This window comes from Bacillus sp. MRMR6, assembly GCF_001940785.1.
Classification (GTDB): domain Bacteria; phylum Bacillota; class Bacilli; order Bacillales; family Cytobacillaceae; genus Neobacillus.
This window is the reverse complement of the sequence record NZ_MSLS01000013.1, coordinates 1-57,671: the sequence shown is the minus strand read 5'-3', so window position 1 is coordinate 57,671 and position 57,671 is coordinate 1. Positions and strand designations below refer to the sequence as shown.

Annotated in this window: 53 protein-coding genes, 1 rRNA gene, 2 pseudogenes and 2 other annotated features (1 of these 58 running past the window's edge); of the genes and pseudogenes, 22 read left to right on the top strand and 34 right to left on the bottom strand. The window is 39.3% G+C overall.

Features of this window, described 5'->3' with window-relative positions; all coding sequences use genetic code 11:
- Positions 1-480, top strand: partial view of a TIGR01777 family oxidoreductase gene (locus BTR25_RS13995; RefSeq protein WP_075688669.1) — the 3' portion only. 438 nt of this gene lie to the left of the window's left edge; only the last 480 of its 918 coding nucleotides appear in the window; its start codon lies beyond the left edge, outside the window; its stop codon occupies positions 478-480.
- A 168-nt stretch (positions 481-648) separates the two neighbouring features.
- On the opposite strand, the gene BTR25_RS13990 is transcribed toward BTR25_RS13995, so the two are convergent.
- Positions 649-1,047, bottom strand: a complete 399-nt coding sequence (locus BTR25_RS13990) for a VOC family protein (protein WP_368482994.1) — start codon at positions 1,045-1,047, stop codon at positions 649-651.
- Between the two features lie 335 nt (positions 1,048-1,382).
- Positions 1,383-1,961 (bottom strand): TerD family protein, encoded by a 579-nt coding sequence (locus BTR25_RS13985; protein ID WP_075688667.1) that lies wholly within the window; start codon positions 1,959-1,961, stop codon positions 1,383-1,385.
- A gap of 284 nt (positions 1,962-2,245) precedes the next feature.
- On the opposite strand from BTR25_RS13985, the gene BTR25_RS13980 reads away from it, so the two are divergent.
- Entirely contained in the window at positions 2,246-2,431 is a 186-nt protein-coding gene (locus BTR25_RS13980) for an aspartyl-phosphate phosphatase Spo0E family protein (protein ID WP_075688666.1), read from the top strand.
- 44 nt (positions 2,432-2,475) lie between these two features.
- Here the strand turns inward: BTR25_RS13980 and BTR25_RS13975 are convergent, their stop codons facing one another.
- Positions 2,476-3,099 (bottom strand): hypothetical protein, encoded by a 624-nt coding sequence (locus BTR25_RS13975; RefSeq protein ID WP_075688665.1) that lies wholly within the window; start codon positions 3,097-3,099, stop codon positions 2,476-2,478.
- Positions 3,100-3,622: 523 nt separating this feature from the next.
- On the opposite strand from BTR25_RS13975, the gene BTR25_RS13970 reads away from it, so the two are divergent.
- The gene (locus tag BTR25_RS13970; RefSeq protein WP_075688664.1) at positions 3,623-4,969 is read left to right on the top strand and encodes a TrkH family potassium uptake protein; all 1,347 of its coding nucleotides are present in this window, start codon (positions 3,623-3,625) and stop codon (positions 4,967-4,969) included.
- A gap of 49 nt (positions 4,970-5,018) precedes the next feature.
- On the opposite strand, the gene BTR25_RS13965 is transcribed toward BTR25_RS13970, so the two are convergent.
- Positions 5,019-6,611, bottom strand: a complete 1,593-nt coding sequence (locus tag BTR25_RS13965) for a long-chain-fatty-acid--CoA ligase (protein WP_075688663.1) — start codon at positions 6,609-6,611, stop codon at positions 5,019-5,021.
- A gap of 169 nt (positions 6,612-6,780) precedes the next feature.
- On the opposite strand from BTR25_RS13965, the gene BTR25_RS13960 reads away from it, so the two are divergent.
- Positions 6,781-7,185, top strand: a complete 405-nt coding sequence (locus BTR25_RS13960) for a hypothetical protein (RefSeq protein ID WP_075688662.1) — start codon at positions 6,781-6,783, stop codon at positions 7,183-7,185.
- 55 nt (positions 7,186-7,240) lie between these two features.
- Here the strand turns inward: BTR25_RS13960 and BTR25_RS13955 are convergent, their stop codons facing one another.
- The 3 genes from BTR25_RS13955 to BTR25_RS13945 are packed head-to-tail and all read right to left on the bottom strand — an operon-like array spanning position 7,241 to position 10,216.
- Complete coding sequence (locus tag BTR25_RS13955) at positions 7,241-8,122, bottom strand: glycine betaine ABC transporter substrate-binding protein (RefSeq protein WP_075688661.1); 882 nt, start codon at positions 8,120-8,122, stop codon at positions 7,241-7,243.
- A 1-nt stretch (position 8,123) separates the two neighbouring features.
- Positions 8,124-8,975 (bottom strand): ABC transporter permease, encoded by an 852-nt coding sequence (locus BTR25_RS13950; protein WP_075688660.1) that lies wholly within the window; start codon positions 8,973-8,975, stop codon positions 8,124-8,126.
- Complete coding sequence (locus BTR25_RS13945; RefSeq protein WP_075688659.1) at positions 8,945-10,216, bottom strand: quaternary amine ABC transporter ATP-binding protein; 1,272 nt, start codon at positions 10,214-10,216, stop codon at positions 8,945-8,947. Before BTR25_RS13945 ends, BTR25_RS13950 begins: the two co-directional genes overlap by 31 nt.
- 293 nt (positions 10,217-10,509) lie before the next feature.
- On the opposite strand from BTR25_RS13945, the gene BTR25_RS13940 reads away from it, so the two are divergent.
- Positions 10,510-11,061: a GbsR/MarR family transcriptional regulator gene (locus tag BTR25_RS13940; protein WP_075688658.1), complete on the top strand. Its 552-nt coding sequence runs from the start codon at positions 10,510-10,512 to the stop codon at positions 11,059-11,061.
- Between the two features lie 33 nt (positions 11,062-11,094).
- Here the strand turns inward: BTR25_RS13940 and BTR25_RS13935 are convergent, their stop codons facing one another.
- From BTR25_RS13935 to BTR25_RS13920, 4 genes are all read right to left on the bottom strand, one after another.
- Positions 11,095-11,328, bottom strand: a complete 234-nt coding sequence (locus BTR25_RS13935; protein WP_075688657.1) for a DUF3953 domain-containing protein — start codon at positions 11,326-11,328, stop codon at positions 11,095-11,097.
- A 192-nt stretch (positions 11,329-11,520) separates the two neighbouring features.
- Positions 11,521-11,979, bottom strand: a complete 459-nt coding sequence (locus tag BTR25_RS13930) for a flavin reductase family protein (protein WP_075688656.1) — start codon at positions 11,977-11,979, stop codon at positions 11,521-11,523.
- 206 nt (positions 11,980-12,185) lie between these two features.
- Entirely contained in the window at positions 12,186-12,677 is a 492-nt protein-coding gene (locus BTR25_RS13925) for a cytochrome c-type biogenesis protein CcmH (protein WP_075688655.1), read from the bottom strand.
- 155 nt (positions 12,678-12,832) lie between these two features.
- Positions 12,833-14,425, bottom strand: a complete 1,593-nt coding sequence (locus BTR25_RS13920) for an amidohydrolase (RefSeq protein WP_075688654.1) — start codon at positions 14,423-14,425, stop codon at positions 12,833-12,835.
- A gap of 245 nt (positions 14,426-14,670) precedes the next feature.
- On the opposite strand from BTR25_RS13920, the gene BTR25_RS13915 reads away from it, so the two are divergent.
- Positions 14,671-15,387 carry a toast rack family protein gene (locus BTR25_RS13915; RefSeq protein WP_075688653.1) on the top strand — a complete coding sequence of 239 codons (717 nt, stop codon included), beginning with the start codon at positions 14,671-14,673 and terminating at the stop codon, positions 15,385-15,387.
- Positions 15,388-15,440: 53 nt separating this feature from the next.
- Here the strand turns inward: BTR25_RS13915 and ilvA are convergent, their stop codons facing one another.
- Positions 15,441-16,712 (bottom strand): threonine ammonia-lyase IlvA, encoded by a 1,272-nt coding sequence (ilvA, locus tag BTR25_RS13910; RefSeq protein WP_075688652.1) that lies wholly within the window; start codon positions 16,710-16,712, stop codon positions 15,441-15,443.
- A gap of 106 nt (positions 16,713-16,818) precedes the next feature.
- Positions 16,819-17,074, bottom strand: a binding site (T-box leader).
- Positions 17,075-17,279: 205 nt separating this feature from the next.
- On the opposite strand from ilvA, the gene BTR25_RS13905 reads away from it, so the two are divergent.
- The 3 genes from BTR25_RS13905 to BTR25_RS13895 all read left to right on the top strand — a co-directional run bounded on the left by BTR25_RS13905 (position 17,280) and on the right by BTR25_RS13895 (position 19,278).
- A complete protein-coding gene (locus tag BTR25_RS13905; RefSeq protein ID WP_075688651.1) occupies positions 17,280-17,615 on the top strand; it encodes a hypothetical protein in 336 nt (111 codons plus the stop codon).
- On the top strand, positions 17,612-18,622 hold the full coding sequence (locus BTR25_RS13900) for an NAD-dependent epimerase (protein WP_075688650.1): 1,011 nt from the start codon (positions 17,612-17,614) through the stop codon (positions 18,620-18,622). The genes BTR25_RS13905 and BTR25_RS13900 overlap by 4 nt, the downstream gene beginning before the upstream one ends.
- A gap of 143 nt (positions 18,623-18,765) precedes the next feature.
- The gene (locus tag BTR25_RS13895) at positions 18,766-19,278 is read left to right on the top strand and encodes a gamma carbonic anhydrase family protein (RefSeq protein ID WP_075688649.1); all 513 of its coding nucleotides are present in this window, start codon (positions 18,766-18,768) and stop codon (positions 19,276-19,278) included.
- A gap of 143 nt (positions 19,279-19,421) precedes the next feature.
- On the opposite strand, the gene BTR25_RS13890 is transcribed toward BTR25_RS13895, so the two are convergent.
- On the bottom strand, positions 19,422-20,897 hold the full coding sequence (locus tag BTR25_RS13890) for a spore germination protein (RefSeq protein WP_368482992.1): 1,476 nt from the start codon (positions 20,895-20,897) through the stop codon (positions 19,422-19,424).
- Positions 20,898-21,041: 144 nt separating this feature from the next.
- Between BTR25_RS13890 and BTR25_RS13885 the strand changes: the two genes are divergently transcribed.
- Together BTR25_RS13885 and BTR25_RS13880 are read left to right on the top strand one after the other, a co-directional pair.
- Positions 21,042-21,737 carry a DUF421 domain-containing protein gene (locus BTR25_RS13885; protein ID WP_075688647.1) on the top strand — a complete coding sequence of 232 codons (696 nt, stop codon included), beginning with the start codon at positions 21,042-21,044 and terminating at the stop codon, positions 21,735-21,737.
- A gap of 28 nt (positions 21,738-21,765) precedes the next feature.
- Complete coding sequence (locus BTR25_RS13880; RefSeq protein ID WP_075688646.1) at positions 21,766-22,143, top strand: hypothetical protein; 378 nt, start codon at positions 21,766-21,768, stop codon at positions 22,141-22,143.
- 40 nt (positions 22,144-22,183) lie between these two features.
- Here BTR25_RS13880 and BTR25_RS13875 read toward each other — a convergent pair whose 3' ends face one another.
- The gene (locus tag BTR25_RS13875) at positions 22,184-23,848 is read right to left on the bottom strand and encodes a Na/Pi cotransporter family protein (RefSeq protein ID WP_075688645.1); all 1,665 of its coding nucleotides are present in this window, start codon (positions 23,846-23,848) and stop codon (positions 22,184-22,186) included.
- 236 nt (positions 23,849-24,084) lie between these two features.
- A complete protein-coding gene (locus BTR25_RS13870; RefSeq protein ID WP_075688644.1) occupies positions 24,085-24,336 on the bottom strand; it encodes a DUF1292 domain-containing protein in 252 nt (83 codons plus the stop codon).
- Between the two features lie 893 nt (positions 24,337-25,229).
- Between BTR25_RS13870 and BTR25_RS13865 the strand changes: the two genes are divergently transcribed.
- Together BTR25_RS13865 and BTR25_RS13860 are read left to right on the top strand one after the other, a co-directional pair.
- Positions 25,230-25,439, top strand: a complete 210-nt coding sequence (locus BTR25_RS13865) for a hypothetical protein (protein WP_075688643.1) — start codon at positions 25,230-25,232, stop codon at positions 25,437-25,439.
- Positions 25,436-25,729: pseudogene (locus tag BTR25_RS13860) on the top strand (spore coat protein); the annotation flags it as partial. The gene BTR25_RS13865 and the pseudogene BTR25_RS13860, both read left to right, overlap by 4 nt.
- 131 nt (positions 25,730-25,860) lie before the next feature.
- Here the strand turns inward: BTR25_RS13860 and BTR25_RS13855 are convergent.
- Positions 25,861-29,070 (bottom strand): DEAD/DEAH box helicase, encoded by a 3,210-nt coding sequence (locus tag BTR25_RS13855; RefSeq protein WP_075688642.1) that lies wholly within the window; start codon positions 29,068-29,070, stop codon positions 25,861-25,863.
- Between the two features lie 191 nt (positions 29,071-29,261).
- On the opposite strand from BTR25_RS13855, the gene BTR25_RS13850 reads away from it, so the two are divergent.
- Positions 29,262-29,519, top strand: coding sequence for an HPr family phosphocarrier protein (locus tag BTR25_RS13850; protein WP_075688641.1), 258 nt, complete (start codon positions 29,262-29,264; stop codon positions 29,517-29,519).
- Positions 29,520-29,581: 62 nt separating this feature from the next.
- On the opposite strand, the gene BTR25_RS13845 is transcribed toward BTR25_RS13850, so the two are convergent.
- The 4 genes from BTR25_RS13845 to BTR25_RS13830 all read right to left on the bottom strand — a co-directional run bounded on the left by BTR25_RS13845 (position 29,582) and on the right by BTR25_RS13830 (position 33,909).
- Positions 29,582-30,358 carry an SDR family NAD(P)-dependent oxidoreductase gene (locus BTR25_RS13845; RefSeq protein ID WP_075688640.1) on the bottom strand — a complete coding sequence of 259 codons (777 nt, stop codon included), beginning with the start codon at positions 30,356-30,358 and terminating at the stop codon, positions 29,582-29,584.
- 514 nt (positions 30,359-30,872) lie between these two features.
- Complete coding sequence (locus BTR25_RS13840; RefSeq protein ID WP_075688639.1) at positions 30,873-32,075, bottom strand: acyl-CoA dehydrogenase family protein; 1,203 nt, start codon at positions 32,073-32,075, stop codon at positions 30,873-30,875.
- A gap of 16 nt (positions 32,076-32,091) precedes the next feature.
- A complete protein-coding gene (locus BTR25_RS13835) occupies positions 32,092-32,838 on the bottom strand; it encodes a 2-phosphosulfolactate phosphatase (protein WP_075688638.1) in 747 nt (248 codons plus the stop codon).
- Between the two features lie 216 nt (positions 32,839-33,054).
- Positions 33,055-33,909 carry a MurR/RpiR family transcriptional regulator gene (locus BTR25_RS13830; protein ID WP_075688637.1) on the bottom strand — a complete coding sequence of 285 codons (855 nt, stop codon included), beginning with the start codon at positions 33,907-33,909 and terminating at the stop codon, positions 33,055-33,057.
- A 150-nt stretch (positions 33,910-34,059) separates the two neighbouring features.
- Between BTR25_RS13830 and gnd the strand changes: the two genes are divergently transcribed.
- A complete protein-coding gene (gene gnd, locus BTR25_RS13825) occupies positions 34,060-34,956 on the top strand; it encodes a phosphogluconate dehydrogenase (NAD(+)-dependent, decarboxylating) (RefSeq protein ID WP_075688636.1) in 897 nt (298 codons plus the stop codon).
- Between the two features lie 192 nt (positions 34,957-35,148).
- Here the strand turns inward: gnd and BTR25_RS13820 are convergent, their stop codons facing one another.
- Complete coding sequence (locus tag BTR25_RS13820) at positions 35,149-35,880, bottom strand: TerC family protein (protein ID WP_075688635.1); 732 nt, start codon at positions 35,878-35,880, stop codon at positions 35,149-35,151.
- A gap of 208 nt (positions 35,881-36,088) precedes the next feature.
- Between BTR25_RS13820 and BTR25_RS13815 the strand changes: the two genes are divergently transcribed.
- Positions 36,089-38,032 (top strand): elongation factor G, encoded by a 1,944-nt coding sequence (locus tag BTR25_RS13815; RefSeq protein ID WP_075688634.1) that lies wholly within the window; start codon positions 36,089-36,091, stop codon positions 38,030-38,032.
- A gap of 43 nt (positions 38,033-38,075) precedes the next feature.
- On the opposite strand, the gene BTR25_RS13810 is transcribed toward BTR25_RS13815, so the two are convergent.
- The 3 genes from BTR25_RS13810 to BTR25_RS13800 form a co-directional block, all read right to left on the bottom strand.
- The gene (locus BTR25_RS13810) at positions 38,076-38,978 is read right to left on the bottom strand and encodes a cupin domain-containing protein (RefSeq protein ID WP_075688633.1); all 903 of its coding nucleotides are present in this window, start codon (positions 38,976-38,978) and stop codon (positions 38,076-38,078) included.
- A 130-nt stretch (positions 38,979-39,108) separates the two neighbouring features.
- Positions 39,109-40,461, bottom strand: coding sequence for an MDR family MFS transporter (locus BTR25_RS13805; protein WP_075688632.1), 1,353 nt, complete (start codon positions 40,459-40,461; stop codon positions 39,109-39,111).
- Between the two features lie 114 nt (positions 40,462-40,575).
- Entirely contained in the window at positions 40,576-41,373 is a 798-nt protein-coding gene (locus BTR25_RS13800; RefSeq protein ID WP_254842714.1) for an RDD family protein, read from the bottom strand.
- Between the two features lie 99 nt (positions 41,374-41,472).
- Here BTR25_RS13800 and BTR25_RS13795 point away from each other — a divergent pair, with 99 nt between their 5' ends.
- Positions 41,473-42,459 (top strand): stage II sporulation protein M, encoded by a 987-nt coding sequence (locus BTR25_RS13795; RefSeq protein WP_075688630.1) that lies wholly within the window; start codon positions 41,473-41,475, stop codon positions 42,457-42,459.
- Here the strand turns inward: BTR25_RS13795 and BTR25_RS13790 are convergent.
- From BTR25_RS13790 to BTR25_RS13770, 5 genes are read right to left on the bottom strand one after another with little or no spacing between them, the layout of a single operon-like run.
- Positions 42,431-43,792: a DUF58 domain-containing protein gene (locus tag BTR25_RS13790; RefSeq protein ID WP_254842713.1), complete on the bottom strand. Its 1,362-nt coding sequence runs from the start codon at positions 43,790-43,792 to the stop codon at positions 42,431-42,433. The genes BTR25_RS13795 and BTR25_RS13790 overlap by 29 nt on opposite strands.
- Entirely contained in the window at positions 43,743-44,672 is a 930-nt protein-coding gene (locus BTR25_RS13785) for an AAA family ATPase (protein WP_075688629.1), read from the bottom strand. Before BTR25_RS13785 ends, BTR25_RS13790 begins: the two co-directional genes overlap by 50 nt.
- The gene (locus BTR25_RS13780) at positions 44,669-45,787 is read right to left on the bottom strand and encodes a DUF4350 domain-containing protein (RefSeq protein WP_075688628.1); all 1,119 of its coding nucleotides are present in this window, start codon (positions 45,785-45,787) and stop codon (positions 44,669-44,671) included. Before BTR25_RS13780 ends, BTR25_RS13785 begins: the two co-directional genes overlap by 4 nt.
- On the bottom strand, positions 45,777-46,448 hold the full coding sequence (locus BTR25_RS13775) for a DUF4129 domain-containing protein (RefSeq protein WP_075688627.1): 672 nt from the start codon (positions 46,446-46,448) through the stop codon (positions 45,777-45,779). Before BTR25_RS13775 ends, BTR25_RS13780 begins: the two co-directional genes overlap by 11 nt.
- Before the next feature lie 14 nt (positions 46,449-46,462).
- Complete coding sequence (locus BTR25_RS13770) at positions 46,463-47,374, bottom strand: hypothetical protein (RefSeq protein WP_075688626.1); 912 nt, start codon at positions 47,372-47,374, stop codon at positions 46,463-46,465.
- 234 nt (positions 47,375-47,608) lie between these two features.
- On the opposite strand from BTR25_RS13770, the gene BTR25_RS13765 reads away from it, so the two are divergent.
- From BTR25_RS13765 to BTR25_RS27660, 4 genes are all read left to right on the top strand, one after another.
- Positions 47,609-47,791, top strand: a complete 183-nt coding sequence (locus BTR25_RS13765; RefSeq protein ID WP_075688625.1) for a YolD-like family protein — start codon at positions 47,609-47,611, stop codon at positions 47,789-47,791.
- A 120-nt stretch (positions 47,792-47,911) separates the two neighbouring features.
- A complete protein-coding gene (locus BTR25_RS13760) occupies positions 47,912-48,382 on the top strand; it encodes a divergent PAP2 family protein (RefSeq protein ID WP_075688624.1) in 471 nt (156 codons plus the stop codon).
- Positions 48,383-48,538: 156 nt separating this feature from the next.
- Positions 48,539-49,357: an RMD1 family protein gene (locus BTR25_RS13755; RefSeq protein ID WP_075688623.1), complete on the top strand. Its 819-nt coding sequence runs from the start codon at positions 48,539-48,541 to the stop codon at positions 49,355-49,357.
- Between the two features lie 123 nt (positions 49,358-49,480).
- Positions 49,481-49,624, top strand: a complete 144-nt coding sequence (locus BTR25_RS27660; RefSeq protein ID WP_175596787.1) for a hypothetical protein — start codon at positions 49,481-49,483, stop codon at positions 49,622-49,624.
- 87 nt (positions 49,625-49,711) lie between these two features.
- Here the strand turns inward: BTR25_RS27660 and BTR25_RS13750 are convergent, their stop codons facing one another.
- The 4 genes and pseudogenes from BTR25_RS13750 to BTR25_RS13735 form a co-directional block, all read right to left on the bottom strand.
- On the bottom strand, positions 49,712-50,575 hold the full coding sequence (locus BTR25_RS13750) for an alpha/beta hydrolase (protein ID WP_075688622.1): 864 nt from the start codon (positions 50,573-50,575) through the stop codon (positions 49,712-49,714).
- A gap of 183 nt (positions 50,576-50,758) precedes the next feature.
- Complete coding sequence (locus BTR25_RS13745) at positions 50,759-51,610, bottom strand: nitroreductase family protein (RefSeq protein ID WP_254842712.1); 852 nt, start codon at positions 51,608-51,610, stop codon at positions 50,759-50,761.
- Positions 51,611-51,729: 119 nt separating this feature from the next.
- Positions 51,730-52,704: pseudogene (locus BTR25_RS13740) on the bottom strand (Na/Pi cotransporter family protein); the annotation flags it as partial.
- A gap of 212 nt (positions 52,705-52,916) precedes the next feature.
- Entirely contained in the window at positions 52,917-53,759 is an 843-nt protein-coding gene (locus BTR25_RS13735; RefSeq protein WP_075688621.1) for a P-loop NTPase family protein, read from the bottom strand.
- A 250-nt stretch (positions 53,760-54,009) separates the two neighbouring features.
- Here BTR25_RS13735 and BTR25_RS13730 point away from each other — a divergent pair, with 250 nt between their 5' ends.
- Positions 54,010-54,393: a hypothetical protein gene (locus BTR25_RS13730; RefSeq protein WP_075688620.1), complete on the top strand. Its 384-nt coding sequence runs from the start codon at positions 54,010-54,012 to the stop codon at positions 54,391-54,393.
- 217 nt (positions 54,394-54,610) lie between these two features.
- Positions 54,611-57,284 (bottom strand) — a sequence feature (most likely nonfunctional fraction of RNA operon).
- A 195-nt stretch (positions 57,285-57,479) separates the two neighbouring features.
- Here the strand turns inward: BTR25_RS13730 and BTR25_RS27975 are convergent.
- Positions 57,480-57,671: ribosomal RNA gene (locus BTR25_RS27975) — 16S ribosomal RNA — on the bottom strand; the annotation flags it as partial.

The window sequence follows — 57,671 nt, the reverse complement described above, 5'->3', positions numbered from 1 at the left end:
CAAGAATTTTTTAAAGTGGTTCTCCCAGCAACTCGCCAGGTACTACTAAGAATTGGCTTTGCTTTAGGGAGAGATGGCGGCGCACTAGAACCTCTAGCAAAGTTAGCACGTTATAACCTAGGTGGTACGGTAGGCTCTGGAAAGCAGTTTATTAGCTGGCTTCATATCGATGATTTAAATGAAATGTTCTTACAATCGATTGAAAACGAAAACTACACAGGAATATATAACGCCACTGGTCCTAATCCTGTATCAAATAAGGAGTTTATGCTGACATTACGCAAAGTTTTACATAAGCCTTGGAGTCCTCCCGCCCCTGCTCCTCTTGTATGGCTGGGAGCATATCTATTAATGAGAACGGAACCAAGCCTGGCCCTTACCGGAAGAAGATGTATCCCAAAGAAACTTAGTGAACAAAATTTCCGCTTTCAATATACTGACCTGGAAACGTCCTTAAGCGAACTACTTCAAAAAAAATAAAAATATTTATACAAATAGGACAGGTTTACTACATGCTTGTACAAATAAAACATATATTGTATTAACCCATGATACAAAACCTCCTTTAGAAAGTGGTTCAAAGCCACTTTCTTTTTTTTGCAATCCTCTCCATAAAAAAAGCACCTTTAAGTGCTTTTGTTCAATAAGTTATGATTTTTGTAAGTTAAGCTCCCAGATGATCCCGAACCGATCTTGTACCCTCGCATATTTTGCACCCCAGAAGGTATCCTGTAACTCTGATAATTGCTTGCCATGTTTACTTAGTTCATCATAAAGCCTTTGAATTTCCTCATCGCTCTCAGGTTCGAGTGTCAAAGAAATATTATTACCGACCACTACCTCTTGTCCTGGAAAGGTATCTGAAAACATAATCGAAAGATCACCTTTTTTCAACTGTGCATGCATTACACGATCATCTGCTTCAGGCGGAGTGGGATAATCTGCCTCTCCGAAGGTTTGAACTACCGTTACCTTAGCATCTAATACAGTTTTATAAAACTCTATAGCTTCCTTTGTTCTCCCGTCGAAATTAAGGTACGGCGTAATTTGACCCTTTATTTTACATTCTCCTTTTTATTCCTTCATACTTAAAAATTTTTTCCGGAACCATATATCATTTTTTCTAAAACGAAGCATTTTATTCATTCCATTGATAATAAAGCGCAAAAAAAAGAACCTTTGAGCTAGTCAAAGGTTAAATGAGCTTAGTGGTCAAGGCTAAGCCCTTTTTTAGGAGGTCTAAACTCAGAAGAATTTAAACAAGTTCATTATAGCATTTTCTAAAAACTCTTTCAATGATTAATGCTGTAAAGTGCAAAAGGAATTTTGAAAAATAAAAATAGCAAGAAGAAAAAGATTTCTTCTTGCTGCTAATGATTAAACTATACTTGTAAGCCAAAGTCTGTAGCAATTCGGGCTAGTCCGCCTTGATAGCCCGAGCCGACTGCTGAAAATTTCCATTCACCGTTATGACGATATAACTCTCCAACAACAATGGCTGTTTCAACCGAGAAGTCTTCTCCAAGATCATATCGAATAATTTCTTGATTAGTATCTTCATTAACAATACGACAGAATGCATTGGATACTTGGCCAAAATTTTGGCCGCGTGACTCAGCATCGTGAATCGTGATAACAAAAGAGATTTTTTCTACATTAGCCGGTACGGATCCTAAGTTAACTTTAATTTGTTCGTCATCTCCGTCACCTTCACCAGTACGGTTATCACCAGTATGTACGACAGAACCATTTCCACCTTCAAGCTGATTATAAAAAATAAATTCTCGTTCAGATGCGCATTTACCTGTAGCATCTAAAAGAAAGACACTCGCGTCTAAGTCAAAGTCTGCCCCGCCATCATACCTGTTTGTATCCCAGCCAAGTCCGACAACTACTTTTGTTAATCCTGGGTTAGTTTTTGTTAAATCTACCTTTTGCCCTTTTGATAATGATATTCCCATGTGTAAAACCCCTTTCAAAATAAAGTAACCCCAGAAATATACGGAGTTATTTTTATTCTACTAAAGTCCTACCAAAAAAGGTAGTTAATCGATTTATGGATTGTCGCCTTAATTCGACATACTTCACTTATAGAATCTATTAAAATAAAAATGAAATGTATTCTGTCAAACCGTTAGTGAGAATATTCACTGATTAATCACGCCATTTTACTTATAATGGGAACGCAATGCATTTTTAGATAATTTTACTATTTATGTATATTATTGATATTGGAAGGGATAAAATGGACTCAACTAAACATTGCCCCTATATTCTAAGAGATAAAATAGAAATCCTAAGAGAAGAAATGATTCATAGTGGTTTAAGTAAAGGTTTAAACAACGAGCAAACGATAAAGATTAGTCAGAAATTGGATAGTTATATTGCCCTATATACTGCAATCGAAAATAATAATGGACGTTGGATATAAATCATAACGCAATCCGGTCTTTGTTAGACCGGATTTTTCAAACACTAGCTAGTTTTGTTGTTTTTATCCTTTTTCTTTTTCGAAGATAATTGTTCACCTAATCCTAACACTACCCTGTTAGTATCGAGAAGTTCTAGTTTTATTGCCATTATATCAATCGATAATTTTTGTATTGAATCATGAACAGATTCAAGACCTGTTTTAATCTGACTAAGCTCCTTTTCCATTAACTCTTTAATCGAAGCCATTTCCGCTTTCATCTGGACCAAATGTTGTTCATTTACCTCTTTAATCTCAGATAGATCTACGCTCGCTTTTGCTGTATTTTTAGCAGCGCTCTCATTTCCCTTTCCCAACCCCTGCAAAGAATTCATCACCGACTCATTTTTTAATAGGGTAGATGCCACATTCATGATTGAACCTAAGTCTATAGCGCCTTCATTTAGCTTTTGATTTGCAAGTCCCATTAAATTACCAGTGGAGATATTTTCAAGTTCAGTTGTTTGCACGTTTAGAAAATCTCTAATATCCAAGCCATTTTTTTGAGCTTTAACTAGCTCATTTATCGTATTCATTACACTGGATTGATCTTTAAAGAGGTCAGTAATATTATTCATCCCTACCTGATGAGCCTTTAACGGCTCATTTACTATTTTTTCATCCTTCATCAATTACGCACCTTCTTATTATTTAAATTTTTCAACCAATCACTATATTAAAAAAATAACCTGTAAGACTATTCGACCTCAATAATCTTCTAGGCGCTGGAACCATCTTAAATTCCATCTTGAGATGGCTAATTTAGAACTTAAGCTGGAGCACCACAACCAGCAATATCACATAGAGCTGTTCGAAGAGGGTCTTGTGGAATACCAAGTATAGGTGCTAGAAGCAATAATAATGAGGTAGTAATACAGCTAGGAAATCACCAAGAGTAAATTGCATTTGTTTTCACCCCTTTCTCTCTTTATATATTGTAAAAAGGGATCCCTTACAAGAACTATATTATTCTAAAATAATGGACATGCTTACACAAATATCATGATACTAGAAAAATAGGCACCCATTTTTAAAAACGGATAGACACTATTGTGTAAAATTCGATCGATGATCCCTATTTACAAAGTAATTGGATAGGAGTACGATTTGTTTAATTTCCTGATTGGAATAATATTTTAAGGAGAGTTCCTTATGAACTTTTTAAACAGAAGAAATAACTCGATTCATTTACATCCTGCCCAAATTCTCGTTTTGGGTTTTGCTGGTTTGATTTTACTCGGTACCCTCTTGTTAATGCTTCCCTTTTCTACTTACGAGGAAGGGCGCGGGCTTGGTTTTATTGATGCCTTGTTTGAAGCAACCTCTGCAGTATGTGTGACCGGCTTGGTGGTTGTTGACACAGGTACAACCTTCACGGTGTTTGGCGAAATAGTCTTGCTATTTTTAATTCAAGTTGGCGGCTTAGGGTTTATGACCACAGGTATTTTTATGTTCATTCTTCTAGGTAAGAAAATTGGTTTAAAGGAGCGATTGATACTACAGGACTCCTTGAATGTATTTTCACTCTCGGGAGTGGTGCAACTGGTARAGCGAATTATCCTTATTACCTTACTTGTTGAATTATTGGGGGCAATTTTGTTATCCATGCGGTGGGCTTCTGAAATGCAGCTTGGAAAGGCCATTTATTACGGGGTGTTTCATTCAATATCCGCTTTTAATAACGCAGGTTTTGGTCTTGAGACTGACAGCCTAAGTAAGTGGGCAGGTGATCCAGCTATTAATCTAACAATTACTCTTCTTTTTATTACAGGTGGAATTGGCTTTACTGTAATCCTTGATATGTGGAAAAAACGATCGTTTAGAAAGCTTTCTCTTCATTCAAAAATAGTGCTTTGGATGACATTACTATTAAATATTGCGGGTTTTTTAATTATGCTAGAATCAGAGTTTGATAATCCCGCTACATTAGGGCCGATGCCGCTGGATGACAAACTTTGGGCTTCCTACTTCCAAGGAGTGGTTACCCGTACGGCAGGCTTTAATACGATTGATATTGGTCAGATGACCTTATCGTCTCAAATCAGTATGATGGCCTTTATGTTTATTGGTGCAGCACCAGGTTCAACCGGAGGTGGAATCAAAATAACTACCTTTGCCATTATTTTAATGATGATTTGGACAGTTATTACAAACCGCCAACATGTACAAATTTTTAAAAGAAGAATTTCTTGGGACCTTGTTAACAAGTCGATGTCAATAGGTGTAACCGCCATGGTATTTGTCTTCATAACCTTCTTTTTACTGACGTATACGGAAGATGCGGCAATGAATGACCTACTGTTTGAAACTCTATCTGCTTTTGGAACAGTAGGATTGTCTACGGGTTTAACCTACGAACTGTCTCCTATAGGCCGAGTGCTCATTACGATTATGATGTTTATCGGAAGATTGGGCCCGCTTACCATGGCTTATGCCCTGTTAAAGCCACAGAAAGAAGCAAAGGTAAGATATGCTGAAGAAAAAGTAATGATTGGTTAAGTGCATAATAAAGGAGCCTGGTAAATTATCCAAGCTCCTTTATTTGTAATTAATTTACATATCGTCCGGTCTTACCCTTTTCTTTCCAGTATTCGTCACGAAGGTGGACCTTTTGTATTTTCCCTGAGGCTGTCTTTGGGAGCTCATCAACGAAGGTCACACCTGTAACCGCTTTAAAGTGGGCTAAACGCTCTCTAGAAAATGTAATAATTTCTGCTTCACTTACTTGCCTATTTTCTCTTAACACGACATAGGCATGCGGTGTTTCTCCCCACTTCTCATGTGGAATGGCAATTACAGCAGCCTCTAACACAGCGGGGTGCTCATACAATGCCCCCTCCACTTCAATCGAGGAAATATTCTCCCCACCGCTAATAATCACATCCTTCTTGCGATCGACAATATCAATATGCCCATATTGATCAACAGTCCCCATATCACCCGTATGAAGCCATCCGTTACGAATTGCCTCCATTGTGGCTTCAGGATTCTTCCAATAACCTAACATAACTCCATGACTTCTAGTCACCACTTCTCCAATCTGTTTCCCATCATGGACTACCTCTTCCCCATTTTTATTGACAACCCGAACGTCACTTCCAATCATCGGATAACCAGCTTTTGCCTTTATTCTCGATTGCTCTTCAGAGCATAAGTGGGTTAACTGGCTGCGGATGGTTGAAACTAGACTGAGTGGACTGGACTCTGTCATGCCATATACTTGGATAAATTCCCAGCCAAGTTCCTTTTCTACCCGTGAAACAAACGCTGGCGGCGGAGCCGATCCAGCGATCACGACACGTACGTCCTGCTCAATGACTGGGTTGTGTATTTCATAATATTGTAAAAGTGAATTTAATACCGTCGGTGCCATATGAACGACAGAAACCTTATAGTCTTGAATGGCTTTAAAAATTGATTCAGGCGTAGCCTTTTTTAAGCATATATGAGCAGCCCCATTGGCTGTATAGTAAAAAGGTGCTCCCCACCCGTTAACATGAAACATAGGTAAAACATGAAGATACACATCACGATCAGTTACCCGCAAGTGATGCATAGTCCCTAATGCATGAAGATAATTATTTCGATGTGTTAACATAACTCCCTTTGGATTGCCGGTTGTTCCGCTGGTATAAAGCAGACTGGAGATATCATTTTCATCAAGGTCAGCCCGTTTGAACTTTGCTATGGAATGTTCGGGCAACCATTGATCATAACCAATCTCAAGAGTTTGTTCATCCTTATAATGAACAATGATGTGTTTCACCGTTGCTAGCTTCTGTTTAATAGGCTGAATTAATTGATAGAGATCTTGATCGACTAATAGAATCTTAGATTCGCTGTGATTTAAGATAAACAGATAATCGTCAGGTTTTAAGCGAACATTTAGAGGTACCATGACAGCCCCTAATTGAAAAACACCATAAAAACCTTCTAGCATTTCAACCGTATTAGGTGCTAAGTAGGCAACTCGATCCCCTTTTTCAACCCCAAGTGCGCGAAGTCCATGTGAAAGTTGGTTTACTCTATCATTTAACTGCTGATATGTAAAAACTCTTTTGTCACAAAAAACCGCTTCTTTATTGCCATATAAAAGGGTGGCACGGTCTAAGAACTCAGGCAACACTAATGGAACATTCATCATTTTCACCTCGTATAATAGTTTGAATTTTCTAAATTAACATTATTCTATCATATTATTTGGAAAAAAAACAAAATTTTGGAATGAAAAATTTGTAGATGGAAAGAAGTAATGAATTTACCGAAGTGAAAATAAATTAGAATATACGTTCGCTGAAGGAGGAAAGGTCATGCTGAAGAATAATGATTCTTTCATAACAGAAGAAATGCTGGTTAAATACTATGAGCTCGGAAAGAAGAAAAAGGAAATCGATTTGGAAATGAATCAACTAAAAGACTTATTTCATGAGTACTTTAATAAACTTGTAGGACCAAATGATAAAGGTGAAATATCCGTAAATGGCTACAAACTGCAAAGACAAATGAGAAAAATGGAGAAATATAATGAAGAGCTAACCGTCCAAAGATTAGAGAATCTTCAAATGAATGAGCTCATTCAGGTGGTAAAAAAACCGGATGATGCAAAAATTAAATCTGCTCTTACACTTGGATTGTTGAGTGACAAGCATTTGGAAGGCTGTATAGTGACAACCTTCTCTCCAGCTATTTCAGTAAAAACATTAACTCCAAGATAGAAATGTATGAACAAAACAGACCCCTTACCGACAAGTAAGGGGTCAACAAATTTGTTTATTTTAAATCTTCAATCGAATCGATCTCCATGTACGCTGGAACAACTAAACCTAGCTTAGTTCCTAACAGGTTTTCTCCTAAGTCTTCAAAATCGCCTTCGTACTTGTCATAGTAGTCAGCATGTGTGGATGGTAACCAACCTGCAACATGTGCATCAAGGCTTCCATTAGCAACACCTGTCCACATGGGTCCTGCTTCTACTTGAGTCAGTTTCACTTTATAACCTAAGTCGGTTAATACAATGGCAATGACATTGGTACTGGCAATCTCACTATCCCAAGCCACATAACCAAGAGTAATTTCATCTCCGGAAACTTTATTCACTCCGGTTGTCCAATCTGCCACTTTATCAGCATTCTCTTCCACCCATTGTGCTGCAGCAGCCTCAGGCTCTTCTCCATTTACGATACTATTCATGACGACATTCATATCATCCGGTGTCCATACAAATTGATCTAAAACTTGGTATGCTTCTGGATGGTCATCTTGTAAACCATTTCTAGCAATCGTATGAATGTTTTCATCCTCTCCAAAAACGCCCTTCGGATCTTCTAAGTATTTTAAATCATAGGAAGCGAACATCCAGTGCGGTGTCCAACCTGTCACAATAACTGGTTCCTTTTTATCATACGCCTTTTTCAAAGCCGCAGTCATGGCTGCGCTTGATCCTTCCACAAGTGTCCATTCCTCTAATTCGTAGTCCTCAATCACTTTTGCCGTTGCCTTCATCAAGCCGGCACCAGGATCAATCCCAATGATTTTATAATTTACACTGTCACCGACTGAACCTTCACTATTACTTGTTTTGTCTGAGCCACAAGCTGCAAGACCAGCTGTAAGCAGGGCAGCTAACCCCATTAGCATCCACTTTTTCTTCATGTTAAACAGTTCCCCCTTGTTTTTTGTTTTTCCCTATATTTTGGGTAATCCGGTCCAAAATAATGGCAATTACTACAATTGCTAAACCGGCCTCAAAACCTTTCCCAATTTGAATCTGTGTAACGGCACGGTATACATCTGCACCAAGTCCAGGTGCACCGACCATGGAAGCAATAACCACCATTGAAAGGGCAAGCATAATACTTTGATTAATTCCAGCCATAATCGTTGGCATAGCAAGTGGAAGCTGAACTTTAAGCAATTTCTGGCTGGTGGTCGATCCAAAAGCCTCCGTCGCCTCAATAATATCTACAGGCACTTGCTGAATTCCTAGGATCGTAAGGCGAATCGTTGGCGGCATCGCAAATATAACGGAAGCAACAACACCCGGTACTACTCCAATATTAAAAAAGAAAATAGCAGGTATCAGGTATACAAAAGCAGGCATGGTTTGCATGAAATCTAAAATGGGCACTGCTATGTTTCGAACCGTTTGCTTTTGCGAAGCCCAAATCCCTAACGGAATTCCTAAAAGGATCGAAATAAATACTGCCGTTAAAACAAGAGCGAGCGTTTGCAGCATTGGTTCCCAATATCCTAGATTGTCTACTAAAAACAGACCAATAACAGTAAAAATAGCAATTCCTTTTGTTGATAATTTCCAAGCTAATAAGGCTATGAGAATCATAAATATATAGGAAGGGATAAAGTTAAAACCGGTAACCATCCCTTCTACTATGGATTCTAGAATAGTAGTAATTCCTTCAAATGCGACGTCCAGATTGGTTGTCAGCCAATCTACAAAAACATCAACCCAATTAGCTATTGGGATTTTCGGGAGCCATTGTTCCATTTTATTTTCACCTCCTTGCTAGATTCTCCAGCAGCGGCTTCTGATTGTGCATTATGTACTTGATTGATATCGTTGTTATTACCTGCAAGTGCACCAATGACGGCTCCTCTAACCAAAATACCATTTAGTCTCTTATTATCGTCGACCACTGCAACTGGGATTGTTGCGGCCGAAACTTTATCAAATAAGTCGGTTAATAAGGTATCTGGAGATACAGTCGTCACATCTGCTTGTAGAATTTGACTTAAGTTCTCGTGACGATCCATTGCGGCTTTTGCACCTGCTGCAGTGACAGCCCCTAATAAGGTCTTCTTTTTATCCACGACATAAATACTTGAAATTCCTAGCTCTTTCATGATTTGTAGAGCAACCCGCGGGCCTTTTTCGATTGAAACCGCTTCAGCTCTTTTCATGACATGGCCAGCTGTTAGAACTTTTGATAAGTCAACATCTTCTACGAATCTCTCAACATAGTCGTTCGAAGGATTCATGAGGATTTCTTCAGGAGTACCGATTTGGACAATCGATCCATCCTTCATTAAAGCGATTCGGTCACCAATCCGTAAGGCCTCATCTAAATCATGAGTGATAAAGACGATGGTCTTCTTCATCGTGGATTGAAGCTCTAATAATTCATCCTGCATATCTTTGCGTATTAAGGGATCTAAAGCACTAAAGGCTTCATCCATTAGCAAGATATCTGAGTCATTGGCAAGGGCCCTTGCTAATCCAACTCTTTGCTGCATCCCGCCACTCAATTGTTTAGGGTATTGATGTTCATACCCTTCTAAGCCAACGAGAAGCAGTGCATCCATTGCTCTTTGTCTCCGGGAGTCCTTAGGCATTCCTTGTACCTCTAAGCCATACTCGACATTTTCCAGGATCGTTCGATGCGGCAGAAGTGCAAATTTTTGAAAGACCATGCTGATTTTTTTGCGGCGTACCTCTCTAAGTTGCTCTTTTGACATTTTTACAATATCCTGACCGTCGATGTATACTTCCCCAATGGTTGGGTCGATGAGCCGATTAAGCATTCGAACCAACGTCGATTTTCCGCTTCCAGACAAGCCCATGATAACAAAGATCTCCCCAGCCGCAACCTCAAAGCTAGCTTGATTAACACCAACCGTTGCACCAGTTTTCTTTAATATCTCATGCTTAGATTCCCCAGCATTCAAAAGTTGAATCGCCTTCTTAGTCCTTCCGAAAACCTTTGTGACATTCTGCACTTTAATTTTCAAATCGTGTTCCCTCCCTTCTTACGGTGCCTGTCACCGCCGTTTTTTTGCTGAATAAGACGGATTGCACCTTTACCAAACTATTGTAGTCTTTTTTGGATAAAAAGGGCAATGTTGGTAAATAGTCATATTCGGCCGTAAAGTACGTACAGAAAAAACTGTACGTAAAGAATAGTCAGAATACTTAAAAATCCTCGATATTCCTGCCGCTTCCTCCCACAGTGGATACTTTACTTTTTAAAGATACATGATAGTCTATTATAGAAACGCGTACTAGAGATGGGTGTGATATTGGAATGAATGGCGAGAAAGAGTTAAAAAAAGCCCGTGAGCGGGTAATTGATGCAATATCTCAAAATATGAATTTATATGGAGTAACAGAGTCTATAGGAAGATTATATGGTTCCTTGTATTTTCAAGAGGGCCCATTAACATTAGATGAAATGAAAGAAGAACTCGGCATGAGCAAGACCAGTATGAGTACGTCAGTTCGCAGTCTGTTGGAGTTAAAAATGGTTGGAAAGATTTGGAAAAAAGGGGTTAGAAAAGATCTATATGAGGCGGAGCCGGATTGGTACCAGACCTTTACTGATTTTTTTACGATAAAATGGCGTGCGGGTATCTCGATTAATAAATCGGCTATGGAGCGTTCACTCGCCGATTTACATGCACTCTTAGAAGATGAAAATATTGATATACATATAAAAAAACAAGTGAAGGTGGATATTGAGAAACTCACCTCTGCCATTGAGTATTATGATTGGCTGAATCGGTTAGTGGACAGTCTTGAGTCAAAGCAAATATTTGAGTTTATTCCAAAAAAACCCATATACTACGAAAAAAAGTGACAGCTCACATAACGTGCTGTCACCTTTTTCTATTTATTTACTTACTAATATCTGGACTAAAATGATCAAAACGAATAGTGCGAAAGCAATACTAACAAAAGCCCGTCCTTTTCTTCCTTGCTTAAACTCGTTGATTCCTCCGACTACTATAAATGCACTTAATGTCAGCATCATAAATGGCTGTGCGATAAAATTTTTGGTGATTAAACCGTAGCCAGCTAGTACAAGGACAATGATGCCTAAGATGATTCTCATTTTTTTATACAAGTAAACCCCTCCCTCTTTTTATTTTACAGAAGAAAGCTACTAGTACAATTAGAAAAACTTGGCATTCGCCAATTCCTTAAGACGAATACCTTAGTTTATCTTATGCGTTAGGAAAGTATAAATTTGAAAAAAATTATAGTTTCCTATTAGCGTACAAAAAAAGCTGCCATTAGACAGCTCTTTCGAAATTCACTAGGTTAATCTACTGTATTTTCCTTCAAAGTATAACAAAGGATTCCCTTTGCTAACTTGTAAATCAGTAACTTCACCGATAAATAGGATATGATCTCCAGCTTCTACTTCTTTATATACAGTACAAACGATGTTTGCTAATGCGTCCTTTATTACCGGAAGTTCACCAAAACGCTCAAAGGAATAAACTTGATCGTCCTTTAATTGGCCGGCAAATCGCATCGATTCACTTTCCTGTGCTTCAGATAGGAAGCTAATCGCGAACTTTTTAGATTGTTGGATCAAATTAAGGATCTTTGCTCTTTTATCAATTGATACCTGCACCATCTTAGGATTGAGCGAAACGGACATAAATGCATTTGCTGTCATTTCATGTGCCTCTCCATCCACTTCTGTTGTTACCACTGTAATTCCTGTGGCGAACTTCCCCATTGCACTACGAAAAAAACGATCATCCATTTACAGCACCTCGACTCTATTTTTTTTTACGGTGTTTACTTTTCACTTTATTATTTTTATTCTACTATAAACCTGCTAATTCCTCTTTAAGTTTGCTCGAACAAGCCTTTTAAATTAGCAAATGAAATATCCCTTATATTTACTTTTTAGAAAATTAATAAAAAAAATGCCGTCCAATTAAACAGACGACTTTTTTTATAGATCACTTAGATCAATTTCTTACGCTCATCCTCAATCATCGAACTATAGATATCGTCCTCAAGTGTGAGCTCTTCTTCTACTGCCAGACGGCCTCTTGAACTGTTCTTTGTCCATTTTTTGATAAGGAAATAAATTAGAATAAAGACAATTAGTAATAATAGAAATGGTGTAACCCAAAGTGACAGGTTAAATCCATCTCCTGGAGGGGCTAACAGTGCTTGAACTCCCTGCTCTTGTATATAATAATCAAGGATTTCATCCTTTGTCATGCCCTTATTAAACATCTCTGCTACTTCCGCATAGTATAATTGCTTTACATTACAGCTAGAAAGGTCGTCGTGAGAATGTCCTTCCATCGCAAGCATATCGACTACGCCTCTAAATGCGGGATCCGTATAATCATAACTTGCCTCTAATATCCCACCATCCTCAGCCGATACATGGGCTGCTCCAAAAAGTAAAAGAATACACCATAATAGTCCTGTAATCCTTTTCATACATTACACATCCTCAAAAAATTTTCATTCGAATAGCTAGATTAATTAACTTAATTATACTTTGAATCTTGCAAACTTAATGGTGCATTTATTTACAATTGTGTTAACAAAATGAAAAGACCATGAAATTTGTCACGGCCCTGTAAATCGCTATTCTATGATTGGATATTTCCATCAATAATGGTCATTTCAACATTAGTCACTATTAATTGATCAGGTTCATCTATCGTGAAAAGATCCCTTGAAAAAACCGTCATATCTGCAAGCTTGCCCCTTGAGAGGGTCCCTTTTATCTTTTCTTCGTTCGTTGCATATGCACCGCCGACTGTAAACAGCTTAACGGCATCCAATAATGATAATTTCTCTGCTTTATTCCAACCTTCGTGTTTCTGTCCAGGTGCCCTTCGTGTAACGGCAGCATGAATTCCTAATAATGGGTCAACAGGCTCAACCGGAGCATCAGACCCTCCAGCACATAAAACTCCGGAAGTAAGCAGCGTCTTCCAAGCATATAAATACTGCTCCCTCTCTTCCCCTAGTCTTTCCTTAATCCAGGGGTAATCGCCGACAATAAACCTTGGCTGGATATCTGCTACTCTATTTGGATCTGCTAAACGATGAATTAAATCCTTTCTGACAAGAGAAGTGTGAATCAATCTGTCACGATAAGCTGTTCGAGGAAACTGGTCTAGTATATCAAGTACATTTGTTAGCGCTTGATCACCGATGGTATGAACCGCAATCGGCATAGAAAATTCTCTAGCCTCTTTCACCATTTGAAAGAGTGCTTCTTGGTCATGCATGGCCTCTCCAAAATGCCCCGGTTCATCATGATAGGCTTCTGATAAAAGGGCAGTCCTTCTTCCAAAGGCCCCATCCGCAAAAATCTTCATTGCACCAATTTGTAGCTTATCATTTCCAGATCCCGCAGACATCCCTCTTTCTTTTAATCTATTTAGGAATGGATAATCAATGAGCAGGTTACAGCGCAGATCTTTAGTCTCTTGATTAATTAATTCATCATACATCTTGTATGTTTGATCGAGTCCTCCCAAGTAGGCTGGGTCATTCGTATGTACAGAGGTGATCCCCTTCTTTACTGCGAAATCCATGGCTTGTCCCAACCCGGCTTTTAACTCCTCATACGATCGTTCTGGAATATGTGCTGTGACAATTTGGGAAGCAGCTTCCAAGAGTAGACCTGTTGGTGTGTTTGAGTACGGATCTAGAACAACCGTTCCTCCTCGTGGCACCGAGATTCCGGAATGGTACTGACAAACCTCAAGTGCTTTGCTATTAACTAAAAAAGCATGATGACAAGTCCTCTTCAAGTATATCGGACAATGTGGCGCGACAAAGTCTAACTCATCAATGGTAGGGAAAGTTCCGTCTGTGAATAAATTTTCATCCCAGCCCATTCCAATTAGCCATTTTCCAGGCTCTATACTATTTGCTCTTTCTTTAATCCTTGCTAGCATCTCAGATTTCGATCTAACCCCTGAGAGATCAAGGTCAAGAAAATGAAAGGCTACTCCTGATAAATGCAAATGACTATCAGTTAGACCAGGGGTAACCATTTTTCCTTGTAAATCAACAACAGTTACCTCGGCCCTCCCCCATTGCAGGTTCATATCATGGTCTGAACCTACATCAACGATTCTGCCATTTTCAACAACTATTGCTTCTACTACAGGATGCATTCGGTCTAATGTATAAATTTTTCCGTTTGTAAAAATGGTCTTTGACATTGAATCCCTCCTTCTCATTGTTCATTATTTCTCTATTATATACATTTCCAGTAATTATTTAATAGAGATAATCTTCGTATGGTGTCGAAACCAATGATAAAATAGGTATGAGGAAGTATTTGACAAATGGCGGACTTAACTGTCATACGTCTCAGGACTGATAACGATTTAAATCTATAGCCGTTTTTGCAGCATGATGATTTTCCTTACAATGTGGTTAGTGAGGATAAAGGGAGGAAAAAATCATGAAAAAGAAATTATTTTTAGGAATTATCGCAGCTTCGTTGTTGTTATTGACTAGTGGTTGTGGGATATTAGCAAATGGTAAGGAACAAACCAGTACGATCAAAATTGAAAAGGATAAGGCAAAGGAATTGGAACTGGAACTTAAATTGGGTGCAGGTGAGTTAACGGTTGTTCCAGGGGCTGATGAATGGGTTGAAGGAACAATTGAATATAGGGACCGTAAGTATGAACCAGATGTAACTTACAAACTTAAAGGCACTAAAGGAACGGCTGTGATCCAACAAAATAAAAAAGGGAATAATATTAACTTTGGTAAGATTAAAAATATCTGGGAGCTAAGCTTGACGAACAAAATCCCATTAAATCTAACCATAAATTCGGGAGCATCTGATACCAATATCGATTTGAAAGGCTTAAAGATTAGTGGTTTGGAAGTAAACGCTGGGGTTGGAGATATTACCATTGATCTTGGCGGCAATTGGGAAGAAAGTTTCAATGCATCACTTGCACTTGGAGTTGGAGAAACTACCGTTATTCTTCCAAAGGAAATTGGTGTAAAAATAGACTCCTCAAAAGGGATCGGATCTTCGGAATTTGTCGGACTTATTTCCAAAGGTGACGGAATCTATGTGAATGAAGCATACGAAGACGCGGAAGTAATTATCCACCTGACAACAGATCTAGGTGTTGGCGGGGCTATTTTTAAGGTAGAATAGGTTCTAACTGTAATACAAAACAGGGAGTCTTAGCGGACTCCCTGTTTTGTATTTTAAACAAGCATCTGGAATAAGGTGCTATCTTTATTGACTTCTCGATACAAAAATCCTTTTGCTTTAATACGTTCAATCAATGTTCTATAGTCTTCCTTGTCCTTCAGTTCAATTCCAACTAATGCAGGTCCAGTTTCACGATTATTTTTCTTCGTGTATTCAAAATGACTGATATCATCATTTGGTCCTAGTACATCATCTAGGAATTCACGCAAAGCCCCTGGACGCTGTGGAAATTGAACAATAAAGTAATGCTGCAAGCCCTCATAAATTTTCGAACGCTCTTTAATTTCCTGCATCCGGCCAATATCATTGTTACCGCCGCTTACAATACACACCACTGTTTTTCCTTTAATTTCCTCAGCATATGTATCTAAAGCAGCAATGGACAGTGCTCCTGTTGGTTCCACGACAATGGCACTTTCGTTATACAGTGACAACAAGGTGGTGCAGACCTTCCCTTCAGGGACCACCACAATATCGTCCACGATTTCCTTGCAAATGTTAAAGGTCATACTGCCGACCGTTTTAACGGCTGCTCCATCTACAAAAGGGTCGATTTGCTGAAGTGTCGTGACTTCCCCTTTTAAAATGGATTCCTTCATTCCTGGCGCCCCTTGAGGTTCCACACCAATTAGCTGGGTTTGCGGTGAAAAATGACGTAAATAGGTGCCAGCACCAGCCATGAGTCCACCGCCTCCAATAGCAGCAAATAAATAATCAATCTTTTCATTACAGTCATTTAGCAATTCTACTGCGACTGTTCCTTGACCTGCGATGACATCTGGGTCGTCAAAGGGATGAATAAAGGTTCGGTTTTCAGTTAGACTGCATTCCCTTGCTTTTTCATAGGCATCATCAAAGGTATCACCTACTAATACAATTTCAACACTATCTTTGCCCCAGAATTTCACCTGGTTCACCTTTTGCTTCGGGGTGGTACTTGGCATAAAGATCTTTCCAAGAATTTTTAAGTGGTGACAGGAATAAGCAACCCCTTGTGCGTGGTTTCCAGCACTCGCACAAATGATCCCGTTCTTTAATTCTTCTTCATTTAATTTTTTAATACGATTATAGGCACCACGGATTTTAAACGACCGAACACTTTGCATATCTTCTCGTTTCAAGTAAACGTGACAACCATAACGCTCTGATAATATATGGTTATACTGCAACGGTGTTGGAGAAATGACATCTTTAATCGTGTGGCTGGCAATAATCACGTCTTCTACCTGAAAAGGTCTTAGTGTTTGTTCAACTGGCTGGTTCATGTTAATCAATTCCTCCTCTAAATACTTTCAATGCCATTCATTGTGGATTCCCACGTTTGCCATTATCATTGGCCTATTTTTAAACAACAAAAAACCCGCCCCATTTGATAGGGACGAGTTAGCTCGCGTTACCACCCTACTTCCACAGCATATTGTTTTCACCAGCTGTGGCTCTCGATTATCGTACATGTGCCTGTACGGTTTCCATTTAACGGTGGATTGGTCCGGTATAGCTTACTTCTAAGCTTTTTCAGCTACACATCTCAGAGATGATCTTCAGATATTTATTGTTATCGGCTCCCACCAACCGCCGACTCTCTAAAAAACAACTTATATCCTACTCTTCTCGTCATCGATTCATTTTAAATTATTAATAACAGTACCACTGTAAAATCAACTCGTCAATATTTTTTGACTATTTTTATTATTTTGCAAATTTAAAAGCGCTTACATAAAAACAACGAATCATAATATATTCCGTTCTGTCCAAGCCTCCACTCTCTTATTAGCATATTTTATTTCCAAGTGGATGAAATTCCAAAAATGATGCTGAAAGGAGAACAGAAAATGCCTACTGCTTTGCACTTGAATTTAAGAGTTGACCCCACTCAATACATTCCGCCAATACATGAAGTTCCTAGCTACGAATATTTTGATTTGGTTCGGCAACCAAAGTATATAAATATCTCGCCCCTATATATGTGGGTGTTGACCTTGACCAATACAACTACCGTCCTTCGAATTAAGTGGGGTACAGAGAACATCCTCACACTCGGAAGACTTGTAGAAAAAAAAGGTCATCATGTATTAATGCAAGCATTTAAGAAAATAAAACCAAAATTCCCAACCATTATTACACGTGGCGAATTATTGTTTGAACAAGGAAGCGAATTAGCACCATGAGTATTCTAGTAACAGGGGCAGCTGGATTTATAGGGTTTCACCTTTCAGAACGCTTAGCCTCGGAAAATTATCATGTGATTGGTTTAGACAATTTAAATGATTACTATAATGTCCAGTTAAAGAAAGATCGTCTGAAAATGTTAGAGAAGTTCCCTAACTTTGAGTTTTTTAAAATAGATTTAAAAGATAAAAAAGCTCTCGACCGGCTATTTAAAGACAAGAAGGTTCATATTGTTATTAACTTGGCTGCCCAAGCTGGCGTACGTTATAGTCTAGAGAATCCACATTCCTATATAGATGCTAATCTAGTAGGGTTTATTAATATCTTAGAGGCAAGCAAACACCACAGGATAGAGCACTTAATCTATGCCTCCTCTAGTTCTGTTTATGGTGCAAATGGTCAAATTCCCTTTTCAACAAGAGATAGAGTGGATCACCCTGTGAGTCTTTATGCCGCAACTAAAAAAGCAAATGAACTAATGGCCCATACTTATAGTCACCTATTCCAAATCCCAACTACAGGACTTCGCTTTTTTACTGTTTATGGACCATGGGGCCGGCCAGACATGGCTTATTATACTTTTACGAAGAAAATGTTGGACCAACAGGAAATTGAGGTTTTTAATAATGGAGATATGAGTAGAGACTTTACTTATATCGATGATATTGTAGAGGGGATTATTCGCCTTCTCCACCGCCCCCCAGCAGCTAATCCTAATTGGAATCGAAATCAACCTGACCCAAGTTCAAGCTTTGCTCCTTACAAACTTTACAACATAGGTAATAACAATCCTACTAGACTAATGGACTTCATTCATATTTTAGAGAAGACTATTGGAAAAAAGGCAAATCTGAACTATTTACCGATGCAGCCTGGCGATATGAAGGAAACATATGCAGATATTTCTGATTTACAATCTGACATAGGGTTTTCTCCAGAAACAAGGATTGAAGAAGGCTTAAATCATTTTGTAGACTGGTATAAAAAATATGGTGAAAAATATTAATAGTTAGTGTGAATTTCCTAAAAAAACGAATTCAATATGACCTTGAGTTCGTTTTTTTTTAGCTAAATTTTCATATGACCGTAGCTAATGTTATAATTTTACTTAAAAGTTAGATTATTCAGTTTTTTAGGAGGAGTAAATCAATGAAAATTCCTTATAAAGGTGTTTCCCCTGCTATCCATGAAAGCGTTTTTATGGCACCGGGAGCTTATTTAATTGGTGATGTGCGGATTGGTAAAGGGTCAACTGTATGGTTTAATGCAGTCTTGCGTGCGGATGATGGTCCAATCATTATTGGTGAAAGATGCAGTATCCAAGACAATTCTACGATCCATTTGTTTGAGGGTTTTCCGGTTGAAATTGCAGACGATGTAACGATTGGCCATAACGTGATTTTACATGGCTGTAAGATTGGCAGAAGTTCTATTATTGGAATGGGATCAACACTATTAGACAATGTTGAAGTTGGTGAGGAATGTATCATTGGTGCTAACACTCTTCTATCTGGCGGAATTAAGATTCCTCCCCGTTCTTTAGTTCTAGGATCTCCAGGAAGGGTGGTTCGGGAGTTAACAGAAAAAGATCTAAAAATGCTTAAAATGTCGAGTGAGCATTATGTTCAAAAAGGCAAAGAATTCAAAGAAATTCTTGAATAAATCACATGCTATCAACTGCTAGCACTTTAATATCAACGTACTATCTGTGTTGTATTATGTCGATAGATAGTGACTTAAAGTGCGTGGTTACAGGGTTTTTGACAGAAAGTAAGTCTATCCGACATGGACAGACTTACTTTCTCTTATTGTCTCGTTTTATCCTGAGGGTTTAGCATGTTCCCCCTTATTTTGTTAAGCGGTACAGGAGAACGAGTGATTAGCATCCAGAAATCACGAGGGTAGAAAGGCAGAAATGGATACATAAATGGGATATTCATACTTGAAGTCCTTACTAGTAATAAGAGCCAAAAAGTAATACCAATAATCAGACCTGGAACTTTTAAAAAGGCCACCATGAGAAGAAAAAAGACTCGAAAAATTCGATTGGCCAAACTTAATTCATAGCTTGGGGTCGCAAATGTTCCAATTGCTGCAACGGCTACGTACAGTACTACCTCGTGGGTGAAAATTCCAACCTGAACGGCTACATCTCCAATAATGATGGCGGACACGATTCCGAGTGCTGTTGCTAATGCATTAGGAGTATGGATGGCAGCCATCCTCAGAACCTCAATCCCCACCTCAGCAATAAGGAACTGCCATATTAAAGAAATCTCTCCTGAGTCTTTCACTCCAATAAACTTCCACCGTTCTGAAAGTAATTGCTCATTGGTTGCAAAGGTATACCAAAGTGGTAATAGAAAAAGGGAAGCTAAAACGGCAATATATCGGGCCCACTTTAGAAAAACACCAACAACCGGCTTTTGCCTATACTCTTCTGCATGCTGCAGGTGATGCCAGTAGGTAGAAGGACAAATCATCACGCTTGGGGAACCGTCAACGATGATCAATACATGACCTTCCATTAAGTGAACAGCGCTAGTATCGGCTCTTTCTGTGTAACGAACCAAGGGATAGGGATTATAATTCCTTCCAAAGACAAATTCTTCAATCGTTTTCTCAGCCATAGGGATTCCATCAATTGAAATTTCTTCAAGTTTGCCTCTTAGCATTTCAACATGTTTCATATCTACAATAGTGTCTATGTAAGCTAATGCAATATCTGTTTTAGAACGTTCCCCTACTTGTACATACTCCATAATTAAAGAGCGGTCTCGGACCCTTCTGCGAATTAAGGCACAATTAAAAACAATGGTTTCGACAAACCCATCACGAGGACCACGGACCACCCGTTCAATATCGGGCTCATCTGGGGAACGGACAGGATAGGTTCGTGAATCAATAAGGATGATCTTGTTGCCGCCTTCCACCACAATGGCAGCTTGTCCGGCCAGTACTTGGGCAATAACCTCTTCTAGATCCTCAGAGGTATCTGCTTCCACATGAGGGATGAAGGTTTCTATTAATTTGGTAATAACGTTTTTATTAAGATCTTCAGGCTTACGTTTTTCTAGCTCTCGCATAATGAGGAGCAGCATATCTGCATTTGCAAATCCATCGACTAAGAACATGGCAAAACGTAATTCTGCGTATTTTAACTGTCTATGAATGACATCAAAATTCTTTTCTACTCGAAGTTCTTCTTTTAAATACTTAACATTATCATTGAACGTTTCCTTTACGGGCACTTGTATTCCTGCTTTTCCCAAACCTTCCACTCCTAAAATAATATTGCTGTTATTTTGTGCAATAGATGGATTAATATCCCTTAATCACTTAAGTAAGCTAACAATTTAAAAGTAATAATACCAACCTATTTAGCAAATAAATAAACATATATACCCTAAAAAGGTGGTTCAATAATGGGACTTATCGAACAAATTTTAAGAATTGCCCTCTCGTTTCTTGTATTGTTCTTATTAGCCAGACTCTTGGGAAGGAAAGAAATCAGCCAAATGACTTTCCCTAATTTTGTTTCCGGTATCGCCATTGGATCGATTGCTGCCAATCTTGCCTTAAGCCCAAATGTTAGAATTGGTTATGGGATATTAGCGTTAATTGGATGGAGTGCATTTACAGTTTTCTTTGATTACATAGAAATACATTCTAAAAAGGGTAGAAAAGTAATTGAAGGAGACCCGATGATCGTTGTAAAAAACGGACAGGTAATGGAAGATGTACTCCGTAAGACACGGCTAAATATTAATACACTAAATTCCATGCTTCGACAAAAAAATGTTTTTTCGATGACAGATGTTGAGTATGCTATTTTTGAAGTAGATGGAAAACTATCTGTTATGAAAAAAGAAGAGAAGAAACCGGTAACAAAGAGTGATATGAACATACCAAAAAAACAAATTATCTACCCTACCGCCACTGCAGTGGTTACAGATGGAACGATTGTACATGAAAATCTATCCAAGTTAAATATAAACACAGATTGGCTTCAGCAGCAGCTTCAACAGGCAGGGGTCCAAGATGTGTCAGATGTGTTTTATGCAGAAATTCAGCAGGATGGCTCCCTATATATTGATAAAAGAAATGACGTTGTTCATTAAGGTAACGATTTAGAAAGTTGGTAAGCACTTGGACGATAAGATCAAAGACGTTGTAAATGAAAAACTCAAACTACAAATTGATAGTGTAATTAATGGAATGACCTTTACAAAGAACTTCAGATCACCTACAGCAGAAGAATGGTATATTTTTTTACCAAACTATCATGATCCAGTTACCGGCGGTGCTGCTGGTAAAACCATCATTCATTACAACCTGTACGATACGAAAGAAATATTTATTAATACTACCATCATTTTTGATGACCCAAAGCTGCATAAAGCGGATGTTCATCACCTCGTTTATGCAGTTGGGGATGAAATTGTCAATCGGCTCGTTGGGTATGCAGACACTCTCCTGTCTGTTCATTCAGGTGAAAACTCTTATAATGCGGAATATAAACATTAAAAGAGCAATCCCTTAAATTTACGGGACTGCTCTTGGTAGCTTATTGTGCTTTTATTGTAGTTTTATGATGAATCATATTCTCCTGCTCAATAACGGCTTCAGCAATGTTAACCGCATGGTCACCGATCCGCTCTAAATTGCTCACGATATCAACAAAAGTAACACCGGCATCACCCGTACATACCCGGTTATTCAAACGAATAATATGGTTCTTTCTTAATTGACGTTCCATCTGGTCAATTTGTTCTTCCTTAGCTATTACAGTTAGTGCTAGGTTAGTATCGAAGGACCTAAGTGCTCCAATGGCATCTATTAAGGTAGAAGTTGTTAAAGTGATCATTTCATTCAGCTCGTTTGTTGCTAGTTCTGAAATGATTACTCGATTGCTGATTTGGTAGTCGACCACTTCAACGATGTTCTCAAAATGGTCACCGATTCTTTCAATATCACGAACAGAGTCTAATAATAAAGAATGCTTGTGAGATATCGCACCAGATAGTGGCTTAGCAGAAATATCAACTAAATAATTGGTAATTTTTTTATCTAAGTTATTGATTGCTTCTTCTAACTGAACAGCTGTATCTGCATGCTTTTTTTGTCTATCGTTAAAATAGGCACCTGCTTCATTTAAACCTTTTAGTGAAAGTTCGGCCATTCTGATCACTTCTTCTTTTGCCTGTCCTAAGGCAATAGAAGGTGATTGTTCAATAAATAAAGGATTAAGATTTTGTGGCTTGTAATTAATAAACGTATCTTCGCCACGAATAATTTTTGTTACAATCCATGCCAATATTGCTATAAATGGGAATTGAATAATCGTGTTTGTAACATTAAATGTCCCATGTGCAAAGGCAATCGTCATCTCAGGATTCAAATCTAGACTTTGTTGAAAAAATCCAATTAACTTAGAATAAGGTATCAGGAATATCATGACAATAATCGTACCAATAACATTGAACATTACATGTACAAGCGCTGCACGTCGAGCTGCAATTGATGTCCCGATACTTGCTAAAATAGCAGTAATGGTAGTACCGATATTGTCGCCAAATAAAACGGGCAGTGCGGCTTTTAAATCTATTGCGCCTTGAGCAAATAACTCTTGTAAAATACCAATGGTAGCACTTGAACTCTGTACAATAACGGTAAAGATTGTTCCCACAATAACCCCAAGTAGAGGGTTAGAGCTCATGCTTAATGTTAACTCTTGAAACGCTTCTAATGAGCGTAATGGTTTCATTCCGCTGCTCATTAGGTCTAAACCATAAAATAATGCTCCAAAGCCGAAAATAACTTGACCAAGAGCCTGGACTTTTTGACTTTTGAAGAAGAAAATCGCAGCTGCACCAACAGCAATTATCGGTAATGCATACTCATCGATTTCAATTCCGATAATAAAGGCTGTTACGGTGGTTCCGATATTGGCACCCATAATGACACCAATAGCTTGCCTTAAGGTCATAAAGCCTGCACTGACTAAGCCCACTGTTAAAGCGGTCGTACCTGAACTTGATTGAATTAGCACGGTAACGAATATCCCTGCAAGAACCCCCATGAACGGGTTAGATGTAAAACGGTCAAGTATATCTCTTAAGCGATCTCCTGCTGACTTTTGTAGTCCGTCACCCATAAATTTAATACCAAATAAGAATATCCCTAATCCACCAATAAACTGGAAGATTATTTCTTGAATATTAAACTCCAAAAATAACAACCCCTTAACTTCGACATTTTCCTCACAAGTAATATTATTAATCTACTGTTAACAAGCTGTAAACCTATTAAGATATAAATTTACACGAAATTTACATAGTCTTTACAAAAGCACAAATATTTTTGAAATCATAGGGAAATTTGGGAGTTCAAAGGAAAATATTATGAGCAAGTAAAAAAACTACGGGCATTAATCCCGCAGTAGATCTTGTTTCTTGAAAAAACAATTTAATCTGCTGGTGCATTTTCTACGGCAATCTCATAGGCAGCTAATATGGCTTCACTTTCAGCAGGGTCTGAAATCCCGACTAAGAATTGATTTCCTTCTTCACCCTCCACCTTCATGACGATTGTTTCATCAACGGATGTTAGGAGTGCATATGATTCATCTTCCATATCAAATAATGCTTCAACCGCATAATCTTTACGATTTCCATGATCATCTTCGATTGTTATATAATCTCTGGGTTCATCGTGCATGATGATCGTATTCCCCCCTTATTAATTGTCATAGGAATACCTTTCCCATATGTCTTAGATAATAGGTTTGGAAATGTTTTGTAAATGGTGTTAGTTTTGGCGATTTTTTCTTAAACGTAAAAAAATTGGCTTTTATCGGATAATTTCAGTTTTTTTTGTGAAGGAGGTTGATACTGTTTTTATTTTCATGTCGTATTGGTATAATAAGTATGAATACTCGCATATAATAAAAAAGACCGAACATGCTGGTAACATGTCCGGTCTAGCAATAGACGTTCCCTAGTGGATCGGCTATATTGGCGGGATAACTCACCTGAGCCTCTAACTCAAGGGTGGGTTATTTTTTTTGGTTAAATGACAGTACTGCTACGATTAAGCTTGTAAAAGCAACCGTAAACATTAAGGTTTCAAAAACCGTCATTCAGCATCACCCCCTTTCAATAGGGAATGTGCCGACCACCCTTGAGATAAACCTATTCTATTGCCTCTTAATTATATCATTTTTTCAATAAAACAGGAACATACGTTTCTCTCTAAGAAAGAAATAGGCCATAAGACCTCAAAAATACCCTACCTGGAATAATTTATTTCCGGTTTTGTAATACGATTTGGTGGATCAGCCGAATACAGATCCTGACCTCCAACCATCTTTACAAATTCAAGCCTTATAGAGAATGGCTTAGGAGGAAAAGAATGAAAAGAAACCAAATCACCTTTCATCATATAAATGTTAATAGCATTAACGTGTCTTCTTGTATTTTTTTGTTCTTACATTTCTTAGAGGGTTATGGAAAAATATTCAATTGATCATTCCGAAAATTTCCAGAAGTTTTCCTTTTGTTTTAGGAGATTATAAATTTGTGTAACACAAGAAAATTTCAGGAGGAATCTCAATGAACACCCAATATTTAGCACCCCATGAAACGTATGAGCTCCATGAACTGTTAACATTTAAGAACCTTTGTCTTACAAAATCATCGACAATGGGTGCACTTGTTCAGGACTCTGAATTAAAAAATATCCTCCAACAGGATGTAACAAAAACGACAGCACAAATCCAGCGCATGCAGGAATTTATTACGAAGCGAGGAATGCAATCATGAATCAAACGATACAGAATATGGTAGGTATGGGTGGAATGACAGATCAAGTGGTTGCTACAGACTTTTTAATAGCTGCTAAATCTGGTGTTAAAAATATCGCGTTAGCTTTAACTGAAACCTCAACACCAGAAGTAAGAGAAACATTAAAGCAATATTTAATTGATGCAGTTAATACACATGAGCAAATTTCAAATTATATGATCTCAAAGGGGTATTATCATCCAAACAACCTATCAGAGCAGTTAAATGTCGATCTTACGGCTGCGCAAACTGCAATGAACTTGTCACAACAACAGTCTCAGCAATCTCAGCAAAATCAAAATACACAGCAATCTCAACAAAATCAGGATACACAGCAATTGCAGTAAAAAAGGTAAAAAAACAGCCCCCCTATTGGGAGGGCTGGCTTTAGCTAGTTTATCTATATCATTAACAATTCACGAATGTCTTCCTCTGTTAAGGCTGTTGAAGATCTACCTTCAGAATCAATCAATTCTTCTATTAAATCTCTCTTTTTTTCTTGAAGTTCATTCATTTTTTCTTCTATTGTACCTCGTGTAACCAACTTGATTACCTGAACTACATTTGTCTGCCCGATTCGATGTGCACGATCTGCTGCTTGCTCTTCTACTGCAGGGTTCCACCAGATGTCATAGAGGATAACCGTATTAGCACCAGTTAAATTAAGTCCAGTACCTCCTGCTTTCAAGGAAATGAGAAATAAATCACGTTCTCCTAGGTTAAATCGATTACATATTTCTAGTCTCTCTTCAGAGGGAGTTTGGCCATCCAAATAGAAATAAGGATGCCCTTCTATAGCAAGTTCGCTGCCAATGAGCGCTAGCATTTTTGTGAATTGTGAAAAAATCAATACCCTTCTGCCTGATCTTCTGGCTTCCTCTAAAATTTCCAGCAGCTGTTTAAACTTAGCTGAGTTTCCTTTATAGCCATCTACGAACAAAGCCGGGTGACAGCAAATTTGTCGTAATCGAGTTAAACCTGCGAGTATTTTAATTTTGTTTTTCCGCAATGTATCCTTATCCAAATGCTTCAACGTATCATGCCGAAGCTTTGCCAAATAGGCTGCATATAGCTTCTTCTGTTCTGGTAAAAGTTCCACCGATTCTAACGACTCAATCTTTTGCGGAAGTTCTCCTAGAACATCCTCTTTTAATCTTCGCAGTAAAAATGGACGTATTCTTCTCGAAATCTGTTTTCTTGTAAGGTTGCTATAGTCTTTTAGCCCTTTAAACAGCTCAGGAAAGACGACGTGAAAAATCGACCACAATTCCTCAAGTGAATTTTCAATTGGCGTTCCAGTCAGTGCGAAGCGATTTTCTGCCTTTATTCGTTTCACTGCTCGTGCTGTTTGAGTAATAGGATTTTTAAATGACTGTGCCTCATCAAAAAACACGGTGTGGAAGGTCTGCTTCTCATACCATAATAGATCTTTTCGGAGCAATGGATAGGAGGTGATCACCACATCCATTTCTGAAATATCCTTTTGCAATTTTTCTCGCTCTATTTTAGATCCATCGATAATAACAGATTCTAGAATCGGAGCAAATTTCATCAGCTCGCTCAGCCAATTGTACGTAAGTGATGCTGGACAAACAATAAGCACTGGAAGCTTTTTTTCTCGAATAACAGAAAGCTCTGATAAGATAAAGGTAATACTCTGCAGTGTTTTCCCTAAGCCCATATCGTCTGCTAGAACACCGCCAAATCCATAATTAGCTAAGGCTTTCATCCATTTATAGCCATGTTTTTGGTAATCACGCAAAATCGAATCTACTTCCTGCGGAACCTCATAATCCAACCCCTCAGGATTGCTGATATTTTTCATAAAATCTCGGAATGATTCTTCTAGTAATAAAGTTTGTTCACTTTCAAAAGAATCTAATAATTGTAGTCCTTGAACAATCGGAAGATTCAATCCACTGTCCAGTCCTCTTTCTTTGACCGGTAGTCCCTGCATGAAACGTTGAATGTCTTCAAACTCCCTTGTTTCCAATGAAAGCAGTGAACCATTACGCAAGCGATAAAATTTGCGTTTCTCCTCTAAAGCTGCCAATATTTCCTTGATATCACGATTAGGGATCCCGTCCATTTCAAATTTAAACTCGAGCCAATTCGTTCGTTCTTTTTTTACCCTCACCCTGACCTGAGGACGAGTGTTTTCCCTAAATATCCGATTTCTTACGGCTGTAGTCGCATATATTTGCACTAGCTTCTGTAATTTTGGAACAACATAGGTTAGAAACTCATATTCTAGTTCTTCATTATGCAAAAAGTATCCGCTATCTGTCTGGGCAAACTCACTTTCCTGCATAATTGTTAATATTTCCTTTTCGCATTCTTTGTCCCTTAATAGCAGGGGGACGCTAGAGGCATGCGAATCGAATGGATTAATGACAATATTTCCATAATGAAACTCAAGTCCCGCCAGTAAACGATTTTTTACCCGGTCTAAAAACAACTTAGCTACTAACGGAGTTTTCTTAAAATCTTTCGAAATATCTTCAGAAAAGCGGACTTCACCTAGTTTTCTTAGGCCAGGTATTACTTTTTCAATAAAATGGTTTACTTGGTCTTTATGAATGGTGATCCGATTTGTTCCGGCCGACTCGATCATTTGTTTCAGGTCCGAAAGGTGTTTACTATCGTCAGTATTTAGTTGTATACATTGCCCTTCATAGATCACCAAATGATAAGGATTCATCATCAACAAATCATTTATTCCTGAAATGCTTAGTAAATAGCCCTGCTGCTCATTTTCACTTATTTTAAACTGAATAGGAAGTCTTTGTTCTGATATCTGAAGTCCACTAATTCTATTTCCTTCAACCTCGAAGTCAATGTTTTCAGCTGTTGTTAGCAACGGGAAAAGACGCTGCCACACGGTCGCTGGAATCACCAGCAGGCTAGGATCCTTCATTCCTCCAGAGAAGGTCTCTCCTAATAGACTTTCATCACGGTATATTTGAATTAATTGCTGAATGATCATATTGGTTTCATTTTGAAAACAATGAAGCGAAGGATCAAATGTAAAAGAAGCTGAAATCTTAGTTGGCTTGACATCATTCACATTTTTTAGAAATTCACGGATATTCTGGACCAACAACTCTCCAAAGTATAGTCCAATCGAAAATAGCTTTTGCCCTTGTCTGGTAGTGATTGGTTTTAATAGCATCCCCAGCTGGAGTACTTGTCTTGTTTCAAAGTAAGGCTGCTGACCACTAGATTTTACGTTCTTTTCACTGAAAATCTCCATTAAACTCCCGGCAAGATTTTCCTTGACCTGCTGTTGATTCGAATCAGCCACGGGGAGTATATGGTTTGTTACCTGGCGTTGAATTTCATACATCGAATGCAAGACAGCTGCAATATGTTGGCACTCCTTATGATACGATAGAAGTTTGGGGCAGTTACACTCTGTCACGATGTCTCCATGTTGATTGATGGAAATGGTGACATGAAAATCGTCAGCTCCAGAAACCGTTGCAGTACACTGTTGATGACTATAGTGGTGAATGGTAACCTTCTTGGAACGGTAAAAAGCCTCTCCTCTTTTGAAGGAGACGGAACCGCACTTTTCTTTGATCAATTTATGACTTATCTTATAGTTCAATCCCTTTTCTCCTTCATAAGTAGTAAATGGAAAATAAATATATTATACCATTTTCAAACTTAAAGTCGTACGTTAAATAACCTTTTGTAAAGATGGCTGACATAAAAACTGACGAGCGCATTCATATTCGCATGATTTTATTCATACATAAAAGAGTGTTAGTAATCTTTATTCTTTACGGAGGTTTGTAAATGATCCAACAAACAGTCCAAATCAAAAGCAGTGCAGGTTTAGATGGTCGTGCAGTTACACACTTGGTTCAAACGGCATCACGTTTTGATTCTGAAATTTTCCTCACCTACAAGAAACACCGTGTCAATTTAAAGTCGATTATGGGAGTCTTATCTTTAGGAGTGCCTAGAGAGGCAAACGTAACCTTTGATGTAACAGGAGAGGATGATCAAGAAGCACTTAGAGAATTGGTAAGAGTTACGGAAGAAATGGTATAAGGAAATGGAGAGTAGCCAATTTAGTAATTGGCTACTCTTATCTTACCTAGAGAGGAAGTTTTTTAGTTGGATGTGGCTGTCATGCCACCATCGATGCGGTATTGGCTACCGCTAATAAACGAACTTTCATCTGATGCCAAAAACAATGCTAAATTTGCAATATCCTTCGTTTCGCCGTAGCGGCCCAATGGAATGCTCTTCTCTAATTTGTTTTTTGCACTTTGGGCATCGTCTGGATTGAACCCAGCCTCTAAAGAACGCATCATTCTAGTGTTTACTGGACTAGGGTGAATCGAATTGACACGTACATTTCCACTTGCTGCCTCCAGTGCTGCGGTTTTCGTAAGCCCTACAACGGCATGTTTCGAGGCCACATAGGGTGCTACTCCCGGGGACCCCTTCCAGCCGGCAACGGAGGAGGTATTGATAATCGAACCGGATCTTTGTTTCAGCATGACTCGTAGGACATATTTTAATCCCAGGAATACACCACGTACATTAACTGCCATTACTTTATCAAAATCTTCAATAGATTGGTCTATGATTGGTGCTACCTTACCTTCAATCCCTGCATTATTAATGAATATATCAATTCTGCCAAAATGCTGAACAGCTGAATTTACATACTTTTCTACTTCGGGTTCATTTGAAACATCTGCCTGGACTGTTACTACCTCACCAAAAACGGCTAACTCATTTTTTACAGAGTGTAGAGTATCTTCGCATAAATCTACTAAAACGACCTTTGCTCCTTCTCTTAAAAAAACAGCGGCCGTTTCCTTTCCGATTCCACCTGTCCCACCTGTAATCACTGCAACCTTATCTAGTAATCTTTGCATTACTTCCAGTCCTCCATATTAGGGTAAGTCTGGTTACCGTTCTTCCTCTTTCACGGTAATCAGAAGGGTCGTCTGTACCATTCCAGCATCTTTTTCTCAAATGCGGTTATCAGAGAGGTCGTCTGGTTACCGTTCCAGCATCTTTTTCTCAAATGCGGTTATCAGAGAGGTCGTCTGGTTACCGTTCCAGCATCTTTTTCGCTTATACGGTAAACAGAAGGGTCGTCTGGTTACCGTTCCAGAATATTTTTCGCTTATATGGTAATCAGAAGGGTCGTCTGATTACCGTTCCAGAATATTTTTCGCTTATATGGTAATCAGAAGGGTCGTCTGATTACCGTTCCAGCACTTTTTTTTCTTTTACGGTAAACAGAAATGTCATCTGGTTACCCTATCGCTTTAATTTCACTTTCAAGGGCATCAGACCCATGCTTCTTTCATTTATTCGCTTGAATAGCCCCAAAAATCAAAGCTGTACTCTTATCAAAAGAGCACAGCCTGTTAAATAAGTGGTTTATTGACGTTCCCTCAATTCGAGACGGCCGATGTCTCTTAGATGGACTTGGTCTGGACCATCGACAATGCGCAGTGTTCGTGCATTTGCCCAGTGCGCCGCAAGCGGAGTATCTTCACTGACGCCGGCACCGCCAAACACTTGCATCGCTTTATCAATAACGCTCAGTGACGCACGAGGAGCAACGATTTTGGCCATCGCAATTTCTTTACGAGCTCCCTTCGCCCCTTCTTGATCCATTTTATGAGCAGCATTTAAGGTCAAAAGTCTAGCCTGTTCAATTTCGATTCGGGATTCCGCAATAATTTCACGTATGACATCCTTGTCCGCAAGTTTTGTACCAAAAGCGACGCGGCTATTTGCGCGTTCACATAAAAGGTCAAGTGCTCTTTCTGCCGCCCCGATCGCACGCATACAGTGGTGGATTCTTCCCGGACCAAGACGCCCTTGGGCAATCTCAAAGCCTCTTCCCTCACCTAATAACATATTAGAGGCAGGAACACGAACATTGTTATAATGAACCTCTGCGTGACCATGCGGGGCATGATCATAACCGAAGACAGGTAAATATCTCTTAATCTCTACTCCTGGAGCATCGAATGGTACTAGAATCATAGATTGCTGTTTGTGTTTTTCCGCTGTAGGATCAGATTTCCCCATGACAATGGCTATTCCTACGCGTGGGTCCATGGCTCCAGAAGACCACCATTTGCGGGCATTTATCACGTACTCATCACCATCACGAATAATACTGCCTTCAATATTTGTTGCGTCAGAAGAAGCAACAGCAGGTTCTGTCATTGAAAATACAGATCTAATTTCCCCATTTAACAATGGAGCCAGCCATTTTTCTTTCTGCTCTGGTGTACCATATTTAATGAGAACCTCCATATTACCAGTATCAGGAGCACCACAATTGAAGGCCTCCGGGGCAATTAAAGATCGTCCCATTATGGCACACAGGTGGCCGTATTCATAGTTTGTTAATCCTGGACCATATTCTTTTTGAGGAATAAATAAATTCCACAGACCCTGTTCCTTTGCTTTGCTTTTTAACTCTTCCATAATTGGCGGAATGGCCCATCGCGTTTCCATTTGATTTAGCTGTTCTTCGTACAAACTTTCATTAGGATAAATATACTCTTCCATAAAGTTTATCAGTCTTGTTTTGAAATCCTGTGCCTGAGCAGATAATGCTAACATCGATTCATCACTCCTGTTAATTTAAATTTGGGATTTCTTTTACCATTTTTCCATTATGATAAATGGGAACGGTTTCAATTTTGTCTACTTTTCCAAGGATCATGTCGATAGACTGTTCAAATCCATAGTCTGCTAACATGCGGGCGGTTTCACAGCGATAAAGGTCTGAAAATGTTCTTTCTTTTGCAGATTGATAGCATAACAATGCTCCGATGGCGGAATCTGATAATGAGTATTCCCCCGCATTCTTTCGTAAATAATGAATGACTTGTCCAGCACCTATGTAGTCTTCCAATGAAAAGCGATTGTCATTTCCAGAACAAATGAATACGATCGAAGAATCATCATCGGCTGCATGAATTCTTTTAGCAACTGCTTGGCCATTGATAAGTGAGGAGACAAACAGTGTTTTTGATTCACGTGCTACATTAATAGCAACTGTTCCATTTGTAGAACAAAGAATCAGCTCTTTTTCTTTTGAGTATCTTTCATCCAAAAGCAGAAAAGGATCAGGATAGATAAATCCATCGATTTCTTCACCTTTAGATTCCCCTAATAGCAGGTAAGAATCCTTAGGGCTGGTTTTAGCTACTGATAAGGCCGTTTGTGCGTCTTTGACTGCCCTTACACTAGTAAAACCGTGATCTAAAGCTAGAATAATAGTGGAGGTAGCTAAAAAAACATCAATGACCACGGCTGTACATTCATGTAACTTTTCCATCTCCACCAGTTCCTTTTGGGTAACTACATGTATCTTTCTCATCCGTTCAGCCCCTACTGTTATTCTATTTTGTATCTAGTGTATTTAGCACATCAATCACAACTATAAATAAACCTTCTATTTAATATTAGTCTATCAATTAAAAAATTGAATATCAAGTATGTTTATTGGTGTTTTCTAAATATTTGGAATTCAATTCATCCTCAAATGTTAAAGAAGAGCTTGTAGGATACTCTCCCTACAAGCTCTTTCTAAACTCTAAATTCTTTTTACACTAATAGCGTCTCTGATTTTTTCGAGTGCTTCCTGGCCAGCGATGCCTGATTTCATTAAGATATTGACATATAGTGCATCGATTAATGTGAGTTGGGCGATCCGGGATGAGAGTGCCTCTGATCGGTATTCAGTTTCTTCTGATACCGTGTAAAGCGGGATGGAAGCTCCTGTACTTAAAGGTGTTTTCGCATAATTTGTAATAGAAATGCTTTTCGCCCCTGTTGCGTTCACCACTTCTAAAATTTGCAGCACATCTCTTGAAGAACCCGAGTGTGAAATTAACACCGCACAATCATTACATGACATCTGTGATGCCTCCATAAGTTGAAAGTGACTATCAATCACCGCACTTACCTTTAATCCCGTCCGTAAAAATTTATGGTAACCGTCAAGGGCGACGACACTAGATCCACCGCTTCCAAAAAACTTTACCGAATCGGCTGCCAACAACGCATCTACCGCTAATTGCAATTGCTCCTCATCAACGACCGCCAACGTTGCTACCAGTGTTTTTTGGTTTGCCTGGAATACCTTTGAGGCAATCGTTTCAACTGTATCGCCTTCATCTACTTGTTCATGGATATCCTGCAATGGTGAAACCACTTCAGAAGCAAGGGCTATTTTCAATGCTTGATATCCTTTATAACCAAGACGTTTGCAAAAACGGAAAACGGTGGAGTCAGCAACATTTAAATCCTCAGCAATTTGATTAATGGAGGAATGAATAATTTTTTTGGGGTATTTTAATATATAATCAGCTATTTTTCTTTCGGTCACACTGAATTCTGGATAGTTTGTCCGAATTGTAACCAAACAAGGCTTTTGATCCTTTTTCATCATATCTCTCCTGTTTAGGACTTTCTTTTATTATACTCAATTTTAGATTAGGAAAAAATATTTTTTTAAAATACCTTACAAAAAAGAATTTTTTTTCATATAATGAACTTATTAAGAAAATTTATTTCGCAAAAGTTAGGATGATGATGAATGCAGCTTGGAATGATTGGCTTAGGTAAAATGGGATATCAGCTTACTTTGAATTTAACCGATAAACATCACGATGTGGTCGCTTATGATGTAAATCAGGATATGATGAAAAAAATTTCCGAAGAAGGTGTCACGACTGCTGAAACAATTGAAAGCCTTGTTAAGCAATTGACGAAACCAAGGACCGTTTGGTTAATGGTCCCGGCTGGCAAAATTACCGAAACGGTTTTTGAACAGCTCCTCCCCTATCTCGATGAAGGTGATCGGATTATTGATGGCGGTAATGCACACTATAAAGATTCCATCAAACGGAATGAAAAGTGTGAACAGCACGGAATTTATTTCTTTGACTGCGGAACAAGCGGTGGTGTTGATGGGGCCCGAAACGGAGCTTGTACGATGATTGGCGGAAATCCTGAAGTGTTTTCTGAAATTGAACCGATCTTTCGTGATCTAACGGTTGAAAATGGCTATCTCTATGCTGGAAAGCCTGGCAGCGGACATTTCTTAAAAATGGTCCATAATGGAATTGAGTATGGCATGATGCAGGCCATTGCTGAAGGGTTCGAGATAGTAGAGAAAAGCCCGTTTGAATTTGACTATGAAAAAGTCGCAAGAGTGTGGAACAATGGCTCTGTCATCCGCTCATGGTTAATGGAGTTGACGGAAAATGCATTCTCTAAGGATGCAAAACTTGATGGAATTAAGGGAATCATGCATTCTTCAGGAGAAGGTAAATGGACTGTCGAGACAGCGCTTGATTTGCAGATGATGGCACCAGTGATCACGATGGCATTAATGATGCGGTATCGTTCCTTAGAAGACGATACCTTTACAGGAAAAGTGGTAGCTGCTCTTCGTAATGAATTCGGTGGGCACGCAGTCGAAGAAAATTAATGCAAAAAGCTCTTATTTGTTTTTTCAGATAAGAGCTTTGTTTGTGACTCGATGTTTAACTGTGATTATAAAATCATCCTAGTCTAAAGGGAAACCAGCTTTTTGTACAAATCCGAGCTTTTCATATAACAGAATGGATCACGTAATGAAGGTAGCGACTGTTAACCGAATTGGTCACTTTTTATATGCCTTTTATCTCGGAGAGGCATTACCAGAGTGTTTTCTGACGGTATGAACAAGAAAAGTTCCAAAAAAGACAGTGATGAGGATACTGAAAAATACAAATTCATTTAATTGGAAACCAAAGGCTGCTGTAATCATTTTAACACCAATGAGTGCAATTAACACAAATGCCGTTGTTTCAAACTCAGGTACCTTTTCAATCAGCGCTAGGAACAATTGAGCTACTCCCCGCATCATCAAGATCCCTAGTACTCCTCCTAAAAACAATACCCATACTTGGTTGGATACTCCAAAGGCAGCAATCACACTATCCAAACTAAAGGCAATGTCCATTAACTCTACCGCTAGAACCGTTCTCCAAAACCCCATCGATTTTGGCTCCACTGCCCCCTCTTCTTCTCCTTTTGTCATAAAGTGCTGGAAAACAATCCAAAGAAGATAGTGACCCGCAACAATTTGAAGCCAGGCGATTTTTATTAAGGTAACGCCAAAGCCAATTGCCAAGATACGGAATAGATAAGCACCGATAATACCATAAAACAGTGCCTTTTTACGTTGTTTCTTTGGAAGGTGCTTGACCATAACCGCTAAAACAAGTGCGTTATCGGCTGACAATAACCCTTCAAGAATAATGAGAGTACCGATTACACCCCAACTGGCTGGGTCGGTCAATACATTCTGAAAAGCCTCAAATGAAAAAAAAGAGCTATAACTATTTATGATTTCCAATATGAATTCCATTCCTTGGATTTTTCCCCTTTCTGAAGGTCAGTTAAGTGGGTCACCTACTTTAAAAAGCATGTCCTTTTGCTCCTTTCTAATATGTATGACAGGCACTCGAACTTATGAACAAATCTACTTCAATAGACCTAAATTTACTTACCAAAAAATCCCCTGTGATATAATGGGAGGACTATGACTAACGGTAAAAAGACTTTGAGGTGCAAGGATGAAGAAAACCATTGGAATGTTCGCGCATGTAGACGCTGGAAAAACGACATTAGCAGAACAATTGCTTTATCATACAAAAACGATTAAACAAAGAGGCCGTGTTGACCATAAAGATACCTTCCTAGATCACCATGACATTGAAAAACAACGAGGAATCACTGTCTTTGCTGAACAGGCTGCTTTTACATATAATCAATCAGAATATTATTTGATCGATACACCTGGACATGTCGACTTTTCACCAGAGATGGAACGAGCCATTCAAGTAATGGATTATGCAATTGTCGTAATCAGTGCGGTGGAAGGTATTGAAGGACACACGGAAACCATCTGGAATTTGCTTCAAAAACATCAGGTCCCTACCTTCTTCTTTATCAATAAAATCGACCGTATCGGCGCGAATGCTGAAAGAGTACGAGCAGAAATTCGCAGCAATTTAACACCGGATGTTTGTGATCTAACAGAGCTAGTAGACCTTAATGAAATGAATGAGCAGCTAGTAGACTTCCTCGCAGAGCGTGATGAAAATCTGCTTGAAAAGTATATGGATTCAGGATATGATCCCATTTTGTGGCTTCAAACCTTTAAACGACTACTTAATTGCAAGCTTATCTTCCCTTGTGTTAGCGGGTCTGCTTTACAAGATATTGGAGTTACAGCTTTTTTGGAAAAATTAGATCAATTAACAGCTACGAGTTATAAAGTAGAAGAAGCATTTGCCGGACGCGTTTATAAAATTCGCTATGATGAAAAAGGTACCCGAATTACCTTCATCAAGGCACTTAGTGGATCATTAAAAGTTCGGAATGAGCTCAGGCTTGGCGAAGACCACCTTGAAAAAATCACCCAGTTGCGACTTTATAATGGCGGTAAATTTAAAAATGTGGACCAAATAACTGCTGGTGATCTTTTTGCGGTTACAGGATTGTCCTCAGCTACTGCTGGTGATGGAGTCGGTTCATTAACAATGAAAGTCAATTATGAAATGGTCTCAGCGCTGAAGTCAAAGGTAAACTTTGATCCCTCCAAAAACGTGAAAGAAGTATTAGGATATTTTAAGAGACTAGATGCTGAGGATCCTTCATTAAAGGTGACTTGGGAAGAACGTACCCAAGAAATTCATATTCATGTGATGGGGCTCATTCAACTTGAAGTGTTGATCCAAGTAGTCAAGGACCGCTTCCTGCTAGATATTTCATTTTCTGACCCTGAAATACTATATAAAGAGACAATCGACTCACCTGTGCGAGGGTACGGCCATTTTGAACCTTTAGGACATTACGCAGAAGTCCACCTGCAGCTAGAGCCTGCCGACCGGAATAACGGAATTACATTTGAGAGTATTTGTCATACGGATCATCTGCCTGTTAGTACACAGAACCTTATCCGCCACCACTTGTTTGAACGCCAGCATCATGGTCTCTTAACGGGATCACCGATTACTGACTTGAAGATTACATTACTTACAGGTCGAAGCCATAATAAACATACCTCTGGTGGGGACTTTCGTGAGGCAGCCTTCCGTGCATTAAGACAAGGCTTGGAGAAAGCTGAAAATACGCTGCTCGAGCCTTATTATGATTTTAAAATAAAAATCGAACTCGATCATCTCGGAAAAATTTTGACCGATATCCAAAACGCACATGGCAGTTTTGAAGCACCGATTACGGAAGGTGACAAAGCGATACTAACGGGAAAGGTCCCTGTCATTACCTTTATGAATTATGGTCCTGAGTTTGCAAGCATCACGCAAGGAAAAGGATTATTAAATCTAGTGTTTGGAGGTTATCACCGGTGTCATAACCAGGTTGAGGTAATTGAAAAACTACAATACAAGAAGGACGCAGACCCTGACTATACTTCAACTTCAATATTCTGTTCCAAAGGACAAGGCTACAGCGTCCCTTGGGATCTAGCCGAAAAAGTAATGCATTGCTTATAGAGTTTCATAAAAATAAAAGGATGAGATCAATGTCTCATCCTTTTTACCATCGGTGATGCTCCTCTTCAGCAGCCATAGCAATGGCTTTCGTCTCATGTATAGTTCCTTTTGGATGCTGCGGCGGCGCATAGATAGAATAAAGTTTTAATGGCTGGTTTCCAGTATTCGTTAAATTATGCCATTTTCCAGCAGGTATCACAATCGAAAAATCATCGGCAACTTGTTGTCTAAAGTTCAAACGATCTTTGCTATCGCCCATTTGAACAAGTCCTTGTCCTTGTTCAATGCGTAAGAATTGATCGAGTTCAGGATGAATTTCTAAGCCGATGTCCTCTCCTACCCCAATGCTCATCAAGGTAACCTGCAGATGATCTCCAGTCCAAAGTGCGGTACGGAAGTTATCGTTTTGCTTTGTTGCCTCATTAATATCAATGACAAATGGATTTGGCCCGTAATCGGTGACTCGAACAGAAACCTCCTCATTTAAAGAACGAAACCGGGCCGCATTTTCCTGTTCACCCGTTACAGCCCACAAAAATACATTCCGAATTTGCGGATGCTGAATTAGATAACCAGTTCGGTTGTATTCTTGATAACCTTCTACCTCTGCTTGATAAGCCTTTTGCAGACCATCCTGATAAGCGTTGAAAGGAACTTGATCGATTTGATAGACTGGCTTCGTTCCTGTAAGGTTCACGTAAAGATGAGTAAATTGTGATAGATGTGCTTTTTTGCTTTCTAGAGCTAGGAGAATGTCATTTTTATGCTTTTGATTTGGAGCTAAATTGGCTAACTGTCTATATAGTTCAATCGCTGTTGCCTCTCTCTTGATGCTTTGAAGAATAGATTCAAGAATTTGGTGTATGTTTTCTTGGTTACTTCTCACCATTGAATTGTCATAATTCGAATAAGAGTTCGGATTTGAAAAATAAGTCAAATTGCTCATTCCCTTCACAGGTTTTCTTTAAGCATCATATGCCTATTGAAGGAGAAGGTACTTCAACCTCGGTAAGTTAGGTTTTTACCCAATAAAAAGGCCTAAATCTTGTTCTAAGATATAGGCTTTTTTAATATGGTTATTCAGTTAACATAACGTTATTATCGCTAACATTAGCAGCTGCCCCTGTTTTAGAAGGAAATAGGAAACTTATGAAAATCGTTACGAAACTTAGCACCAAGGCATAAAGGAATACGTTCTTTATTCCTAAGTTGATCGTTGCTGCCTGATTAATGATTAATCCCATTACCGTTACTCCAATCGAGGTTCCTATATTTCTCAAAAACATTTGTAACGATGTCGAAACGCCCTTAATCGTTGGTTCAGCAAACTCTTGTGATGCAATGGTACCTACCGCAAACAATAAACCGAACGAAAAACCTTGAACAGTCAAAATGGCGAATAAGCCTGTGTAAGAAAGCTGATTGACGAATAAGTACAAAGCTGCTCCTGAAATAAACGTGATCAAACTTCCGACAATGAATAATCGTCTATAGCCAAATCGGATAATCCACTTACCTGCAGGTGTGCTCCCGAACATCCAGCCTAGAGATATACTTAATAGAATAAGTCCACTTTGATAAATACTCATTGATCGTCCCTCTTGCAGGTACAGCGGGATGAAATTAGATGTTCCGAAGAAGGAAAGGCAATAAAATAACATGAACGTATTGGTCATCAAGATTCCTCTGTTTTTAAATAAGGAAACCGGCAAGAACGGATGTGCTTCCTTTCTCTCGACGAGGATAAATACCATTAATCCCATCACCCCAAAGATGACATACCAAAGGGGATTGCTTACACTTGTTGCGAGCAATAATAATGTAATGGTAAAGCCAAACAGTAAAAAACCTTTGTAATCAATGTACGATTTTTTAAATTCCATTTGCTCCTTGTAAGGAATTAAGCAAAGGACTGTAATAATACCAATTGGAATATTAATAAAGAAAATCCATCTCCAGGTTAATGCTTCAACAAAGAACGACCCAAGAACTGGCCCCACAATCGAGGATAATGCCCAAATCGTACTAAAAACGGCTTGGATCTTTCCGCGTTTTTCAATAGAGAACAAGTCTCCAACAATGATCATCGAAAGCGGTATCATCCCTCCTGCTCCCAGTCCTTGAATTCCTCTATAGATGATTAATGAAACCATGGAATCTGCAATACCACAGAGGATTGAACCAATCGTGAATAAACTGACAGCAATCATTAATAATCTTTTTCGTCCATACATATCAGCAAGTTTTCCAAAAAGCGGAACCGTTACCGTACTCGCCAGCATATAGACCGAAAAGATCCAGGCAAATAACTCCTTGCCGCCAAGTTGACTCACAATGGTCGGGCTTGCTGTTTGCATGATATTGGCATCAAGTGCCGAAATGAGGGTCGTAATCACAAGCCCCCAAAACACAAATCTATTCTTTTTCATAAAATCCTCCTGAGAAGTGAAAAATACATCCCATTAAATGTAATTTTTTGCAACTCTATCATTATAGCAACCTTTTAAGGAATATCAATAATAAATCTGTGCTATGTGCCTAAACTAGATTTCAAATTCCCACTCATCCTTCAGGTGTAAATAAAGAACAATCAGTGTATTTTCTAATTCGAGTTCTGTCTTCTGTTCTGCATCGATCCCTAATTTTATTAATAGAATACGAGCAATTTGTCTTGTTAAGTCGGCTTTTTCATCTTCAACTAGCTGAGTTAGTCTTTGACAATAGCTAGAAATTAACTGCCAATCCTTTGGTCCGAAACTTACCAATGTACGTTCATCTATCATTAATTCCTCTTTGCGGAGTCCTCGTTTGGCTATTTCTTTTTCAAGTGGTGATTGTTTCTTTTTTCGTGAATGACGCTCATGAACAACGATGGTTCCTGCGACAACATCTCCCAGCCGCTTATGCTTGCTGTGGAAAAAAATCATGACCAGACCAAGAAAATAACCAGTGGGCAAGGAATCAATGATTCTCATTAAATTTCTGATTAGACTTGAAAGCAAGGTAATACTGTGCCCGTTCTCCTGGATTACTCTGATTCCTAATACCTTCTTACCGATTGTTCTGCCGCCTGAGAAAAATTCAAACACAAAAAAGTAACCCCAATTAAGAATAAATAAAACAATAATGGTGATTCCAAGAGCGACAGGTTCTAATTGCGCTAATAACATACTCGACGGTAAGCCAATGGTTGTGAGTACAAGGATTAGCAAGATCAGTATGTTTACAGTCATTAATAGCAATTGATCGATGATAAAGGCCGCTGTACGGCTACCTAAACCAGCTAGCTGAAATTGAATGGATACATATTCGGGCGTTTTAATATCAGTATGTTGATTCACTAGGATTTTTCCCTTCATGATGAATTTTATTTTTGTGTTTCTATTATTCTACAAAATTACTATAATAAGGAATGGTAACTAAATCAAGAAGGTGATTAAATGGATCGAAAGCAATTTGTAAAACAGCATCGAGAAAATTGGAAACAACTCGAAGAAATGATTTCCCTTTTTAGTAAGAACAAAAATACCGTTACCGGTGAACAGATTACTGATTTTTACCGACTATATCAAAAATCAGCGCAGAATCTTTCCTATAGCCAGACATACTTTCCAAACGATCAAGTAACCGAATACTTAAACGGCCTTGTTTCTAAAGCGCACAACCTCTTATATAGAGATCAAGTATCAAGTTTCAAACAAATCCGTTATTTTTTTAGTACTCAATTTATTGGGTTGTTATTCGAGCAATGGAAGTTTGTTGTTATCGCGATGGTTTTGTTTATGATTGGCTTTGTTGGAAGCTATCTTTCGGTCATGAATGATCCACTGCATATGTACTCTATACTTCCTGCTGAGATTGCGGGAGGTGTTGATCCTGGGCAGCTTGGTCAGCATGAGGGAGCAGTTGATTCCACCTATATGTCTGCCAGCATTATGACAAACAATATTCAAGTTGCAATCCTGGCCTTTGCGGGGGGCGTCACCTTCGGGCTCTTGACTGTTTATTTATTAATCTATAATGGCCTGATTGTGGGTGCCCTTGCCGCCTTATTTTGGCATCATGGGAAATCCTATGATTTTTGGGCCTATATTGTTCCCCATGGGATGATTGAGCTAACGGCGATTTTTATCGCTGGTGGTGCGGGCTTGTTAATGGGCTACAAACTTTTTGTACCAGGCAGCCACTCAAGAGTGTATCAATTAAAGGTGCATGCGAAACGTTCTGTCATGCTTTTACTTGGTACCATTCCACTGTTTATCATTGCCGGCATTATTGAAGGCTTCATTACACCAGCAGCTATCCCGCTCGAAGCTAAATACTTGATTGCGTTCTTAACTGTGATTGGTTTAGTTCTTTATGTAACGGTAGGAAAGCTAAAGCTGGTCAAAGACCAGCTTAGAGCACATTCTGATTCATCATATTGATATAATAGGAAACGGCTGCAGCCGCTAATTTTTCCTCACGGGCCTCAATCATTTGCAGGCCTTGTTTTTCCCACTTCATCTTCTCACGTTTCTTCAACAAGAACTGCTGCTGTGCAATACTTTTAAGCATCGCTGCTTGCACATCAACGGGCTCCTCGTTAATTCGCTCGATCAATGTTTTGTCTTCAATCCCGATCATGAAAAACAAATGCCGCTGACGGAGTCTTTTTAAGTAGGCCAGTGCACTTTCCTCAAATAAGAAGGTTTTTACATCGCTAAATAAGAGCAGCAGACTTCGCTTCTTTTGAACCATTTCTAAATAGTGCAAAACTGCGGGATAATTCGATTCAACTGCATCAACATGTAAGGAATAGATATTTTCAAGTATGGTCTTAAGGTGTCCCATCCCCTTAGCTGGTGGAACATAAACCTTTATTTCTTTTGAAAAAGCAAGGACCGAAACATAATCACCCTTTTGCAATGCAGCAGCGGCAACGGTCATCGAAGCTTCCAGCACTTTTTCTAAACGATTCCCGTTTGTCAGTTCAGCGCCCATCATCCTGCCGCAGTCAATTAAAATGGTAATATACTTCCCATGCTCTGGCTCATAATCATTTGTCATCACTTCGTGCAATTTAGCCGTCTGTCTCCAGTTAATCTTGCGCGGGTCATCACCAACGACATAGCTCCTAATTTTTGAAAAGTCTCCGACGCCACTTCGCTGTTTTCTGATTTTGACACCTTCATAAAGCAAAAAAGACTGTGCATTTTCTAAAAATTGCTTGGTTTCTGTTAAATCAGGTATCACCTTAATCGAGTTTGGCAGATCGATGGTGGTTTGCTTTTCCCAAAGCCCAAGCAAACTTCGATACCGAAAAAATAACTGCTCGATTTCAACCTTTCCCCGAACGCTTGGGGAAGTTTGATAGCTTATCTTTGTCGTTCTGTCCTTCCTCGCAATCCCTGATAAAGGAAATTCCATCTGAAAGGAATGTGGTAAGTCATCAATCAAACGGAAATAAAAAGAATGCTGTGAGTTATTTTTTATATCGATTTCTACCTGGTAGGAAAGGTCTCTTTCCATTTCCTCCGGTAAGCGGCGGGAAAAGGATAGCTGACCTCTCTTCGGTGAAAACCATAAATCCACCAAACTAGTCAAAAGAATAAAGAGATTAACCGTTATGATGGTAAACCAAGACAGATCGCCCAATAGAGTACCTATTAATAGGAAGGGTGAGACTAGAAGAAAGAGCAGTAACAGCCGTGTTGTAGGCAGAACCCCTCTACCTTGGAACAGGAACCGCCCCCACAAGCTCTTCAATGATTTGGTCAACCGTACCACCCTCCAATTCTACATACGGAGATAATTGCATTCGATGTCTTAAGGCTGGTTTGGTAACCATTTTAATATCATCTGGTGTTACATAGTTTCTTCCGGCAAGATAGGCCCATGCTTGTGAAGCCTTGCCAATTGAGATTCCCGCCCTCGTACTCGCACCAAAGCGAATGGCATCAGATTCACGGGTTTTTCGAACGAGCTGCATAATATAATCTAGGACTCCATCGCCTATTGTTACCGTTTCAATTTCTTGTCGGATGGTAAGAAAAGTAGTTAGATCAAGTACTGGTGTATCAGCTGTTTCTGAAAAGCGATGATCGATTACTTGTCTTAAGACGTTCTTTTCCTCCTCAAAAGAAGGAAAGTTTATTTGCAACTTAAAGAGGAATCGATCCTGCTGTGCTTCCGGAAGCGGATAGGTCCCTTCAAATTCGATAGGATTTTGAGTCGCCACCACAAAGAACACTTCTGGTAGAAAGTAGGTTTCCCCTTGAATCGTGACCTGTTTTTCTTCCATTGCTTCTAACAATGCTGCCTGTGTTTTTGCCGGTGTCCGGTTGATTTCATCAGCTAGCAAGATATTGGTAAAGATGGGTCCTTTAAGGGTTTGAAAGCTACCCTCTTTTAAGTTATATATTGAACTCCCTGTTATATCACTTGGCAACAGGTCAGGGGTAAACTGAATTCGATTGAAGCTACCTCCTAGCAGACTTGCTAGCGTTCTGACCATTTGCGTTTTTCCTGTACCCGGAACCCCTTCAAGCAGAACATGACCTCCTGTTAAAATAGCAGATAAAAGCAGCCTAAGATTTAAACTTTGCCCAATAATTCGTTGTTCATATTTTACTAAAAAGGATGTTAGTTCTTCTCTCATCCTTCCTCCACCTCTTTCCTTAATTGCTCAAGAATTCTCGACCAAAGCAAAAATTCTTGTTTGGTTAGTTTCTCCTTTGCGAGAATATCAGCTAATCCTTTTAAAAATGTAGGTATTTCATTTGCCGATATCATCCGTGTCTTTCTTTCAAGAAATCCAGTCAGATCCTTCCACTCAAGGCTATATGGAATTCCCCATCGTTCTGAGAGAGCAAGTTTCAGATAATCAGCTTGGATTTTAATAGAATCATGGTATCGACTTCCTCTTACATACCATGCAGTAATCGCGCGGATCCCCTCATCACTAAATCTGACACTTTCCTCTCTTGGGTCAGCAATCTTACTAAAACGTTTTCCTCTCAGCCACAGCCAAAGAATGGTGATCATTATCCCTTGAACTAGGAGCAGTAACAGCCACTTTGGGTAAATCGTTAAATAACTTTCAGTGCTTTCACCTTTATGAATATACTCATCAAAAAGAATCTGACTAGTAGAACCTATATTGATAAGCTCCAAAATTAATGATAGATGATCATGGCTTAAAAGATTTCTGTTGATAATCCATTCGGGAGTAATGCTAACGATAATTTCCCCTTTACCAACTGGACGTTTTAGTGCAACAGCACCAAGTGAATCTGATAATAAAACCTCCTCATTTTCCCTAGGAACGAGGCGCATAGGAGACAATATTTCAGCTTGGTATTGATGATGATCTTTGTTGGTAACCGAGTTTACCGGGACATCCTCTGTCACACTCACAGTATTGAAGGGTAACATTTCGTCTGGGTTTGTTTGAAGCAAAAGAATAGTATTTCCAGCCTCTATAAATCTAAGATAATCGTTTGTAGTTTGTTGATCTTTTAGATGTGTTGGTTCAATCATGATAAGCAAATTGCCCTCTGTTTTTGGCAGAAGTTCAGGTTTATGTGACCACTGCTTACTTCCCTTTTCGTTATATAGATAGGTATAAATGGCCTTCACTCCGCTTGGAGAAGGAGAATCTGAAACATAGTCCGGGTAGGTATTTGGCTGTTCAGAAAAGGAAAAGTAATTTACAATCGCAAATAGGAGCAGCAAAAGGGAAAGCAAAATCATTGATTGTTTTTTATTCATCATCTCGAATCCCCATTTCTGTCAGGGGTACATTTGCTGGACCTGTTTGATTCAGCCAGAGCATCACATCTTGACGAAATGCAAGATATTCTTCTCGTGAGACAGTACGCTCGCCATATGTCACTTCATCAAAGAAGGACGCAAGAGAATAGAATTTCTCCGCAGCCTGCTGGTCAATCCTGCGTAATTCATCGTAATACTCCCAGTTCGTTTTCCAAATCCTTGCCTCCAGCCATTTTCGCTCATGAAAGGAAAGCAATAAGGCTAAAAATAAATGCCTGGTCGCCAACATGTATTCTTCTAAATCTTCCTGCTTCTTTGCTTCTGTTATATGCTGTTGAAATGACCAATTACTCTCCAGCATCGATTGTAAGATTGACTGCTGACGGAGCAGGCGATTTCGTTTTACATTTCGAATTAGGAGAAATGCGCTAAGTGCTAATAGCAATAAAACGATGACAATGATGGTTACTAAGATGGGCACAGAGGCCGCGCCGGCTGTTTCGACAGACGGCAGCAACTTGACCAACTGACTTCCAATCCATTCTTTCGCGTTTTCCCACCATGTTTCAAGCCATCCCTTAGAATTCTTGTAATAAACTTGATATTCTTCTTCATTTAAAATTGCTCTTAGTTGTTCTCTTGCATCATTTGGTTCAAGCATGGTTTTCACCTGGCCTATTCTTTGTACTCCTCAATCAAATCTTTTAGATCTTCGGCGTTATGTCTAATTTTCAAATCGAAATACATGACGGCATAGCCTACTGAGAAAATTAACGTGGTAACGATCGTCATCAAGTTTGTAATCAGTGATAACAAAACACTGTTACCTAAGAACACACCAAACGTCATTTCAACGACGGAACTCATAATCGAAATGATCAGATAAAAAATGATATATAGTCCCATCAATGTCCAAGTGCGTTTTTTTGTTAAGCGAAAGCTTCTTGAAAATCCAGGTGAATCCTTTTCTAACACTACGGAAGCAAAATAAAAGCTTAGGCGAGTAAGAATGTATGCGATTACCACACCAACACCAAGAACAAATACGATTGCCAATAGAATACTAAATATCGGGTTGACCGCTTGCTCAACTGCACCTGCGAGCATGAAAATAAGAATGACAGGCACGAATATGAATCCTACTATAATGATCCCATATAGGATGTTACTGCCGAGCATCGCCCAAAACCTGGACAATGCTTGTTTTATAACAGAGCCAACTGTGTATTCCTCGTTCTTTTGAATGTGGTTAACGGCAAATAAAATGGCTGCCTCTGCAATTGGAAATAAAAGTAGACTAATGAGTCCAATTACAGCCATTCCGATTTCCGCCCCCATATTGGCAGTTTCAAAAGTTCCTGTGGTATCAAAACTACTCAACATTTGTTCAAACCATCCGCTTCCAGTCCCTGCWTCTCTAAAGAAACTTGTTCCAGAAACCATTTGGAGAATGGCTTGCAGTAAATAAACGGGCCCCATTAGAAGCAATAAAATGATAAAAAAGTCCTTAAAACGATCTTTACTTAAACTAAAGGAAAGATCTAGAATTTCTCCAAATGTTTTTGGCTTTTTAAACTTTGTTTGCACGGTTGTATCCCCCTAAAAAATGTGTGGTTAATAAAAACCATTTTATCATTATTCTTCCATAATAAGTGTAAAAAGTTGTTAAATTGAGAAAAAACTAAACAATTGCACGAAGGAAACAAGTTAACAAAAACAGCTGAAAACTTTAAGGTATTTTTACAATAAGTTCATACTTTCTTAAAGGTTCAACTGTATGATGGTAAGTAATGGAAGTACATGATTAGGAGGAGTTCAGCTATGTTTTTAAAAAAAATGAGCGAAAATAAACCCATCACCATTACTTATTTTTCAAACGGGGTTTTAAAAACCTATAAAGGCCGAATTCATCGCCTAAATTTACTGGATCAAATTCTTCTCTTGAAGGATGAGCAGCACAAGGTTTTCTCGGTTCATTTATCAAGGATAAATTCAATTAAATAGATTTCGCAATAGGTGTTCGCAATAACTTACCTTCCTTTGTTTTTTTAAGTCGGATTTAAATTGACATCATATAAATCTTAGAGTTGGTGCTATAATAAGGACTAAAAGAGGTGATATTTGATGTTTTTATCCTTACCCATTTTGGCGGCTCTTTTAGGGATGTTATTTGCACAATTCGTAAAGATCCCTATTCACTATATCGCAACAAGGGAATTAAGGTGGAATCTCATGTTCAGCACGGGCGGCATGCCAAGCTCTCATACAGCCACGGTTACATCCTTGTCTACTGCGATAGGCTTGGTTGCTGGATTTATGTCAAACGAATTTGCAATCTGTGTCGTATTGYCATCGATTGTGATGCATGATGCAATGGGAGTTCGAAGACATGCCGGTTATCATGCTGAGGTGTTAAACACCTTGTTGGTGGATTTTAATAGCCTGATTGAAACTTTAAAAGATCCAAACTTAAAGAAACCCGAGTCAAGAGAAAAATTAAAAGAACTACTAGGCCACCAGCCAACAGAGGTTTTCTTTGGAGCATTAACCGGAATAGCGGTTGGATTAATCACCTATTTTTTGTATACATTTTAATGATTTTTGAGTTTATTACATATTAATCACCTTCCAAATCCACCTTCTAAGGTGGATTTTTTACATTTGGCCAATACTAGGTAATTTATATACCTTGTCCACATATATTAGATTAWCTAGCAAAAGCTGACCAATTGATGGAAAAGAGTGATAATAATGAACCCACTTACCTTTAAAGCCTTTGCAATAACCAATGAAATTGATTTGAATAAAATTGCTAATAACTGCGGAATCCCCAAAAAATTCACTTGGGAAGAACCTTTAATTTTAAAAGGGAGTATTCTACAATCCATCCTTCAGAAAGAAGTGGACGAATGGCAAAGTGTTTTGGTATTTTCCTTTGGCAGCATTGTCTTTATTAATCATTCGAATGACAATGAAATTAGTACTCTCTTCAAATATATCCAAACCTTCGAGGCGGATATTGTTCTCAGAAATGTAGCCAAATATAGTGATGACTATCGTCTCCATGTTCAAGAAACCGAAAATATTGAGCTGACCGACGAGTACGTGGTGATACCAGAATATGAAGACTTTTACCCAGAATTAATCTCCACGGTGATTGCAAAATCTGTAGCATTGGAGAAAACAGAAGAACAGCTTGGAAAGATCCACGATAAACTCGAAACGATGATTGACCGCCTTGAAAAAGGCAAGCTGAGGATTGGAAACAAAGAACTCGCGAGGACGACGGCAAAGATCGTCCGTCATGAATATAATACTCTCGCCTATATTATGATTCTTGATAAACCCGATATCACATGGACGAGTAGCACTGCAAGTGGTTTCTACGACCAGATGGTTGAATTCTTCGAGTTAAACGATCGATATAAAATCTTGAAAAGCAAAACAGAAATCTTATATAACATCATGGATGGTTTCTCCACCATCAGCCACTCCATCCGTGGACTCTTCGTTGAGTGGACCATTGTCATACTCATTCTGTTCGACATCATCATCAACCTACTGCCCTGATGGGCCCAATTCACTGTCACCGCCCTCTAATTTTCTTGTTATACAAGCTTGAGTGTCACGCATGTTTGAATAGGATCACTTTTTCAGGTTACTACTAACACTAGTAATTGGAGGTGATAGTAAATGGCTCATAAAGATCCAATCGAATATTCAGGTAAGGTTCTTGATCAACGAAATGATCTTACAGGTCCTGATGATGGTGGTAAGGTGGATTATCCTAAAAGACCCGAGCATGTTTCTATAAATGACTCAAAAAAGATGAAGTAATTGTATTTTTTAGGAGATGGTCCCTTTATAAATGCATAGAAAAGCCCATCTACTCCTATAAATAGAGAAGCTGGGCTTTTTTTAGTATTAAACATATTTTCTTTGATGTCCCCTTTGTGCTTTGACGATTTGTTGGTCAAGCCAACTGACCAAATCGTTCAAAAACTTCTCTTTACCCGAGCCATCAAACGGGCGGTGCCTTGCAGAAGCGTACTCAAGCAGCTGTTTATTTTCGGACCCGACATGAGTAAAGAAATCCTTTAGCTTTGCTGGAGGTGTAATTTTGTCTTCGAGGCCATATTGAAGCAACATTGGTAACCTCAACGAGTGTGCACGAGTTTCTACTCTTGCTCTAGCCTCAATCAAACCACGGCCTAAACCCGGTGTTATAATATTATGGCGTAAGAGGTCAGAATAAAATTTAGAATGCTTAGCGGGGTTTTTCGCCAGTTTTTGAAATCTTCCCGATAAGTTGATGCTGTAATCTGGTTTAAGTTTACTCATTAATGATATGCCTAATCGTTCGATTGGTTTCACTTCATAGGATAATGCGGGTGAAATCGCAACAATTCCAGACAGCCCTTTGCTGTGGTGTAAAGCATACTCTAAAGTAATCAGCGCACCAATACTATGACCTACAATATATAATGGCAGCCCAGGCTGCTCAGAGGTAACAAGCTTTCTGAACTGATGTAAATCTCCACTAAATTCGTCCCATGTCCTGATATATCCTCTTTTACCTTTGCTTTTGCCGTGGCCACGAAGATCAAATGCAAAAACGATATAATTTTTCTTTACCAAGCTTAAACTTAGATTCTGCATTCCGCCACTGTGGTCACCGTGTCCATGTACTAAAATAACTGCAGCTTTTGGAGCCGATAATGGTGATTTTATCACTCGATAGAACAGCTCAGTTCCATCGACACCATTAAATGTCCCTTCTATTTTCATACTAAATAGTCCTCCTGTTAAACCCTACGCTGTATAAGTATTATTAATTTTATCTTTCAAGAAAGTTTACATTCAACAATTATAAATCAAATGGAATTTTATTGCATTACCATTCGTCATAAGGAATTGAAAAAATAAAACAGAAGACCCAAAAATCGCCTCCTGTAGATATGGTTCATATTTTTAATTATCTATTTTCCAGGTCACCAAATACTCCATTTGAGCATTTGATGTCATAATCTCTGGGTCTTCCACTACCCATGTTCCGCTAATATATAGCTCTTCACAGGCCAATTCGAACTGACACATGGCGATTCCAATATCTAGTAACTGCATATCGTAGCCTAACTTTGAACTATAATTTGGTGTATGCTCGATATATAAATGACAATGTGCACGATCCTCAGATAAAACCATGCGCCAGGGCTGCTTATTGGATGCAGATGGACCAAGTCTTACCATTTCGAGTGGTAATTCAACCCTTCCTGCTTGTTCTTTTGTTAACGCAGTATCGAAAGTTCCGTTATAAAAAAGTTGATCCCAAGACTTTCTATTATCTGCTTTAACAACCTTGCGCAATGCCTTATCGAATATTCGCTGTTTATCAGCTGGATAGCCTATAGGGGTAATACAGGGGATAAACTCGCCTCCACTAAGAGAAATTTCTTTTTCAAACGAATGGCGATTGAATGTCCCTCCCATCCAGCATGTTCCCAGCCCCATTTCTGTCAAAAGTAAAATGAGTTTTTGAAAAGTGTAGGCAAAATCAACCAAAGAATATTTCTGATTTTCAGATATCCCGACCAAGTAGGCTCTAGGATTTTTAATAAAACCATATGTTCCTAACTTAATCCCTTTATCTGTTACATTACCAGTAAGCTGAACTAGCTCAATTTTTCCTGATCCACCTAGCGGTCCAATGAAATTTGATTTCTCATTTATGTACGTCTTTATTTTATCCAAATCTGACTTGGAAATATGGTGTGGATCATAGGTTCTAATGGACTGGCGTTTTCGCATTGTTTCTATAGACAATTGTATCTCTCCCCCTTAAGGAAACTTACTCAGAGCTATTATACTCTAAATTGCCTTCCCTTTATTGATTATCGGTTTTCAATAGGTTCTATTTCCTCCAATTTACTTAATTTAAACGCAGGGGATAAAACCTTCGATTGGTTCTCATCCCGTATCACTTTGGTTACGAACCAGGCAATGGCAGCTATAAATGGAAATTGGATTAATGTATTCGTAATATTGAAAACACCATGTGCAAAGGCAATCGTCATTTCTGGATTTAATAGAAGTGTATGCTGCATTAGCCCTACAGCTTTTGTAAAAGGAATGAGCAGGATGGTAAAAATGATCGACCCGACCAAATTAAAGAGCACATGTACCATGGCAGCACGTTTAGCTGCAACCGATGCACCTATACTCGCCAAAACAGCCGTTATCGTCGTTCCGAGATTATCCCCGAACAAAACGGGTAGTGCAGCATCTAAATGTAAAGAACCTTGTGCAAATAATTCTTGTAAGATTCCGATTGTGGCACTCGAACTTTGTACAATTAAAGTAAATACCGTACCAACTAGAACACCAAGGAAGGGATTGTCGCTCATACTAAGCATTAAATCCTGAAACGCCTCTAGTGTTCTTAACGGTTTCATACCGATACTCATTAAATCGAGGCCATAAAATAATGCACCAAAGCCGAAAATCACTTGACCTAGAGCTTGAATTTTCTCTTTTCTAAAAAAGAAAATGGCTGCAGCTCCAACTGCAATAATCGGCAGTGCATAGGCATCAATGTCAATGCCAATAATAAAGGCCGTAACCGTTGTTCCAATATTTGCTCCCATGATGACACCGATTGCTTGTCTCAATGTCATAAATCCTGCACTGACTAGTCCTACGGTTAAGGCGGTTGTTCCGGAGCTAGATTGAATTAAAGCGGTTACAAATATTCCTACTAAAACACCCATTAACGGATTGGTTGTAAAACGATCTAGAATTCCTCTTAAACGATCTCCTGCTGATTTCTGAAGGCCATCTCCCATATATTTTATACCAAATAAGAAGATTCCCAATCCACCAATAAATTGGAATAGCATTTCTTGAACATTAATGTCCAAAAGAATCAGCCCCTTCAATAGCTTTAAAAAGTCCTATAAATTTATTATGAATTTTTTAGCTTTAAAGTGTAAACCTCCTAAGACAAGACTTTACATTAACTTTACATTCTGTTCACAATTTCACATAAAACTGACAAATTTTTTGATTAATAACACCATTGCCAAATATCTAATCATGCAAAAAACCACCCCAATAAGAGTGGATTTTGTAATTAGAACCCAAATATTTCTACTAATCTTGCTTTGTGAAGAGCTAGATTAAACTCGGTATTATCCAGTTTAAATTTTGATATTTTTAATGATTCATATATGTTAGATTCCAACTGTTGTCTTGCCTTAAGCACGGAAATGGTTCCCTCTACCCCGAAAGCACCTTGTTTCTTGCCATAACCTTGACGATTGTAATATTCCATAAACCCCTTAGACCATTCTTCGGGTCTTTCTTTGACTGCCTTTTTAAAGGATTGTGAAAGATCCTGCTGATTTACATAAACCAGGATAGGGTTTAATGGTTTAATAGCAGCAGCTAACCGTTCAACATATTTCAAAACCAGTTCTTCAGAAGCGCCATATTTAATCATTCCAACCGTAACTGGATTTTGAATAAAGCAGCTTTCAAAAATATATGTATCATCACTGGGCATTACTCTCTTACAGAATTTTTTCCATTTTTCTGTGATTAAATGCATATTTATTTCTAAAGGGAGTTCATAAATATCGTGTTCCCAAAGTTTGGTCTGAAGCGATTCTGTCATTTCAGCCTCGCCTATTTCTTCTGTCAAAGTTGGTCTATACAGAACGTACCCCTCTGGTAGTACTTCCGCATGCTTTAGTAACTGATCTTGAATCCTGCTGTGCTTTCGAAGTAGCTTTGTAAACTCATCTTTTGTAAAGAAAGAGGCTAATTCATAATCTGCAGGATGGTCAACATTCCCTTCAAGATATAGCTTAGAATTGATGTTATTATCTTTTAGAATATCATTTATAAGTTGGGCTGATGTAGATTTTCCTGATCCAGGAAGTCCCTCAACCATAATTAATTTTGTTTTTACCATAATTCTAATCCCCTAACCAAAGTTCTTTACTAAAAGATTAGCATAAAACATCAGTTTTGTAATTTTTTATCAAAAGTGAAACATACTGACCGTACTTATCGTATTAACTTATGTAAAGGTGTTAAACCCATGCAAAATTCTTATAATGTGAATATTAATAATATATTTGTTCTACTACGTGATATTATAATCTACTAGAAGTAAATTGGCTAAGCTGGAAAAATAAAAGCGGTAAAAGGAGATCCCAATCATGTTCTTAACTGAACTTAAAAAAGAAGAGAAAGAAGCTTTTCTTGAATTAGCTTCATTAATTGCCAAAATTGATGGTAATCATTCAATCTTTGAACACTCGATCCTAAAAGAATATCGTAACGAATTAGGGATGAAGGACTATGTGATAAAGGGAGTGCCTATCGAAGAAATTCTTAATGTTTATACATCTGAACGTTCAAAAAACATTGTTTTAACTGAAATTTTAAGGTTAATTTTCTCAGATGGTGTATACCATGATTATGAAAAAGATTCTGTTCGTTACATTAAGAATCATTTTGGATTTGCATCTAATGAATATGAAAGCATGAAAGACTGGGTAGCGAAGATAAAAGAACTTGCCAATTATCCTGAGAATGTATGATTTTTTATTTTGGTTAGGTTTTAGTTAAGGAAAGGAAATAATGCCTTATCTAATGAGATAACAATTGTAATCTCGTTAGATTAGGTTTTTTCTATTTGTTCTCTGTTTGTGGCTAGTTTTGGATTGATTGATGTTGACAAAGAGGTAACTTAGACCGGAATTACAATTAATACACAAATAAAAGAGACAACCCCATTAAGGATCGTCTCTCTCATTTGCCTGGCAACGTCCTACTCTCACAGGGGCGCCTGCCCCAACTACCATCGGCGCTGAGAAGCTTAACTTCCGTGTTCGGTATGGGAACGGGTGTGACCTTCTCGCCTTAATTACCAGACTATTAAGTTTGAGGTTTGAGGGGGGCTTCATGCTTAGATGCTTTCAGCACTTATCCCGTCCGCACATAGCTACCCAGCGATGCCTTTGGCAAGACAACTGGTACACCAGCGGTGCGTCCATCCCGGTCCTCTCGTACTAAGGACAGCTCCTCTCAAATTTCCTGCGCCCACGACGGATAGGGACCGAACTGTCTCACGACGTTCTGAACCCAGCTCGCGTACCGCTTTAATGGGCGAACAGCCCAACCCTTGGGACCGACTACAGCCCCAGGATGCGATGAGCCGACATCGAGGTGCCAAACCTCCCCGTCGATGTGGACTCTTGGGGGAGATAAGCCTGTTATCCCCGGGGTAGCTTTTATCCGTTGAGCGATGGCCCTTCCATGCGGAACCACCGGATCACTAAGCCCGACTTTCGTCCCTGCTCGACTTGTAGGTCTCGCAGTCAAGCTCCCTTGTGCCTTTACACTCTACGAATGATTTCCAACCATTCTGAGGGAACCTTTGGGCGCCTCCGTTACTCTTTAGGAGGCGACCGCCCCAGTCAAACTGCCCACCTGACACTGTCTCCCACCCCGATAAGGGGTGCGGGTTAGAATTTCAATACAGCCAGGGTAGTATCCCACCGACGCCTCCACCGAAGCTAGCGCTCCGGCTTCTCAGGCTCCTACCTATCCTGTACAAGCTGTACCAAAATTCAATATCAGGCTGCAGTAAAGCTCCACGGGGTCTTTCCGTCCTGTCGCGGGTAACCTGCATCTTCACAGGTACTATAATTTCACCGAGTCTCTCGTTGAGACAGTGCCCAGATCGTTACGCCTTTCGTGCGGGTCGGAACTTACCCGACAAGGAATTTCGCTACCTTAGGACCGTTATAGTTACGGCCGCCGTTTACTGGGGCTTCGATTCAGAGCTTCGCTTAGCAGCTAACCCCTCCTCTTAACCTTCCAGCACCGGGCAGGCGTCAGCCCCTATACTTCGCCTTGCGGCTTCGCAGAGACCTGTGTTTTTGCTAAACAGTCGCCTGGGCCTATTCACTGCGGCTCTTCGAGGCTATGAACCCCAAAGAGCACCCCTTCTCCCGAAGTTACGGGGTCATTTTGCCGAGTTCCTTAACGAGAGTTCTCTCGCTCACCTTAGGATTCTCTCCTCGCCTACCTGTGTCGGTTTGCGGTACGGGCACCTTTTATCTCGCTAGAGGCTTTTCTTGGCAGTGTGGAATCAGGAACTTCGGTACTATATTTCCCTCGCTATCACAGCTCAGCCTTTACGGTAAGCGGATTTTCCTACTTACCAGCCTAACTGCTTAGACGCGCATATCCAACAGCGCGCTTACCCTATCCTCCTGCGTCCCCCCATCACTCAAACGATAAAGAGGTGGTACAGGAATATCAACCTGTTGTCCATCGCCTACGCCTTTCGGCCTCGGCTTAGGTCCCGACTAACCCTGAGAGGACGAGCCTTCCTCAGGAAACCTTAGGCATACGGTGGACGGGATTCTCACCCGTCTTTCGCTACTCATACCGGCATTCTCACTTCTAAGCGCTCCACCAGTCCTTACGGTCTAGCTTCAACGCCCTTAGAACGCTCTCCTACCACTGACACCAACGGTGTCAATCCACAGCTTCGGTGTTACGTTTAGCCCCGRTACATTTTCGGCGCAGAGTCACTCGACCAGTGAGCTATTACGCACTCTTTAAATGGTGGCTGCTTCTAAGCCAACATCCTGGTTGTCTAAGCAACTCCACATCCTTTTCCACTTAACGTAAACTTTGGGACCTTAGCTGGTGGTCTGGGCTGTTTCCCTTTTGACTACGGATCTTATCACTCGCAGTCTGACTCCCACGGATAAGTCTTTGGCATTCGGAGTTTGTCTGAATTCGGTAACCCGATGAGGGCCCCTAGTCCAAACAGTGCTCTACCTCCAAGACTCTTACAACGTGAGGCTAGCCCTAAAGCTATTTCGGAGAGAACCAGCTATCTCCAAGTTCGATTGGAATTTCTCCGCTACCCACACCTCATCCCCGCACTTTTCAACGTGCGTGGGTTCGGGCCTCCATCCAGTGTTACCTGGACTTCACCCTGGACATGGGTAGATCACCTGGTTTCGGGTCTACGACCACATACTAATTCGCCCTATTCAGACTCGCTTTCGCTGCGGCTCCGTCTTCTCAACTTAACCTTGCATGTAATCGTAACTCGCCGGTTCATTCTACAAAAGGCACGCCATCACCCATRAACGRGCTCTGACTACTTGTAGGCACACGGTTTCAGGATCTGTTTCACTCCCCTTCCGGGGTGCTTTTCACCTTTCCCTCACGGTACTGTTGCTTTCTCTTCCTCCGGGTACTTAGATGTTTCAGTTCCCCGGGTATGCCTTCAATACCCTATGTATTCAGGTAAAGATACTACTCCATTACGAGCAGTGGGTTCCCCCATTCGGAAATCTCCGGATCAAAGCTTACTTACAGCTCCCCGAAGCATATCGGTGTTAGTCCCGTCCTTCATCGGCTCCTAGTGCCAAGGCATCCACCGTGCGCCCTTTCTAACTTAACCTAAAAGGTTATTTTTCTTCTTAATTAAATAAGAGAGAAAATTAATATGGCGATTCTCGGTTCTTACTTGACTTCTTCTTTACGATTATCTAGTTTTCAAAGAACGAAAGTTCTGAGAGAAATTGCACTCTCAAAACTAAACAAACAAAAAGCGGTCAACTTTTTTATCAGTCCATACGGACTGCATTTTCCTTAGAAAGGAGGTGATCCAGCCGCACCTTCCGATACGGCTACCTTGTTACGACTTCACCCCAATCATCTGTCCCACCTTAGGCGGCTGGCTCCTTACGGTTACCCCACCGACTTCGGGTGTTACAAACTCTCGTGGTGTGACGGGCGGTGTGTACAAGGCCCGGGAACGTATTCACCGCGGCATGACCGCGGCATG

What these genes read in the sequence shown, in the direction of transcription:
- BTR25_RS13985 (WP_075688667.1), bottom strand. Translation starts at nt 1,961, where the DNA reads ATGGGAATATCATTATCAAAAGGGCAAAAGGTAGATTTAACAAAAACT.
- BTR25_RS13980 (WP_075688666.1), top strand. Translation starts at nt 2,246, where the DNA reads ATGGACTCAACTAAACATTGCCCCTATATTCTAAGAGATAAAATAGAA.
- BTR25_RS13975 (WP_075688665.1), bottom strand. Translation starts at nt 3,099, where the DNA reads ATGAAGGATGAAAAAATAGTAAATGAGCCGTTAAAGGCTCATCAGGTA.
- BTR25_RS13965 (WP_075688663.1), bottom strand. Translation starts at nt 6,611, where the DNA reads ATGAATGTTCCATTAGTGTTGCCTGAGTTCTTAGACCGTGCCACCCTT.
- BTR25_RS13960 (WP_075688662.1), top strand. Translation starts at nt 6,781, where the DNA reads ATGCTGAAGAATAATGATTCTTTCATAACAGAAGAAATGCTGGTTAAA.
- BTR25_RS13955 (WP_075688661.1), bottom strand. Translation starts at nt 8,122, where the DNA reads ATGAAGAAAAAGTGGATGCTAATGGGGTTAGCTGCCCTGCTTACAGCT.
- BTR25_RS13950 (WP_075688660.1), bottom strand. Translation starts at nt 8,975, where the DNA reads ATGGAACAATGGCTCCCGAAAATCCCAATAGCTAATTGGGTTGATGTT.
- BTR25_RS13940 (WP_075688658.1), top strand. Translation starts at nt 10,510, where the DNA reads ATGAATGGCGAGAAAGAGTTAAAAAAAGCCCGTGAGCGGGTAATTGAT.
- BTR25_RS13930 (WP_075688656.1), bottom strand. Translation starts at nt 11,979, where the DNA reads ATGGATGATCGTTTTTTTCGTAGTGCAATGGGGAAGTTCGCCACAGGA.
- BTR25_RS13925 (WP_075688655.1), bottom strand. Translation starts at nt 12,677, where the DNA reads ATGAAAAGGATTACAGGACTATTATGGTGTATTCTTTTACTTTTTGGA.
- BTR25_RS13920 (WP_075688654.1), bottom strand. Translation starts at nt 14,425, where the DNA reads ATGTCAAAGACCATTTTTACAAACGGAAAAATTTATACATTAGACCGA.
- BTR25_RS13915 (WP_075688653.1), top strand. Translation starts at nt 14,671, where the DNA reads ATGAAAAAGAAATTATTTTTAGGAATTATCGCAGCTTCGTTGTTGTTA.
- ilvA (WP_075688652.1), bottom strand. Translation starts at nt 16,712, where the DNA reads ATGAACCAGCCAGTTGAACAAACACTAAGACCTTTTCAGGTAGAAGAC.
- BTR25_RS13905 (WP_075688651.1), top strand. Translation starts at nt 17,280, where the DNA reads ATGCCTACTGCTTTGCACTTGAATTTAAGAGTTGACCCCACTCAATAC.
- BTR25_RS13900 (WP_075688650.1), top strand. Translation starts at nt 17,612, where the DNA reads ATGAGTATTCTAGTAACAGGGGCAGCTGGATTTATAGGGTTTCACCTT.
- BTR25_RS13895 (WP_075688649.1), top strand. Translation starts at nt 18,766, where the DNA reads ATGAAAATTCCTTATAAAGGTGTTTCCCCTGCTATCCATGAAAGCGTT.
- BTR25_RS13885 (WP_075688647.1), top strand. Translation starts at nt 21,042, where the DNA reads ATGGGACTTATCGAACAAATTTTAAGAATTGCCCTCTCGTTTCTTGTA.
- BTR25_RS13870 (WP_075688644.1), bottom strand. Translation starts at nt 24,336, where the DNA reads ATGCACGATGAACCCAGAGATTATATAACAATCGAAGATGATCATGGA.
- BTR25_RS13865 (WP_075688643.1), top strand. Translation starts at nt 25,230, where the DNA reads ATGAACACCCAATATTTAGCACCCCATGAAACGTATGAGCTCCATGAA.
- BTR25_RS13850 (WP_075688641.1), top strand. Translation starts at nt 29,262, where the DNA reads ATGATCCAACAAACAGTCCAAATCAAAAGCAGTGCAGGTTTAGATGGT.
- BTR25_RS13845 (WP_075688640.1), bottom strand. Translation starts at nt 30,358, where the DNA reads ATGCAAAGATTACTAGATAAGGTTGCAGTGATTACAGGTGGGACAGGT.
- BTR25_RS13840 (WP_075688639.1), bottom strand. Translation starts at nt 32,075, where the DNA reads ATGTTAGCATTATCTGCTCAGGCACAGGATTTCAAAACAAGACTGATA.
- BTR25_RS13835 (WP_075688638.1), bottom strand. Translation starts at nt 32,838, where the DNA reads ATGAGAAAGATACATGTAGTTACCCAAAAGGAACTGGTGGAGATGGAA.
- BTR25_RS13830 (WP_075688637.1), bottom strand. Translation starts at nt 33,909, where the DNA reads ATGAAAAAGGATCAAAAGCCTTGTTTGGTTACAATTCGGACAAACTAT.
- gnd (WP_075688636.1), top strand. Translation starts at nt 34,060, where the DNA reads ATGCAGCTTGGAATGATTGGCTTAGGTAAAATGGGATATCAGCTTACT.
- BTR25_RS13820 (WP_075688635.1), bottom strand. Translation starts at nt 35,880, where the DNA reads ATGGAATTCATATTGGAAATCATAAATAGTTATAGCTCTTTTTTTTCA.
- BTR25_RS13815 (WP_075688634.1), top strand. Translation starts at nt 36,089, where the DNA reads ATGAAGAAAACCATTGGAATGTTCGCGCATGTAGACGCTGGAAAAACG.
- BTR25_RS13810 (WP_075688633.1), bottom strand. Translation starts at nt 38,978, where the DNA reads ATGAGCAATTTGACTTATTTTTCAAATCCGAACTCTTATTCGAATTAT.
- BTR25_RS13805 (WP_075688632.1), bottom strand. Translation starts at nt 40,461, where the DNA reads ATGAAAAAGAATAGATTTGTGTTTTGGGGGCTTGTGATTACGACCCTC.
- BTR25_RS13795 (WP_075688630.1), top strand. Translation starts at nt 41,473, where the DNA reads ATGGATCGAAAGCAATTTGTAAAACAGCATCGAGAAAATTGGAAACAA.
- BTR25_RS13785 (WP_075688629.1), bottom strand. Translation starts at nt 44,672, where the DNA reads ATGAGAGAAGAACTAACATCCTTTTTAGTAAAATATGAACAACGAATT.
- BTR25_RS13780 (WP_075688628.1), bottom strand. Translation starts at nt 45,787, where the DNA reads ATGATGAATAAAAAACAATCAATGATTTTGCTTTCCCTTTTGCTGCTC.
- BTR25_RS13775 (WP_075688627.1), bottom strand. Translation starts at nt 46,448, where the DNA reads ATGCTTGAACCAAATGATGCAAGAGAACAACTAAGAGCAATTTTAAAT.
- BTR25_RS13765 (WP_075688625.1), top strand. Translation starts at nt 47,609, where the DNA reads ATGTTTTTAAAAAAAATGAGCGAAAATAAACCCATCACCATTACTTAT.
- BTR25_RS13755 (WP_075688623.1), top strand. Translation starts at nt 48,539, where the DNA reads ATGAACCCACTTACCTTTAAAGCCTTTGCAATAACCAATGAAATTGAT.
- BTR25_RS27660 (WP_175596787.1), top strand. Translation starts at nt 49,481, where the DNA reads ATGGCTCATAAAGATCCAATCGAATATTCAGGTAAGGTTCTTGATCAA.
- BTR25_RS13750 (WP_075688622.1), bottom strand. Translation starts at nt 50,575, where the DNA reads ATGAAAATAGAAGGGACATTTAATGGTGTCGATGGAACTGAGCTGTTC.
- BTR25_RS13735 (WP_075688621.1), bottom strand. Translation starts at nt 53,759, where the DNA reads ATGGTAAAAACAAAATTAATTATGGTTGAGGGACTTCCTGGATCAGGA.
- BTR25_RS13730 (WP_075688620.1), top strand. Translation starts at nt 54,010, where the DNA reads ATGTTCTTAACTGAACTTAAAAAAGAAGAGAAAGAAGCTTTTCTTGAA.